The sequence below is a fragment of the Arenibacter sp. S6351L genome, assembly GCF_023016025.1.
Taxonomy (GTDB): Bacteria; Bacteroidota; Bacteroidia; order Flavobacteriales; family Flavobacteriaceae; genus Arenibacter; species Arenibacter algicola_B.
Window position 1 is genome coordinate 57,672 of the sequence record NZ_JALKBB010000011.1, and the last position, 57,671, is coordinate 115,342.

At 39.3% G+C, this 57,671-nt stretch carries 40 protein-coding genes (2 of these 40 cut by a window edge); 32 read left to right on the top strand and 8 right to left on the bottom strand.

From position 1 onward, the window contains the following. From MWU82_RS11065 to MWU82_RS11085, 5 genes are all read right to left on the bottom strand, one after another. Nucleotides 1-917, bottom strand: partial view of a molybdopterin cofactor-binding domain-containing protein gene (locus MWU82_RS11065; RefSeq protein WP_247096423.1) — the 5' portion only. 1,258 nt of this gene lie to the left of the window's left edge; 917 of the gene's 2,175 nt are visible here — the first part of the coding sequence; its start codon is at nucleotides 915-917; the stop codon falls past the left edge of the window. Between the two features lie 4 nt (nucleotides 918-921). Beyond that, entirely contained in the window at nucleotides 922-1,398 is a 477-nt protein-coding gene (locus tag MWU82_RS11070) for a (2Fe-2S)-binding protein (RefSeq protein ID WP_247096424.1), read from the bottom strand. 375 nt (nucleotides 1,399-1,773) lie between these two features. Further along, on the bottom strand, nucleotides 1,774-2,376 hold the full coding sequence (locus tag MWU82_RS11075; protein WP_247096425.1) for a class I SAM-dependent methyltransferase: 603 nt from the start codon (nucleotides 2,374-2,376) through the stop codon (nucleotides 1,774-1,776). A gap of 107 nt (nucleotides 2,377-2,483) precedes the next feature. Continuing rightward, nucleotides 2,484-5,786: an amidohydrolase family protein gene (locus MWU82_RS11080; protein ID WP_247096426.1), complete on the bottom strand. Its 3,303-nt coding sequence runs from the start codon at nucleotides 5,784-5,786 to the stop codon at nucleotides 2,484-2,486. A gap of 160 nt (nucleotides 5,787-5,946) precedes the next feature. After that, nucleotides 5,947-6,504, bottom strand: coding sequence for an RNA polymerase sigma-70 factor (locus tag MWU82_RS11085; protein WP_247096427.1), 558 nt, complete (start codon nucleotides 6,502-6,504; stop codon nucleotides 5,947-5,949). A gap of 176 nt (nucleotides 6,505-6,680) precedes the next feature. Here MWU82_RS11085 and MWU82_RS11090 point away from each other — a divergent pair, with 176 nt between their 5' ends. The 17 genes from MWU82_RS11090 to MWU82_RS11170 all read left to right on the top strand — a co-directional run bounded on the left by MWU82_RS11090 (nucleotide 6,681) and on the right by MWU82_RS11170 (nucleotide 34,125). Further along, entirely contained in the window at nucleotides 6,681-7,814 is a 1,134-nt protein-coding gene (locus MWU82_RS11090) for a FecR domain-containing protein (protein WP_247096428.1), read from the top strand. A gap of 170 nt (nucleotides 7,815-7,984) precedes the next feature. Continuing rightward, nucleotides 7,985-11,362, top strand: coding sequence for a TonB-dependent receptor (locus MWU82_RS11095; RefSeq protein WP_247096429.1), 3,378 nt, complete (start codon nucleotides 7,985-7,987; stop codon nucleotides 11,360-11,362). Between the two features lie 18 nt (nucleotides 11,363-11,380). Beyond that, nucleotides 11,381-12,958: a RagB/SusD family nutrient uptake outer membrane protein gene (locus MWU82_RS11100; RefSeq protein ID WP_247096430.1), complete on the top strand. Its 1,578-nt coding sequence runs from the start codon at nucleotides 11,381-11,383 to the stop codon at nucleotides 12,956-12,958. A 477-nt stretch (nucleotides 12,959-13,435) separates the two neighbouring features. Then, a complete protein-coding gene (locus MWU82_RS11105) occupies nucleotides 13,436-15,181 on the top strand; it encodes a c-type cytochrome (protein WP_247096431.1) in 1,746 nt (581 codons plus the stop codon). A 141-nt stretch (nucleotides 15,182-15,322) separates the two neighbouring features. Next, entirely contained in the window at nucleotides 15,323-16,576 is a 1,254-nt protein-coding gene (locus MWU82_RS11110; RefSeq protein ID WP_246998248.1) for an MFS transporter, read from the top strand. A 454-nt stretch (nucleotides 16,577-17,030) separates the two neighbouring features. Next, the gene (locus MWU82_RS11115) at nucleotides 17,031-18,008 is read left to right on the top strand and encodes a serine hydrolase (RefSeq protein ID WP_247096432.1); all 978 of its coding nucleotides are present in this window, start codon (nucleotides 17,031-17,033) and stop codon (nucleotides 18,006-18,008) included. Between the two features lie 143 nt (nucleotides 18,009-18,151). Next, on the top strand, nucleotides 18,152-19,099 hold the full coding sequence (locus tag MWU82_RS11120) for a ThuA domain-containing protein (protein ID WP_247096433.1): 948 nt from the start codon (nucleotides 18,152-18,154) through the stop codon (nucleotides 19,097-19,099). A 240-nt stretch (nucleotides 19,100-19,339) separates the two neighbouring features. Beyond that, entirely contained in the window at nucleotides 19,340-20,110 is a 771-nt protein-coding gene (locus MWU82_RS11125) for a ThuA domain-containing protein (RefSeq protein ID WP_247096434.1), read from the top strand. 33 nt (nucleotides 20,111-20,143) lie between these two features. Then, nucleotides 20,144-21,286: a lactonase family protein gene (locus MWU82_RS11130; protein WP_247096435.1), complete on the top strand. Its 1,143-nt coding sequence runs from the start codon at nucleotides 20,144-20,146 to the stop codon at nucleotides 21,284-21,286. Nucleotides 21,287-21,394: 108 nt separating this feature from the next. Further along, entirely contained in the window at nucleotides 21,395-22,330 is a 936-nt protein-coding gene (locus MWU82_RS11135; RefSeq protein WP_247096436.1) for an SMP-30/gluconolactonase/LRE family protein, read from the top strand. Nucleotides 22,331-22,622: 292 nt separating this feature from the next. Beyond that, on the top strand, nucleotides 22,623-23,789 hold the full coding sequence (locus tag MWU82_RS11140) for a PKD domain containing protein (protein WP_247096437.1): 1,167 nt from the start codon (nucleotides 22,623-22,625) through the stop codon (nucleotides 23,787-23,789). Between the two features lie 180 nt (nucleotides 23,790-23,969). After that, complete coding sequence (gene budA, locus MWU82_RS11145) at nucleotides 23,970-24,803, top strand: acetolactate decarboxylase (RefSeq protein ID WP_247096438.1); 834 nt, start codon at nucleotides 23,970-23,972, stop codon at nucleotides 24,801-24,803. 246 nt (nucleotides 24,804-25,049) lie between these two features. Next, nucleotides 25,050-25,235, top strand: coding sequence for a hypothetical protein (locus MWU82_RS11150; protein WP_247096439.1), 186 nt, complete (start codon nucleotides 25,050-25,052; stop codon nucleotides 25,233-25,235). Between the two features lie 406 nt (nucleotides 25,236-25,641). Beyond that, complete coding sequence (locus MWU82_RS11155) at nucleotides 25,642-27,039, top strand: sulfatase-like hydrolase/transferase (protein ID WP_247096440.1); 1,398 nt, start codon at nucleotides 25,642-25,644, stop codon at nucleotides 27,037-27,039. A 406-nt stretch (nucleotides 27,040-27,445) separates the two neighbouring features. Then, the gene (locus MWU82_RS11160; RefSeq protein WP_247096441.1) at nucleotides 27,446-29,623 is read left to right on the top strand and encodes a hypothetical protein; all 2,178 of its coding nucleotides are present in this window, start codon (nucleotides 27,446-27,448) and stop codon (nucleotides 29,621-29,623) included. A 131-nt stretch (nucleotides 29,624-29,754) separates the two neighbouring features. Then, nucleotides 29,755-31,614 carry a right-handed parallel beta-helix repeat-containing protein gene (locus MWU82_RS11165; protein WP_247096442.1) on the top strand — a complete coding sequence of 620 codons (1,860 nt, stop codon included), beginning with the start codon at nucleotides 29,755-29,757 and terminating at the stop codon, nucleotides 31,612-31,614. Nucleotides 31,615-31,722: 108 nt separating this feature from the next. After that, a complete protein-coding gene (locus MWU82_RS11170; protein WP_247096443.1) occupies nucleotides 31,723-34,125 on the top strand; it encodes a glycoside hydrolase family 95 protein in 2,403 nt (800 codons plus the stop codon). Between the two features lie 119 nt (nucleotides 34,126-34,244). Here the strand turns inward: MWU82_RS11170 and MWU82_RS11175 are convergent, their stop codons facing one another. Beyond that, nucleotides 34,245-35,576, bottom strand: coding sequence for a rhodanese-like domain-containing protein (locus tag MWU82_RS11175; RefSeq protein WP_247096444.1), 1,332 nt, complete (start codon nucleotides 35,574-35,576; stop codon nucleotides 34,245-34,247). 621 nt (nucleotides 35,577-36,197) lie between these two features. On the opposite strand from MWU82_RS11175, the gene MWU82_RS11180 reads away from it, so the two are divergent. The 9 genes from MWU82_RS11180 to MWU82_RS11220 all read left to right on the top strand — a co-directional run bounded on the left by MWU82_RS11180 (nucleotide 36,198) and on the right by MWU82_RS11220 (nucleotide 45,470). Next, complete coding sequence (locus MWU82_RS11180) at nucleotides 36,198-37,340, top strand: phage integrase SAM-like domain-containing protein (protein WP_247096445.1); 1,143 nt, start codon at nucleotides 36,198-36,200, stop codon at nucleotides 37,338-37,340. Nucleotides 37,341-37,368: 28 nt separating this feature from the next. After that, nucleotides 37,369-38,205: a hypothetical protein gene (locus tag MWU82_RS11185; protein ID WP_247096446.1), complete on the top strand. Its 837-nt coding sequence runs from the start codon at nucleotides 37,369-37,371 to the stop codon at nucleotides 38,203-38,205. 214 nt (nucleotides 38,206-38,419) lie between these two features. Further along, a complete protein-coding gene (locus MWU82_RS11190; RefSeq protein ID WP_247096447.1) occupies nucleotides 38,420-38,725 on the top strand; it encodes a helix-turn-helix domain-containing protein in 306 nt (101 codons plus the stop codon). Continuing rightward, the gene (locus MWU82_RS11195) at nucleotides 38,691-40,658 is read left to right on the top strand and encodes a VapE domain-containing protein (protein ID WP_247096448.1); all 1,968 of its coding nucleotides are present in this window, start codon (nucleotides 38,691-38,693) and stop codon (nucleotides 40,656-40,658) included. Before MWU82_RS11190 ends, MWU82_RS11195 begins: the two co-directional genes overlap by 35 nt. A gap of 312 nt (nucleotides 40,659-40,970) precedes the next feature. Continuing rightward, entirely contained in the window at nucleotides 40,971-41,723 is a 753-nt protein-coding gene (locus MWU82_RS11200; protein WP_247096449.1) for a DUF6602 domain-containing protein, read from the top strand. 4 nt (nucleotides 41,724-41,727) lie between these two features. After that, on the top strand, nucleotides 41,728-42,354 hold the full coding sequence (locus MWU82_RS11205; protein ID WP_247096450.1) for a DUF4145 domain-containing protein: 627 nt from the start codon (nucleotides 41,728-41,730) through the stop codon (nucleotides 42,352-42,354). Between the two features lie 108 nt (nucleotides 42,355-42,462). Further along, entirely contained in the window at nucleotides 42,463-43,557 is a 1,095-nt protein-coding gene (locus MWU82_RS11210) for a PIN domain-containing protein (protein ID WP_247096451.1), read from the top strand. A gap of 133 nt (nucleotides 43,558-43,690) precedes the next feature. Beyond that, the gene (locus tag MWU82_RS11215) at nucleotides 43,691-44,656 is read left to right on the top strand and encodes a hypothetical protein (protein WP_247096452.1); all 966 of its coding nucleotides are present in this window, start codon (nucleotides 43,691-43,693) and stop codon (nucleotides 44,654-44,656) included. A gap of 100 nt (nucleotides 44,657-44,756) precedes the next feature. Beyond that, nucleotides 44,757-45,470 (top strand): hypothetical protein, encoded by a 714-nt coding sequence (locus tag MWU82_RS11220; protein ID WP_247096453.1) that lies wholly within the window; start codon nucleotides 44,757-44,759, stop codon nucleotides 45,468-45,470. A 62-nt stretch (nucleotides 45,471-45,532) separates the two neighbouring features. On the opposite strand, the gene MWU82_RS11225 is transcribed toward MWU82_RS11220, so the two are convergent. Next, complete coding sequence (locus MWU82_RS11225; protein WP_247096454.1) at nucleotides 45,533-45,919, bottom strand: hypothetical protein; 387 nt, start codon at nucleotides 45,917-45,919, stop codon at nucleotides 45,533-45,535. Between the two features lie 746 nt (nucleotides 45,920-46,665). Here MWU82_RS11225 and MWU82_RS11230 point away from each other — a divergent pair. Further along, the gene (locus tag MWU82_RS11230) at nucleotides 46,666-48,009 is read left to right on the top strand and encodes a tyrosine-type recombinase/integrase (protein WP_247096455.1); all 1,344 of its coding nucleotides are present in this window, start codon (nucleotides 46,666-46,668) and stop codon (nucleotides 48,007-48,009) included. A 391-nt stretch (nucleotides 48,010-48,400) separates the two neighbouring features. Here MWU82_RS11230 and MWU82_RS11235 read toward each other — a convergent pair whose 3' ends face one another. Continuing rightward, nucleotides 48,401-49,012 (bottom strand): sigma-70 family RNA polymerase sigma factor, encoded by a 612-nt coding sequence (locus MWU82_RS11235; RefSeq protein ID WP_247096456.1) that lies wholly within the window; start codon nucleotides 49,010-49,012, stop codon nucleotides 48,401-48,403. Nucleotides 49,013-49,119: 107 nt separating this feature from the next. Between MWU82_RS11235 and MWU82_RS11240 the strand changes: the two genes are divergently transcribed. The 5 genes from MWU82_RS11240 to MWU82_RS11260 all read left to right on the top strand — a co-directional run. Then, complete coding sequence (locus tag MWU82_RS11240) at nucleotides 49,120-50,289, top strand: FecR family protein (protein ID WP_247096457.1); 1,170 nt, start codon at nucleotides 49,120-49,122, stop codon at nucleotides 50,287-50,289. A gap of 106 nt (nucleotides 50,290-50,395) precedes the next feature. Further along, the gene (locus tag MWU82_RS11245; protein ID WP_247096458.1) at nucleotides 50,396-53,734 is read left to right on the top strand and encodes a TonB-dependent receptor; all 3,339 of its coding nucleotides are present in this window, start codon (nucleotides 50,396-50,398) and stop codon (nucleotides 53,732-53,734) included. Nucleotides 53,735-53,789: 55 nt separating this feature from the next. Continuing rightward, complete coding sequence (locus MWU82_RS11250) at nucleotides 53,790-55,628, top strand: RagB/SusD family nutrient uptake outer membrane protein (RefSeq protein WP_247096459.1); 1,839 nt, start codon at nucleotides 53,790-53,792, stop codon at nucleotides 55,626-55,628. 298 nt (nucleotides 55,629-55,926) lie between these two features. Further along, nucleotides 55,927-57,342 carry a Gfo/Idh/MocA family oxidoreductase gene (locus tag MWU82_RS11255; RefSeq protein WP_247096460.1) on the top strand — a complete coding sequence of 472 codons (1,416 nt, stop codon included), beginning with the start codon at nucleotides 55,927-55,929 and terminating at the stop codon, nucleotides 57,340-57,342. Between the two features lie 16 nt (nucleotides 57,343-57,358). After that, a protein-coding gene (locus MWU82_RS11260) for a glycosyl hydrolase family 28 protein (RefSeq protein ID WP_247096461.1) crosses the window boundary here: on the top strand, nucleotides 57,359-57,671 show its 5' end (the start). It continues 1,259 nt past the right edge of the window; 313 of the gene's 1,572 nt are visible here — the first part of the coding sequence; it begins with the start codon at nucleotides 57,359-57,361; the stop codon falls past the right edge of the window.

Genomic DNA, 57,671 nt, shown 5'->3' on the forward strand with positions numbered 1-57,671 from the left:
GAGTTGTGACCGCTTGCCTTGGACTCGCTCCAATCTATTTTTAGGCTTTGTTTGGCATTCAAGGCCTGTTCCAGGGTCTTGGCCACGACTCCTATGGCATAATCCAAGGGGATTATTTTTAAAACCCCCTCCATGGCCAGAATTTCGGCTTCATTGGTCAGGCTGGGCCTTGAACCGTGGAGGTTGCCTCTTTCCAAAACTCCGTAAACCATTCCCGGCAAACGGATGTCTATGGCGAACATGGCACTACCGTCTACCTTGGCAGGGATTTCGGTACGGGGAATGTCTTTTCCGACCAGCTGGAAATCCTTGGGATTCTTTAATTGTGCTTCGCTAAGGTCGGGTAGTGTTTCTGGCATTTCCAAAAAAGGAACCAGGGCTCCGTAACTTATTTTTTGGTTGGTTTTTCCATGAAGTACATGACTATTGGATGTTGTAAGTTCCTCTATGGGTACTTCCCAATGTTTGGCAGCACTGCTTATTAAAACATAGCGGGCCTGGGCGCCTGCTTTTCGCATAACATTGTAGTAGCTATTTGTTGTCCTGCTGCCTACCGTAAACATTAGCTTACTGCCCGGGGCCCATCCCGGGGAACCGTAGATCTCCGATTCTTGTGGGGAAAATTCCACCTTCACCATAGACCAGTCGGCATCCATCTCCTCGGCAAATATAAGTGGTAAGGAGGTCATGGATCCCTGTCCCATTTCGGCCGCCGGATTATATATGGTAATTAAGCCGTCCTCGGACAATTTCACCCAGGCCGTAAGTGGCTGTTGGGCGAGTTGTTCCTTAATTTTTTTTGGATCTTTGCAGGATATCATTTGCGGCAGTATACCGGATATGCCGATAAAGAGAGCCACCCCAGAGGATGATTTCAGAAACTTCCTTCTACTAATTTCGGTTTTCGTTTTAACCATGGCTTTAGTTTTTAATGGATGTTGGGGTTTTGGAGGCCAATTCAATGGCCTTGATAATACGCAGGTAGGTGCCGCAGCGGCAAAGGATGCCGTTCATATGGGTCTTTATTTCCTCCCTTGTGGGATTGGGATTGCTTTCCAAGAGGGCTACGGCCTGCATGATCTGCCCGGACTGACAATAACCGCATTGCGGTGCTTGGGCCTCGATCCACGCTTTTTGTACGGGATGATCCCCGTTTTTGGACAAACCTTCTATGGTCTTAATTTTTTGTCCGTCGGCATAATTGTCTACTTGAAGAAGACAGGCCCGCACAGGTTGATTGTCAATATGCACCATACATGCCCCACATTGCCCTATGCCACAACTATATTTGGTTCCGGTAAGGCCCAAATGTTCGCGCAACACCCAGAGTAAGGAAGTGCCTTCGGCAACTTCTACAGTATGTTTTGAATTATTAATATCCAGTTGAAACGTAGCCATGATACACAATGTTTTCTATTAAATTACTGAAAAAGAAGGATGTAGCCTATTTGGGGCTTGAAAATTTTTGGAAAATCGGGCATTTGTTAAAGTGATAGGAATAGTGCTGATGACCCTCGCGGGGAAGATTACATATCCTGAACGCCATGACTTTTACCTAGTTCCCTTCATTTCACCTAGGACTTAGGCTTCCAATCCCTTCCGTCGTCCACTACTAGCGGAGGATCCCCCTTCCCTTATACTTCGGCTCCGCTCAGCACAGGTCCAGGGGAAGGAGCCATAGCTCCATTACTGCACTAAGATGCAATAAATTGTTCCTTCAGTCGCTGGCGCGAGCGTCACGCTCGTGCCCTCGCTGCCCAAACTAGAGTTTTTTTAGTTTTTCTTGCACTTAATTAAAAACATGGATTGGTCTTCCTTTACCTCCACAATTTCGATTAGCCCAGCTTGGTCAAATTCGGCGTGTACTGCTTCCCTGTCGTAATAATAAATTTTGGCACCTTCATGAACTTCGTACCTGTCTTTACTGATCATTTTTCCTTTGCCGAAATTTGGGGCATCTTTGCTTATTGCAGTAAAAACCATATAACCGTTTTTGCCCAGTTGGTGATAGCAGTCTTGGATTAGTTTTATTCTTTCGTTCTTGTTCAAAAGATGGATCAAGGCATGACAAAAAATGCCATCATATTTCTTTTCATCAAAAGGCATTGCGGAAACAGATCCGTGATAAATGGTCATGCCATTTCCATAATGTTTTTTTGCTAGTGCAATGGCTGTTTTGGAAATTTCTATCCCTGTAACATTAATGTCGTTCTCTATAAAAATTTGTGCGTTACGACCGTAACCAATACCTGGAACTAGCACGTTTTTAACGGATTGCTTTATAAAAATTTCTTTTGTTATAACAGCTGATTTTGCAGGTTCAAAGCCCCACATTGCCTGTTTTCCAATAAAATTCGTTTCCCAAAATTCTGACATAACAGTATATTTTCTAGACAAACGTTGTCATTGAAAAATTCAACAAAAATTCATCGCAGGCTTATGCGGACTGCGTGCCTATTCAAGCTGGTCTTAAACGCACTATATCAATGTCCTACCTCACAAGAACATCCCGTATGCGTTTCCCCATGCCAATCAAAAGCAGGGGCGTAGTCGCTCATCTCCCAATAGAAAGGGCTTCTAGGCTTGTCATAGTTCCCTACCTCGTTCATAGTTTCGGTATCGTATAAACGTCCATTGATCATGGTATAGATTATGGAGTTGGAATTTTGAATATCCTCCAAAGGATTTTTGTCCAATACGATCAGATCGGCCAATTTCCCTTGTTCCAAGGAACCAAGTTGATCTCCCATTCCTAGGTATGAGGCTCCATTAATAGTGGCTGCTTTTAAGGCTTCCATATTGCTCATTCCCCCTTGGGCCAACATCCAAAGTTCCCAATGTGCGCCAAGGCCTTGTAATTGCCCATGGGCACCAAGGTTTATTTTTACGCCGGCATCGGCCAATTTCTTGGTTGCATTGGCAACTAAAATATGACCGTTTTCATATTCCTTAATAGGTGCCATGGTACGATGTCTGGAACGAGCATCTATAACGCTTCTTGGCGTGTATTTTAAAAGTTTTTCATTTTCCCAAACGTTGGTGGTCTGGTACCAAAAGTATTCCCCGTTCAATCCGCCGTAATTAACGATAAGGGTAGGGGTGTAGGCCGTTTCGCTGGCCGACCATAATTTTAGGACATCATCATATATGGGTGCCACCGGTATATTGTGTTCTATACCTGTATGTCCGTCCAAAATCATGGACATATTGTGAAAGAAGGTAGATCCTCCTTCCGGAACCACTTCTATCTGCTTCTCATGGGCCGCTTTAATGATCTGCTGTCTTTGGTCACGCCTGGGCTGATTGTAGCTTTTTACGGAAAACGCACCAAAGGCCTTGGTCCTTAGAATAGCGGAACGTGCATCTTCCAAATTGTTTACCGTAGCTTTAAAGTCGCCGTCCGCTCCGTATAAAATAACCCCGGTGGAGAATATTCTAGGGCCTACCATAGTTCCGGCCTTAACCATTTCCGATTGGGAAAATACCACTTCGGTATTGGCTGAAGGATCGTGGGTAGTGGTTACCCCATAGGCCAAATTGGCATAATAGGGCCAGTGTTTTTGGGCACTCAAACCAAACCTAAAATGACTAAGATGTGCATGCGCATCCACTAGTCCTGGCATTATGGTCTTTCCGCTAACATCCAAAATTTTGGCATCGGCAGGGATATTGACTACATCGCTGGAGCCAAGGTTTGTGATTTTATTGTTGTTGATGATGATGGTGCCACTCTCTATAACTTCATCATTGTTCATGGTAATGATCCTGGCCCCTTTTAGGGCGATGGTTCCCTTTGGTTTGTCCGTTGGCAGGCTTAGGTTGATTTTAAGACCTACAGTGTCCATAGCCGGAATACTATCCGGAGCTCCCTCCATAAAGGTAAATCGTTGGTTGATGGCGGTATTAAAATAGGCATCGCCCAAAGTCCAGTTTAGTTTGTCGCTATTCGAAGACCAGTGTAGATTAATGCCTGCATCACGGGCTACCTGTGCTACTGGAACATTGGTGGCATTTCCGTCCAATTCAATGGTGTTTCCTGTCTTGGGCAGGGCCGCAATATATACTTTGTACAAATTGGTAAAGGCCAACCAATTATCGTCCGGACTGGGGATGATTCGTTGTGCGTATTTGGATTTTACAATTTCCCGTTCTTCCTTACCCTGAAGGTTGACAGATTTTAGGGTCTTGGTGATGTTCCCCAAGAGATATCCTCCAGTTTGGTAGTAGATCCGAGTGGCATCCTTATTGAAACTTGGAAATATACCTTCTTTTACTACTAATTTTTTACTGGAGTTGATTCCGGATTTTCTGGATTCACTTATTTCCATAAGATAGATCCCGGGCTCTTTGGTATGTACATATCCCTGATGTTGATTGCCATCTTCTTCTCGGTATACAATAAGGTTGTTGTTGATTGGGGAAAAGTTTGGCTCCCTATAAATTGCCTTTTCAGTGGTCAGTTTAATTGGGCGACTTTTATTGGAGCTGAGGTCCAACCTATGTAAGGCCCCCATATGTTCATCGTTCCAGGTTACGTACACTAAGTATTTGCCGTCTTTGGAAAATGCAGGTTCATATTCCAGATCCGTTCCGGAGGTAAGTCGGGCAGGGGTACCATTGGGCAGTGATTTTTTCCAAAGGTAACCGGCGGCGTTAAATATTAGTGTTTTTCCGTCTGGGGAGGTTACGGCATTGCGTATAGCCTTTGGGGTAAAGGTCTCCGGAGCTGCATCGTTTTTAAATTTTAAAGCATTTACGATCTTGTGTTCTGCCGTGGCCTCAAAGGGAATATCGCTGGCCTTTAATGAATTGAGGTCAATTTTTTTGATTTTGCCCTGGACCCAGATTATGATGGAAGTATCATCTGGGGTAAAGTTGAATCCGGTATAGGGTCCAAATATGGCCCATGCTTCCTGTTGGTCTTTGCTAAGTTGATCGTAAACGGGCCATTCCCTCCCGGTTTTAAGGTCATGCAGATAAAGCACTGTTTTCTCCCTTACCCTTTTTACAAAGGCCATTACGTCACCTTTGTGTGAAATTACAGGGCGTATGGCCCCTCCTGGTCCACCAGTTACCCGTTCTATTTCCCCATCTTCCAGGTTGTAACGGTTTATAACATATATCTGGCTATTGGGGTCTTTGTTGTACTGAAATTCCCCACCCGGATAAACGTCTTCGCTATAGTATACATATTTACCATCAGGTGAAGCCCAAGGCTCCCCAACATCCTGTTGGTCGTTTTTCTTTTTGGTAAGCTGAATACCCTTACCGCCAGATTTATGGTACATCCATATTTCGCCAGCACCTAGAGAGCGGGTTGAAGTAAAATGTTTTCTGCAATAAATATAGTTTCCGTCTACGGACCAAACCGCATTGTTGACCAATCTAAAATCCTCCTTGGTGATCTGTTCGGCTTCGGAACCGTCTGTATTCATCACCCAAATATTATCGCCCCCACCAGCATCACTGGTAAAACTGATGTGTTTTCCATCCGGGCTGTACCTGGGTTGCACTTCAAAGGCATGGCCGCCCCGTATCAGGGTGGCGGTGCCCCCGCTGATGGGCATGGTATAGATATCGCCAAGCATATCAAAAACGATCTGGCTCCCGTCCGGACTTACGTCCAGGCTTATCCAAGACCCTTCGTTGGTAGTGATGGAAACATTTTTAAAGGGAAGGGCAGGGGTATTGACATCCCATTTATCTTTTTTGGTTTCTTCTTTATCCTGAGAATAGGAGGTATGGCAAATAAGTAATAGAAGGGCGAATAGGATACTGTTTTTCATAGAAGGTAATTCTAGTAAAATAATGTTCTGCACTTAGGTTAGAAATAAAACTTTAAAGATAGCACTTTGTATTGATTTGCCCATTTGAAATGTGGCTTTGAGCGTTGGGTAAAGCATGTGTAGGTTGTGGTACTCGAAGTAGGGAGACTGTGCGTGGCGCTTACTTGAACAAGAAAAACAAAAGTGCGTAATCCTCCTTAAAAGCCTCTCTTATTTTGGTAAATGCAATCCGCATTTGAGATTCCACGGTTTTTACGGAAATCCCCATCTGATCTGCAATTTCTTTATATTTCACCCCCTGTATCTTATTCAAAACGATGATTTCCTTACATTTTGGGGGAAGGGAATCAATGACCTGTTTCATTTTTTGGATACGCTCTTCCAGGGCGTCGGAGTCTTCCTGAATTCTATCCACTAAAGCTCGCTCCCAAATTTGGCCAAGCAATTTCTCCTGTTTTTTAGCCTTCTTAACGGTATCTATATATCTATTGTAGGCAATGGCATAGAGATATGCCTTTGGGGATTTGGTTTCGTCCAATTTGGACTTATCCTCCCAAAACCGGATAAAGGCGTGTTGTACAATATCTTCCGATTGTATTTTATCATGGGTATAGGTAGTGATATACGCCACAAGTCGATCATAAAATGTATTGAATAGATACCTGAAAGCACTACGATCGCCCTTCTTCATGGCATTTACTGCCTCAATTTCGCTCATTATGACTGGGTATTGATTTGGTTGATTTTATATGGTTAGTGCGAATATCAAAATTTTTTCTAATTCTTTTTAAGGGTTTGATGATTTTTCACAGTATTGATTATGTATTGCGCAATGAAGATTGCTTTAATAAGATGGCAAAGTCAGCGAAAGGCAATTAAATTTTAAGGAATATAATGAAAAAAAATATAACAAAGCTTCTTCTTGGTACTTTAACGGAAAAGGAGATAATTGAATTCAAAAAATGGTTGAAGGACCCAAGCAATCAGGCCGTGCTTGAAGCTTATGTCCGTGATTACCACGATCTAAATTTGGCTACTATAGAAAACAATCTAGATGAGGCCTACAACAAAGTATGTCTTCAAATAGATAAGACGGAAAAACCAGTTCGGAGACTTTTGCCAAATTGGACAAAATATGCTGCTTTAATTGTATTGTTAATTGGCTTGGGGCTTTTCTATCAACAAGGTTTTTTTTCGTCTCAAAACCAAGTTGTAATTGTGCCAAAGGACGATTCCATAATCCTTGAATTGGGCAACGGAACTATTCAAGTTGTCGATGTTGATGGAATCAAAGAAGTTAAAGACTCTGAAGGGAATATTGTTTATGTCCAGCGACAAGATCAGATAAGCTATTCCCAAGTAACTAAAAAGGAAGAACTGGTGTTTAATACCTTAAAAACACCCAATGGAAAGAAGTTTCAGGTCGAGCTTTCTGATGGGACTTTGGTGTTTCTAAATGCGGGTAGTTCCTTAAAATATCCGGTGAATTTTTTAAGTGAAGGTCCTAGGCAGGTATTCCTTACCGGAGAGGCGTATTTTGATGTTACCACGAATGAATCGAACCCATTTATTGTCAATGTTGATGAACTGGATGTAAAGGTGCTGGGAACGGAATTTAATATCTCGGCATATGGCGAGGATGAGCATATAGATGTTGTACTTGTCAAAGGTGCAGTGGATCTGAACAAAAAAGAGCGTTTACAAGAGGGTGCCGTTGAATTGTCACCGGGGCAAAAAGGGACATTTTATCAAGATTCAATGGGTATAACGGTGGATGATGTAAATACAAGCCTATACACCTCTTGGATGCAGGGTAAAATAATTTTTAATGATTTAACCTTTAAAGTCATCTTGAAAAAATTGGAGCGCCATTATAACATAGAAATTGTCAACACCAATGCTGAAATCGAAAACGAGGTTTTTCATGCGAGTTTTGATAATGTCGACATCGGAGAAGTGCTTGGCTACTTTAATGATATCCATAACATTGATTTTAAGATTAAGGGAAACAGAGTTATAATAAAGTAAAATCCTAACAAAAGTATAACCAAAAGAACTTAATGCCTATGATATAAAAATTTAGTCACCATTGCTTTGTTTTTTTTATAAAACAAAACCGGAAAATGCGCTAACATTTCCCGGTAATTAAAAGCGATTAACCAAATTAAATAGTTAACCACTAACAAACATTCAAAATTATGAAAAAAAACTTCAACGACCTTTGGTTGAGAACGACTGTGTTGAAATTTGACTTAAAAATGAAATTGACCTTACTGCTATTGTTCACAGCCCTGCTGGGTATGCACGCCAATGACAGCTATTCGCAAATAGCCAAAGTTTCTTTGGATGTCGAAAACGTAACAATCAAAGAAATTATAGATAATATTGAATCACACACAAAATTCAATTTTATTTATAATACTGATCATGTGGATCTTCAGCGGAAGCAATCCCTCCAAGTTAACAAAGAGAGTATTTACAAAGTGCTTCAACAGTTATTTGAAAACACAAATACTATTTACAAAGTCAAGGGTACTCAGGTTATTTTAATGCAGGCCCCAACAGGTAAAGTTACCAAACAGCCGGTTATAGATCGTGTTTCTGTTGAGCCAAAGTTGGTCCAGTCAACTGTCACAGGGACTATATCGGATGTAGATGGCACCCCCTTACCTGGTGCAAATGTTATTGAAAAAGGAACTACAAATGGTGTCCAAGCCGACTTTGATGGTAATTTCTCTATAAACGTTGCTGATGACGCTATATTGATGATCACATTTATTGGTTTTAAAGCTGTTGAAATACCAGTGAACGGGCAGTCTGTCATTTCCGTTGTCATGCAGGAGGATGCTGCCGCTTTGGAAGAGGTTGTAATTGTTGGTTATGGGTCTGTACAAAAGAGTGACCTAACAGGTGCCGTTTCTTCAATATCGTCAGAAGATTTAGGCGATCGCCAAGCAACTAGTTTGGCTGCCCTAATCCAAGGACGGGCACCGGGTGTAGAGGTATCAGGGGGTAAAATTCGTATTCGTGGTATAACAACATTTAACAATACAGATCCTTTAATAGTAATCGATGGTTTTTTAGGAGGTGACCTTTCTACTGTAAACCCTAATGATATTGAAAATATAGAGGTCTTAAAAGATGCTTCATCTACGGCTATCTACGGATCCCGCGGAGCCAATGGTGTAATATTGGTCACTACCAAAAGTGGTAAAAAAGGGGCTATGGAAGTAAATGTAAATGTATGGAGCGGTATAAAATCAACAACCAACAGAAGGGATGTGATGAATGCCGATCAATACATAGACTATGTTCATGATGCACTGACAAATGCAAACCAAACTATTACGCCTTTGTTGTTATCAGATGACGTAAGAGTAGATCGAAATGACTGGCAGGACCTAATTTTTCAAACTGGTAATACTTCTGAAATCAATGTGAATTTTTCGGGAGGGTCGGAAAAAGCGACCTATTACGCGGCAATTGGCCACCGTACCGATGAGGGTATTACAATCGGGTCCTCTTCAAAAGCAACGTATCTTCGTAACAAGAATACCTTTGCCCTAAAGCCATGGCTTGATGTTTCATTAAATACGGCCTTAAGCTATAAAACTCTTAAAGGTGCAAACCCTAGTTTTAGAAACGTACTGGGGTATATGCCCTACAAAGAAATTTACGATGAAAATCAAATCGGTGGATATACCGATGTTGATAGGATAAATGATGCCTCGGACATTTCTAACCCATTATCTGTACCAAACAGGGTCCACCCTGAAACCAATACATTGTCGTATCAGACTCAGCTTAATGTAAAACTTAAGCCTTTTGAAGGTTTTACCTATACAATTCAGGCTGGACTAAAAGGTAATTTTGATCGATTTTTTCAATGGACTGATACCTATGTGTCAGCTTCAAATGTTTCGGTTAACGCAATGGCAGAAAGAAGTTCGTATTTGTACTCACCAATAGTTGAATCCTTTATAAATTATAATAAAGAAATTGGAGACCACAATATTTCGGGTCTACTTGGAAACACTTGGCAGGATGGTATAAAAGGAGGAGGAATAGGTATTGGGGCCACTGGATACGCTTCAAATGAAATAAAATTAGTCAGTGTTGCATCTAGTCCACAGGCACCTACCCAAAGTTTATTTATTGATTCTAGGATATCTTATTTCGGAAGACTTAATTACGATTATAAGTCAAAATACCTTATGACCGTGAATATGCGTACAGATGCTTCTCCTAACTTCTCACCTACCAATAGATGGGGTTATTTCCCTTCGTTGTCGTTAGCATGGAAAATAAATGAAGAGTCTTTTTTCGATGACATCAATGAAATTAGTCAGTTGAAATTGCGAGCAGGATGGGGAAGATCAGGTAATGACGCAATTGGTCAATATCGTTATCTATCTTCAGTGTACTCACAAGGAGTTGGATATCCATTAGGGGTTTCACAACAGGATGCACCGGGAGCTACCGTAGTTCAAAACGCCTCTCCGGAAATAAAATGGGAAACCACGGAATCATTGACGGTCGGATTGGATTATGGCTTATTTAACAATACCCTTACAGGTACGATAGAATATTTTGATAAGCAAACCGAAGATATCCTTTTTGCTGTACCTAGTCCATTGTCGTTAGGTTATGGAACAGGACTAGATGGAGGAACTATTGACGGTAATGCTATTGTCAATGCAGCCTCAGTGAGTAACAAAGGATTTGAGTTTCTAATAACTAAAAGAGGTGATTTGGGTAAAGTAAGCTATAACGTAAGTGCCAATTATACCTTTATGGAAAATAATGTAAAAGGCTTAGGTCTTGGACAGCCTTTTCTATCTGGAAATTCTAGGACTGAGTTAGGTTTGCCCATAGGATACTTTTACGGATATAAGACGGACGGTTTATTTATGAACCAATCAGAGATAGATGCTGCGAATACAGCGGCACAATCAAGTGGATTCGACTATTATCAAGAAGCATCTACTAGTGCGGGAGATGTTAGATTCAAGGATGTTAATGGTGATGGCCGCATTGACGGAGAAGATCGTACCATGATTGGGAATCCAATTCCTAAACATATATTTGGATTAAATCTGGGCCTAAACACGGAACAATTCGATTTTAACATGTTCTGGCAGGGAGCAGCGAATTTAGATATATATGACGGAGGCTATATATGGAATCGCGGGGGTGTTAGAATTATGAATCAAGAAACTAGTGTGCTTGATAGATGGATAAGCGAGTCTCAGCCTGGAAACGGAATTCAGCCAAGAGCTCTTAGCGGTGATGCCGTTGGAAATACACGACCTTCTGACCTACAGGTTCAAGACGCCAGTTATTTTAGGTTAAAACTTGTATCGCTTGGTTATACGTTTGGCGATAACCTTACTTCTAAATTCGGAATGACTAAACTAAGAATATATGCAAGTGGTGAAAACTTACTTACGGCAAGATTAACTGGTTATGATGGATTTGATCCTGAAATTGGAGGTGAAAACCTCGTTCGTGGTGTTTCAAATTTTACCCCTCCAACGCCTAAGACAATTACTTTTGGAATTCAGGTAGGGCTTTAATCAAAAAAAATGAAAAAAATGAAAAAAATATCGAAAAACAGATTTAAAATAATCGGAGTATTTGTTTTATTTCTTTTGCCTTTAGTCTCTTGCGATGAGGAAATATTAGACTTGAATAATCCTGAACAGTTTACCCAGGCAACGTATTTCAAGACACCAGAACAAATTGTTCAGGCAACCAATGCAACTTATGGCTCCTTTTTTCAATTTTGGATAGGAAGTTATCAGTGGCCGGAAATTTGGGATGTATTGGCCAATGAAACAGAGGCTACGGCTGGAGCTCTAGGTAGTTATCACGAAGTTTCTATTATTCAAATGATGGGATACCAACACAATGAAACCAACCGCACAGTTGAAAACTTATGGAGAATGTGGTATGTGATGATCTCTAGGGCTAACTTGACTATTGATACGGCCGATGCCTATTTGGCTGAAAATCCATCGAATGATCTTGTTATTAGATCACGAGGAGAGGCCTATTTCTTGAGAGGTTGGGCCTATTTTAATTTGGCCAATTATTGGGGAAAGGTGCCGATCCGCTTAAGTTTTGATCAATCCGAGAATATTGATGCCCCATTGGCAAATAGTGTCGATGAAGTTTGGGCCGTGGCAGAGAATGATCTGAAGGAAGCCCAATCAGTTTTAAAAGAAGTCGAAGACTATGGAGATACTGATCTTGGACGTGCCACTAAAGGTTCTGCAACTGGTTTTCTTGGCAAATTGTATTTGACCACAGGAAGATATCCAGAAGCTGAAATTGAATTGGCTAAGTTGGAAGGTCATTACGACCTGCTGCCGGCTGAGGGCTATCTATGGAATTTTGGGGAGACCAACGAAAATAATATTGAGAGCGTTTTCGAATTTCAGTCGGCATATCAAGAGGGTGATGCAACAACGGCAATGTTTACTAATGTTGAAGGAGGTCCAACACCCGCAATGAATAATATGCAGCCACAGCTTCATTCCTGGAACGGTTGGCCTAATTGGAAGTTTTCACCGACTAGGGAGCAAGCATTTTTGTATCAGGACGAATCAGGTACAGATTTTATAGATCCTAGAGGAGCGGAAACATTTTATGGTGGTGTAGCTGGAGACGACACTTGGTGCGATATGTGTGCTGAGAATCCCAATCGCCCCTATGATTTTGCTGCCTTAGGTTATTATTATAAGAAAAAAGGTAACAAAGAAGTAAAACCTTCTGAAAGTGGAGCTTCTGCTGGTGCCGCTGTATCAGGAAATAACATTAGACAGATGAGGTATGCCGATGTGTTGCTTATGAGGGCTGAATGTGCCCTTATGCAAGGTGATCCATCAGGTTGTATCGACTTTATAAATATAGTGCGTAGACGTTTTGGCATTTTTGAATATACTCCTTCCAATTATTCGGAAGCTCAAGCATTCGAGCTTTTGAAGCGGGAAAGAGAGGTTGAGTTTATGGGCGAAGGCTCTAGGTTTAATGACCTCAAACGATGGGGAATATTAGAGGAGACTTTAAATCCTGAATTTCAGGTAATATATGGTACTCAACCGGTCGCACCATCCCATTACTTTTTTGAAATACCTCAAAATGAGCTTGATACTAATTTCGGATTGTAGTGGAAATGAAAGCTATTTAATGTAATACCAACAGGCTGACTAAATAATGCGAATCAAGGATTAAAAATACCTGCCGATCATCAGTGGTTTATATGTCGATATTATATCGCTTTTAAATGTTAAAATGCTGATTTTCATAATACTTTGATTCATGTTGTTGGCTCAGCCTGTTTTTTATTTGAATAGAAATGCATTAACATGACACCAAAAAAGGAAACACCGATTAATTTTTCTATTTGCCTTACTAATCCTGTTATTTTCAATCTATGAATAAACCTGTATAAAAAGAAGTACGGAAGTTAATAGGAAAAAAAGGAAAATTAAGGGGAATCGGTGAAATGGTTTCCGAGCCATTAATATGTTACCTTAATGTATTGGTTGATGCTCTATTGTTGGCTTTTAAGCCAAAGACTGGTGACATTTTGTATTGTACCCTAACAAATAATAAATCTTTTAACCTAAATAAAATAAAGTGATATGCTTTTAACTAAAGTACATTCTTTTAAACTGTTATGTATTTTTATTATAGGTGCCTTTATCTGTAGCTGTAGTGAAAAATCCAGCCTCCCGGCAGGGGATATTGACAATGGCGGCCTATTCTTGCCAGACATGTTTGAAGCTTTGGTTGTGGTAGATAGCATTGGGAATGCCAGACACCTGGCCGTGAATGAAAATGGGGACATTTATGTGAAATTGACAAACGCGAAGCAAGATTCGGGAAATGTAGCTATCCGGGATATAAATAAAGACGGTAAGGGAGATAATATCGCCTATTTTGGGGATTACCCGGCAGAGGAGGGTTATGGCCCAACAAGTATGAGGCTTTACAATGGATACATTTTTTATAGTACTAAAGACGCTGTTTACAGACAGAAGTTGACACCTGGCAAATTAGTGCCGGAAAAAGAAAGGGAAGTTGTTCTTAAATATGAAATTTATACTTCACATATAGCTAAGACACTCGCTTTTGATGACGAAGGACACATGTATGTAAATTTTGGATCATTAACTGATAATTGTCAAGAAGAAGATAGGACTCCTCTTAGCCCAGGTCAATATCCGTGCCCAGAATTTGCTAAACATGCCGGCATTTGGAGATTTGATGCCAATAAAATTAATATGACCCAAAAAGACGGGGTTAGATATGCCACTGGACTTAGGGACGGGATAGCTATGGACTGGAACCATGCCACTAATAGTTTGTTTGTATTAGAACATGGTAGGGACGATATGCATAGAATATGGCCGTCCCTTTATTCAGAATGGGAAAGTGCAATGTTGCCAGCTGAAGAATTTCTTGAAATCAAAGAAGGTGCCAATGGGGGCTGGCCTTATTACTATTATGATCAGATACAAAATAAAAGGATTGTATCTCCTGAATATAGAGATGTAGATTTAGAGTTAAAAGTAAGCGACCTAGTAGATCCTATTATCGGTTTTTCCGGACATTGGGCGCCAAATGATCTTTTCTTTTATACGGGTAATCAATTTCCGGACCGATATAAAAATGGGGCGTTTATTGCTTTTCATGGTGGTGGTCGTCGAGCTCCCTATCCTACAGGAGGTTTTGTTGTATGTTTTGTGCCATATATAAATGGAGAATTTTCAAAATCCTTTGAAATTTTTGCTGATGGGTTTATTGGAGAATCGTATAACGATGGCATGGGGCCTGCAGCGTATAGGCCGATGGGTCTAGCCATGGGGCCTGATGGTTCATTGTATGTTAGTGATAGCCGAAAAGGGAAAATCTGGAGGATCATGTACAAAGGTGATAAAGGTGATTTCGGTGAAGGTCAGTTAAGCAAGATGGAAGAGCGTAAAGCATTGGCACATATCAGGGATCCCCATGAAATCGATGACAACCTTTCCTATCGCTTTGCAGATGAGGGCCAGAAAATATTTAATACTTACTGTATTTCATGTCACCAGGCAGATGGCAAGGGAGACGGGAACCGTTATCCGCCATTAGTGGAATCGGACTGGGTAACTGGAGATAAAAAAAGATTGATAAAAGTGATTTTGGAAGGACTTGAAGGGCCTATATCCGTAAATGGAAAGTCTTTCAATGATATGATGCCTAAAATGGATTTTTTGAGTGATGAAGATATTGCCAAGGTGTTAACTTACATACGGATGAATTTTAACGAAAATGCAGGCGCAGTGCAGGAAAAAGAGGTAGCCCGATTAAGGGATAGGTTACTGGATGGACAGGATAAGAAATAGAATAACCTATTGACCAAAACGATATTTTGTCCTGGAGCCAGGACGGTAGGTCCAAAAGAAATGGCAACAGGAGAACATTCCAACAAAGAGTAATCATTAAACCGTTTATGCAGTACTAAATTAACAATATAATATAAATCCATGGGAACATCAAGTAACGAATCAAATGCTGTAAATCGTAAACTATTATTTTATGCAGGTTGTTTTGCAGTAATTACAAATGCCTTCTCTTTTAGTATAAGGGCTGGTATTTTACCACAATTAGGAGAGGAATTAAGTCTAACTGGAGAACAATTGGGATATATAAATTCTATGTGGTTCCTAGGTTTTCCTATTTCCATGGTTATTGGTGGATTAATCTATAACACAATTGGAGGAAAACTGATTATGCAATTTGCTTTTTTAGCGCACGCCATTGGAATTATTATGACCATATATTCTGGAAGTTATGCTGGGTTATTAATATCTACCTTATTGATTGGTTTCGGGAATGGTTGTACCGAAGCAGCTATCAACCCATTTGTAGCAGATGCATATGAAGGAAACATTATAATTAAAATGATGAACCGTTTACATATGTGGTTTCCGGGAGGAATTGTAATTGGAGCCTTAATTTCTAAATTTATGACCGATGGTGGGTTGAGTTGGGAAACTCAAATATGGGTGATTATGATTCCTACGCTTATCTATGGTTATTTATTCTATGGAAGGACTTGGCCCAAAGCGAAAACTCAGGATGCAACTTCATTGTCCAGTAATTTTAAAGCAATGCTATCTCCATTATTTATTTTTATGTTGGTATGTATGGCATTAACAGCAATTTCAGAATTTGGGCCACAACAATGGGTTGGATTGATCCTGGCCAAAAGCGGTGCGGAACCTATGTTGATATTAGCTCTAGTAACGGGATTGATGGCAGTGGCTAGATTCTTTGGTGGAGATGTTGTTAAAAAGTTCGATCAAACGGGCGTCTTTTTAGGATCTGCCGTTTTGACACTTATCGGTATATTTTTATTCAGTACCCAAACAGGAGGTATGGCCTATGTTGCGGCTATCATATATGCTTTGGGAATTGCTTATTTCTGGCCGAACATGCTCGGATTTATAGCTGATAAAGTTCCGAATAGCGGTGCTATTGGTTTGTCGATTATTGGTGCGGTTGGAATGGTATCTGGTTCAATATTTCAACCAATTATTGGGGGATGGATTGACTCTGATAAGGCGGCAGCCGCAGCAATAGGATTGACCGGAGACGAATTAAATTTAGTTGCCGGCCAGGCCACATTACAAACTATGACCGTATTCCCTGCCATATTAATTGTATTGTTTGTAATTCTTTTTGTTTGGGTTAAAAAAATTAAACAAAGGCAGTCGCAAGTTGTTTATCAAAAATAAAAAAGCGAGACCAATTGGTAAAAAAGAACTTACTAAATGATATGGGAGGATAGGAAAGGGACGATTTGTCTACCTCGCACCGGGGAACACACCTGAGGCTCTGGGACGCCCAATGATGGTGCGGCTGATTCGTAACTCGGTAAGATGGCTAACAAAGCAAACAGATGACAAGTAAATCGGAGTAATAAATATGTACAATATAGAGAAAAACAGCATACTAATGATACAGATACTAGAAAGTAAGGTAAAGGGTATACAGCAGAAAGGGCATAGTTGTCAAGCTCGTCTTTTGGGTTTTTTCAGTCTCAAAAGGCGCTTGGGCAGCTATATAGGTCTATGTACCTTGTTGACGTTCGCGTGTGTTAGTCGAGGTGCTTCGCAAACTCAAATGGTACAGGCTCCGGGGCCATGGCCCACGACGGCTTGGTCCGCAACCGCCCCCGAAGCGGTAGGCATGGATAGTGCAGCGTTAAAGGAAGCGGAACAAATTTATCCGCGTATTTTTCCTAGTGGCTACAGCCTGCTTGTAATTAGGAACGGGCAACTTGTATCCGAGTCTTACTTCAATGGTCAAACTGCCGAGACTCCCAACCATATTTATTCCGTCACGAAAACGTTTGTCGCGACATTGTTGGGTATTGCCGTGAAGCAGGGATGGATTGACGGTGTAGACCAACGCGTAGCTGATTTGTTGCCCGAATACTCGGTTCATCCAAAGTTTGCAGAATTGACCTTAGAAGACGTGCTGACCCACCGTTCGGGCATTCGAAGCAGTAGGGGCTCTGCAGACATAACTCTAATGCTTGAAGGTGAACCCCAATCACCCCCCGGAACGGCCTTCGAGTATAGCAATATTGCGCCAAGCTTAATTACAGCCATTCTGGATAGGTTGGCCAAAGAAGGTGTGGCTGGGGATAAGTCTGACGTCTCTGGCTTGGCTCAAGAGTATCTATTTGGTCCACTGGGTATTGGTGTCAGTGAATGGAACAAGGGCTCCAACGGGGTTCCCGATGGGGCCAATGGACTCCATATGACTACCAGGGATATGGCACGCCTCGGCTATTTATTGCTGCGGGATGGGCGTTGGGAAGATAAGCAAATACTGCCGATGGGATGGGTAAAAGAGGCCTCGAAATACCGAGTGGAGTTTGATCGACAGAAGGGTTACGGGTATCTAAACTGGGTTCGAAGACAATCGGACATTGTACAGACCGCACAGGGCGATATAGAAGTGCAGGGCTATTTTGCTTATGGACACCGCGGGCAATTTATAGGGGTGTATCCAGAGTTGGATCTTTTGGTCGTGACGATGGCCGATGCAACCGACGCCACTCGGGACACGTATTTTGTACCTGATTTACTGCATGACTTTGTTCGTCGATTTGTTTTTTCAGCGGTCAAACAGTCCAACAATCCGCCAGGGCAGAAGTAACAACCTTTCTCTCTGCAAAACCTTTGCAATCAGATACTGATTCCGCTATGTGACAAAATATTAAACTATTGATGAAATCAAAGTGATACTTAGATTTCGTAAAAACACATTATAATTTAGTAAACTTTAAAACAAAATTTCGTATGAAATCAGAACCATCTTTACCAAAAAAGGGTGTCACGAGGCGCTCAGCCATCTCGTCGATGGCAGGATTAACAGCTGGAGTAGTACTAGCCTCCCCCTTGGCCTGTGCGCCGGCTTCAGAGAAAGCTCAGGAGAAAGCCCCGGAGAAAGCCACAATATTTGCTCTGATGGGCGACCACTATCACAACGCCGATATAGTCCGTACGGCACTGACTCGCGACATCGTTAAGGACATGGGTATATCCGTAAAGATGACCGATGACTACACATCTCTTAACGCTGAGACCCTGCAAGGATACAAGATGCTCATCGTTCATCGAGATGGGCGCATTTTCCCCGAAGGCAATGGACCCATTGGCGGAGGAGACAAAATGGTTTCGTTAGATTTCATCAATAATTTTGGCAAGAACATTAGCGAGGTCGCTGTTGTCAGCGATCCTCCTCTGGAGCCCACATCGGGTGAAATGAAGGCCTGGATGCAACCTCACCAGGGTAAGGCTGTCCGTGATTTCGTTGAGAACGGCGGTTCGGCACTGTTCTTCCACAACGTCACGGACGTAGGGAGTAGCAATACCGATTTTCGTCACGTGCTTGGCGCTGCCTATGCAGGACATCCGCCCATCCGAACCTTCAAGGTTAAGGTAAAAAAATCAGATCATCCAATTATGGAGGGCATTACCGATTTCGTCGTCACTGATGAGCAGCATTACATGGAGTACGACAAGGATCCAGCGTATGTTTTGATGGAGTCCGTGAATGAGGATGGTCTCCGCTATAGTTATAAGGGGAAAGACATGGGTACGACTGCTCCGGCAGTTTGGGCCTATGAATATGGGAAAGGCCGCGTCTGTTACTTGGAACCTGGTCATCTTCTGACAGCGCATTGGAACCCTATGTACCGTAAGTTGAAGCAGAATGCTGTCCGTTGGTTGCTGAGGCAAAGCTGATAGCTTTTCCGAAGGGACTCCGATATTGAGGTAATAACGTTTCTCTCAGGAAAACCTCTGCGATCAAAAGCTGATTCGGCTTTACCAGAAAATAAAACCACTTTAGCGAAACAAAGAGATACTTAGATTTCTAAATAATACACTAATTCGGATATTAGAAAGGCCAATTATAATTTAGTAAACATTAAACCAAACTTTCGTATGAAACCAGTTACATCTTTACCAAAAAGGAATAGGGTAATGAGCCGATTTCTCGTTCTTTTCGCTATGGTCTTTAGTCTAACGACCGTACTATCCGCCCAGATCCAAAATACTTCGGAGGTCTACATGTCTACCGATCGGCCACGTGCTCTGGCAGTGATCGGGGACCGCTATCACTCACCGGTCCACATCCGTAATGGCCTGATGGGCCCGTTGGCACTGGAGAACATCCCGGTGGTCTACATCGAGAACCACGAGGCGCTTACCGCCGAGGTCCTGAAGGACGTTGATTTGCTGATCTTCTTCAAGGACGGCAATATCTGGCCCAACGGCCACGAGCAGGGCTCCTCCCCGGTAAAGTGGATGACCGATGAGCAGCAGAAGGCCATCTTTGATTTCGTGAACAACGGTGGCGGGTTTCTGGCGCTGCACAACTCGCACGGCCTCTATCCTCCGAACGGACCCTTTTACGAGATTTTCGGAGGTGACTATGGTGGCCATCCGGCTCCGGAAGAGTTTATGATCCGGATCGAGAACAAGAACCACCCTATTACGGCGGGCGTTGAGGATTTCAGGACCTACGACGAGCAGCACATGAGCAAGTACTATGGGGACCGCGAGCACCTTCTGATGCGGAACATCTCGGACGCGAACAAGTCCGCCCCTGCCGGCTGGTGGCGGGAGATAGGCAAGGGACGATTTGTCTACCTCGCACCCGGACATACACCAGAAGCACTGGGACATCCAATGATGGTACGGCTGATTCGCAACTCGGTAAGATGGCTCACCAAGCAGACAGATGACAAGTAAAACGTAGTAATTATTAAGTTAACCAATTGTAACATGAACGAAACGACACAAAAATACCTTTTCGTTGGGAGTTATACGGGATTTGAACCGGGACAGCTAGGCTGGGTTGGCTCAAAGCAACCTGGGGTAGGCATCCTCTCCTTTGCGTTTGATAGTTCCAATGGTTCGCTGAATCCCACAGGCAAGGAGACAAAGCAAGATTCACCGACATGGTTGGAGATTCACCCTAATCGAAGGTTTCTTATTGCTACTCACGAACTCTCCCACCATACAGGGGTGCAGGCCGGTGTCGGATTTGTGACTTCGTACAAAATCCTGCCCGATGGCGGGCTAGAGAAGGTATGCACCCAATCAACTGGTGGTCGAGGAAATACGTGCGCAACATTTGACCGGACAGGACGTTTCTTGCTCGTGACAAGGTATTGGGAGGGTGGTATCTCAGTACTACCGTTCGACCCTGATACCGGAATGATTGGCGAGGTTACGGCACAGCCCGATTACAAAGGCTCCGGCCCAGTTCCCCTCCGTCAAACAGTTCCGCATCCACACGGTATCCATGGCGATCCCCGAACAAACTTGGTGTACGCTATGGATTTAGGCACAGATGAGGTTCACCAGCACGTTCTTGATGGAAAGACGGGCAAATTAGCACCACATAGTGATGTGAAGTTAACTACAGGTAGCGGTCCGCGAGGCATCAACTTTCACCCGCATCTAAGAGTTGCTTACGTGAATTGTGAACTTAACGGTACCGCCATCGTTTGTTCCGTTGATGATGAAAAAGGACTTGTGCCAATTCAGACCGTGCACTGTTATCCAGAAGGCTTTAAGGCGCAGGGCAACCCGGAAAACCTCGGCAAGGCTGATTTCTGGGGAGCCGAAGGTTGCTTGTCCGTCGACGGAAAGTACTACTACTACATCTGCCGGGTCCACCAGAGCATAGCAGTGTTTAATGTGGATTCTGACGACGGTAAATTGACTTTTTCGAGCCGATGTGCGTTAGCGACTAACTCCAACGCCAGGAATCTTACCATGGACCCCAGTGGAAGATTTTTGTTTGTGGCTAGCCAGGACGCTGACCGTGTGGAATGTTTCCGTATTAAGCCGGGAACCGGGGCAATTGAGCTTGCGCACACTCAGTTTGCCCCTTGTGCCGCTGATGTAGCCGTGCTTTGACGACGGAGATGATGTAGAGTTTCTAATAAATTACTGTTTCAAGAAATCTAACATGTTTTCCTTTTTCTTGTGCTGCAGAAGAAATTTTATTACTAAAAGCAACCAATTATGAAAAAATTATCAACTTTAGTCAAATTAGACTCCTATCAAATAATACTTATCCTAACAATAATTTCCATCTGGTTATTATCAGGGAGTTCAGTGCCACCTGATATTCAATTTCCAGTGAATGTAGGTGTAAAGCCTGAGAGTATTACTAAAGGCTTTAATGGAAACTACTATGTTACTATAATGAATGGGAATGATGAAGGTGATGGTGAAGTAATAGAAATTTCTAATAATGGTGTAAAAGTATTTGCAAATGGCTTTGATAACCCTAAGGGTATTGTCTATTTAGATAATCATTTATACTTTTCAGATTTAACACGTATTTGGAAAGTAGATGAAGAAGGTAATGCAAGTGTTTTTATTAAGAAAGAGAATTTTCCCAAAGAAGTTTTGTATTTGAATGATGTTGCGGTAGATGCCTACGGGAAAGGCATTTTTGTGGCCGATATGGGTGCGACTAAATACATGCGTGATGGAAATAACCAACTTTGGCCTCTAGACAGTGAAGAGGCAAAATTGGTTCCACAATTAGGACGTATTTATCATGTTGATTTGAACGGTAAGGTATCCATAGCGCAAGACACATCCTCATTAATGTTAAACCCAAATGGCGTTGGAATTGACAATGATGGTAATATTATGGTGGGTGCATTTTTTCTAGGTAATTTTTTGGTAAAACGGGATGGGGAATTAAAACCGTTGAAAGGCCAATTTCGAGGCGCTGATGCAGTTGAACAAGATAGTAAAGGTAATTATTATATCAGCAGTTGGGTAGCAGGTACGGTATGGAAAATCGATGGTGTAACTGAAGAATCAACGGTACTAATTGATGGGTTAAAATCTGCCGCAGACTTTTATTTGGAAGAAGACAAAAGTCGGCTTCTAGTTCCAGATATGCTGGCTGGTAAGGTTTATGCTGTTGATATTGATAACTAAAGATATTTTTACAAATCGTGTCCAGCATTCCCTCCAAACAATTTACAAAGATCATTTAAAAGTCTGTGACAAGGGATAAGGTTGCTATATCCTATCGGACAATAGATTACGCAATCTTTAACCTACCTATTATTGAAATCGGAAAGAAGAAATTAGGGAAAGTCATTTAAAATGATCGCCGTCTATTTTGTTTGCTCAGCATGGGGCACACTTGACGATATTATTAATGTAGATATTCAATGAAGAATTATACAACAGCTACAATAAAGAATACAGATAGTATCTATAAATTATGAAAAACATTAAAAAAATCAACTTTCAGGATCATAGTATGGCTTGGTCGATCTGTCTTTGCTTTTTAATAGGAAACATATTGATAGTGGAGGGCCAGTCATTACCAACCTACAATACGGCAAGAAACGGGGAGATATTTCAAATATTTCAATTCCCCAGAAATCAAATGCCACGAATCGACGGGGACAAAAGGGATTGGGAGCTCGTGCCTGAAAACTACACCTATGGAACAGATCTTTTGAACGATACCGAAGACGGTATGGGCACCGATATCGACCCCAAAGATCTCGACGTAAAAGTAACCATAGGCTGGGTCAAAGACCTTAACCGTATTTATTTTCTTTACGAGACCTACGACGATTTTTGGGATTTTGAACGTTTTAATCCCGAGGGTTATATGAATGATATTTTTGAATTGGTAGTGGACGGAGATCTTTCGGGAGGTCCCTTTATACAAAACCCCGTATATGATCGTGAGCAGATGAAATGGGAGCCACAGACCACTACTTATATTGAAAATCATTTTAACTTCAGTGGTGTACATGCGCAGAACTACCATATATATACTCCACCCGTAAATAATGCATGGGCTTTGGTGTGGGGAAGCCAGTCATGGATTTCCGAGTTTCCGCATGCAAACTATGCCTATAATTATGATTTTAAGCATGGGGAAAGTGGTACTTTGGTGTTGGAAGGTTGGATCACCCCTTATGATTATGCTCCCTATGAAGGGCCGCAAAGAGCTGTGGAATCGGAACTAAAGGAAAACAAGGTCATCGGCCTCTCTTGGTCGATATTGGATTTTGACGGGGGGAAAAGGGAAGGCCATGTCAATCTCGCCCACAATGTCAAAATGGTTAGCAATGCCTCCTATCTTTGTGCATTTCAACTGATGCCGTTGGAAAAAGTATTTTTGGATCCCATTAAGGCAGCATGGACCTTTAAGGTCATTGACGAGGAAATGGGAATAGTAGCCTTTAAGGATGAATCTATAGGTGAGATCGAAAGATGGAAATGGGATTTCGGCAATGGCGACAGCTCAACTGAGCAAAATCCGATTTATAGGTTTAAGGAAAAAAATGTACGCACGGTCATTACCTTGGAGGTGGAAGGGGCCAACGGCCGTTCCAAACGTACCCGATACTGGGAAGTGATGATACGGTAGGCTTATTATGTCGTGGTTTTTCAAGATTCAATATTTCATTGCTACTTAAATATGACGAGCTATTTGAAAATTTGAGACAATGACCATAGTGCTCTAATTACAAATTATGGACAAAGCACCTCTTATTTTATAATACGATTTTAAAAAATGAAAATTCAAACCATTAAAATACTCCTTATCATGAAAAATAAGATTATATCAAGTTCAGCGTCATTAGTATTTTTGATTTTAGTCACGTTACTTTTATTCACAAACTGTCAAGAAGAAAAGGAAAGAACAGACAAGGAAGTTTCTGAAAAGAGTGAGGCCGTAATGGAAAAACCAGATATTTTTTACCAATATTCCATTTGGTATGCCTTTGTAAACAAAATTTTCGAAGGAGATTTGAGCGCAAAGGAATTAAAGACTAAGGGAGATATTGGACTAGGTTCTTATAATTTACTGGACGGGGAACTCATTATGCTCAACGGTATCCTTTATCAGGCCTCTGAGGACGGGAAAGTCCATAAACCTGAAGATAGTAAAAAGATAGTTTATGCCAATGCCGCCTTTTTTAATAAGGATTTTTCTTATGAATTGCCAAAGGTTGAAAGCTATGATGATCTTCGTGCAATTATCAATGATAAATTGCCTACTAAAAACTTTTTTTATGCCTTTAAGATTCATGGAGAGTTTTCAAAAATGAAATGTGGGGGGTTGCACAAACAAAAAGCTCCTTTTGAAAAGGGATTGGACGTCCTAATACCAGAACGGCCCATCTTTGAAAGGGAGAATTTTAAGGGAACTATGGTAGGTTTTTATTGCCCCACATTTATTGGTAATATCAACGTGGCTGGATATCACCTACACTTTGTTTCGGATGATGAGAAGTTTGCCGGGCATGTGATGGAATTTGAAGGTGAAAATCTTACCTTGGAAATAGACGAACTGCACAAATATCAATTCGATTTACCTAATACTGAAGATTTTGAAAATGTAGCTTTTGACAAGGAGTTTCAGTACAAAAAGCAATGATGTGATTATAATCTTAGGGTTGATTGTTTTGAAAATAGTGTAATTAATAAAATTGTTTATCACTTATTAGAACTGTTTTTTGTTTCACTCTTAGAACCCTTCATCTCCTCCTGATAAAATGGAAAGTTTAAAACTTGGGGTTTTTGGGAGATTAAATATTTAAGACGAACAATGTTCTTTTTTGAAAAGCTCATATAATTCAGAATATTAGTTTGGCTTTGCTGTTAAACTAATTGAGACGGAATCATGGAGGGTGCCGCAGATCCAAAGGAAAGAAATACCTTGGAAGCTGCGCTGAAGACCAAAGGAATCCAAAGGGCCCTGGCCAAGGTCATTGTATTCCCTGTGATCATGTTGGCCTGTTTCCTGATACTCATCTTCTATTTTAGGGCCAAGGGAGGATACAGGCCCGTGGTGTTGGAGAAAAGTTGAGATAAGTTCAATCCCAAATATAATGGGTATTTGCTAGCCGATCCCTATTTAAGACATTTTAGAGTTAGTTGTTAAGTTAGTTTTGTACAAGGGGCTCCCAGTTATTGGGGGCCTTTTTTTATTTTCATCAATCTATAATCCCAATTTCCCAAAGTTTAACCGCAACTTTCCACTATCATACTTTCATGGGTGATGTAGGTGTTATTATTGGTGTCCTTAGGTTTGGTATGTTAGTGTGAATTATTTGCGAAAGGGAATCAGGAAAACCGTTCTCCATCTTTTGTATCACACATAATTCCATAAATATATGATTTGGTATTGAGCACATTAACAAATCTTCATTTCATGGTACGAGTTTATTTATTTTTTACAATCTTTATACACCACTAAATTTTAAATAAACCAAATGAGCGTATTTAAAAAATTAATAGGCATTGAATTGGCATTGCTTTTTTTAATTTTTCACCAAGGAGTTTTTTCCCAAATTCCAGTGAAAAGCAGACCCAACGTCATTGTAATTTTGACCGATGACCAGGGCTCCATAGATTTGAATAGTTATGGGGCAACCGACCTGCATACCCCAAATATGGATAGGTTGGCGAAGGAAGGTGTAAGGTTTACCCAATTCTATGCTGGAGCACCGGTATGTTCACCATCACGTGCCGCCCTTATGACCGGGAAGACCAATTTGCGGGCTGGGCTGGAGGGAAATGTCCCTATACCTGAACGTGCACAAAGAAGTGGTGAACATGGATTGCCTACGGAGCAGATCACTATGGCGGAGATGCTTAAGCCCAATGGCTATTATACGGCCCTGATTGGTAAGTGGCACCTGGGACATAGGGAACAGAATTTGCCCAACGGACAGGGGTTCGATTATTTTTTTGGACATCAGCGAGGCTGCATTGATAATTATTCCCATACCTTTTATTGGGACGGGCCCAACAAGCACGACCTGTATAGAAATTCAGAGGAGGTATATTATGATGGCCAGCATTTTTCCGATTTAATGGTGGAAGAGGTCAAACAGGTTATCAACCATACACAGGATAAGCCGTTTTTTATTTATTGGGCGTTTAATGCGCCGCATTATCCCTACCAAGGAACTACAAAGTGGTTGGACTATTACAAGGATCTTCCAACGCCCAGAAAGGAATATGCCGCTTTTGTATCCAACACGGATGAGAAAATTGGGAATGTTCTGGATTATCTGGACGAGATGGGTATAGCGGATAACACCATTGTTATTTTTCAATCAGATCACGGGCATTCCTTGGAGGAAAGGGCATTTTGGGGAGGTGGTAATGCCGGTCCGTATAGGGGAAGTAAATTCAGTTTGTTCGAAGGGGGTATCCGTGTGCCGGCCATAATCCGTTATCCGGGAATTATTCCTGCAAATGAAGTTCGCGATCAGTTGAGTATGGAGATGGATTGGTTTACTACTATCGCGGAATTGACCAAGTCCGAAGTTCCCGATAATTTGGATGGAAAAAGTCTTATGCCCATTATTCTGGATAATAAAAAGGAATCAGGTCATGAGGTAGTGCACTGGCAATTGGGGAGTTATGACGACAAAACGGCCCAATGGGCTGTTCGCAAAGGTTCATGGAAACTTATTGGAAATGTAAAAGAACCTGTTGTTGAAGGGAAGAAAATCGATTTGGAAAAATTATACTTGGTGAATCTGGAAAATGACATTGGTGAAAAGAAAAATTTGGCCAAGTCCGATCCAAAGAAGATGAACGAATTGTTACAGTTACATAATTCCTGGATAAAATCGGTGCGGTCAGAAATGAAGCAGTAGCTAATTTTCTTATTTAATTTTAGCTGGTCTCATAATAGTACAAGTTAATTTATTTTAAAAGGAACAAAGGGAAACCACTGTTCCTTTTTTGTTGTATAACCATAATATTACAGCCAACTGCTACTAGTTGCCATCATTTTAGGTGTTTTCAAAAACAATGATTTCCATCTATTTGTAAAAGACTAAATTTCAAGAATACAAGCGTGAAAATAAATGTACTATAGCAGGGAGGACGGCATGCTTAACTAAAACGGAAGATAATGGACTTTGCTCTGTTTGGGCAGGCGCAATGCTTTAAGAATTTGTCAAGGCCATCAAGTTTAAGGATTCAGTGTACAAAACATCAATTTAGAAGTATATTGGGGCGGAATAGACTAATTAAGTGATTTAAAAATAGTAATAGGTTATGAGTGCAAAATTAGGACTACTGGCTGTTATGGCTTTAAATATTTTAACAATGTCATGCAAGGCAATATCAGCCGATAACAATACTTCGATAGTTAATCCTTTACAAAATAATACTATAAATATTTATTGTGATGAAGATAATAATTTGTACCAATTACTATTGTCCAGCGAATATGAGGTAAAGCGTTATGAAAATATTGATAAAGCTCTAGATGGTACTTTAAATGGTCAGAGACTATTGATTTTCGCTAAAAACTATCCCGATCAAAAGACCGTACTACCCGCGAGTTTCTATAAAAAGGCCAAGGAAAAGAAGCTGAAGGTCTATGTAGAGTTTCCAGACCGTTTGTCGACCGAAGCTACGGGAGAAATAAAATCTACCGAAAAAGAACGATTGGTGGTCACTTCTGACTTTTTTGGAGAGCATCTTAAACCGTTAATGATCTTGGATGCAGGTCTTTATAAATATGTAAATGTGCCTGCAAGGGCCTCCCACCTGAACGGAGCCAAGGTAGCGGGGTTTAAAACAGCCGTTTATGGTCTTGAAAACACCCCAAATTCCCCCATTTTATTTGAAGATGGGGATGTGTTGGTATCGACCACCAAGTTGAGCGATTTCAACAAAAGTCGGTATTCTCCCCATAATGCATGGCGGAACGCTATAGGAGGAATCCTGTCCCACTTGGATATAGATATTAAAGAAAAAGCTATACAATGGGAACCCATAGTACGGCCAACCTTCGATGCTTCGACAGCTATTTCCTTGGATGACTATCGCACCGCGGTAGATCGCGGTGCGGAGTGGTACGATAAGGCCAGGTTTCTCATTCATCCGGAATGGAAAGATCAGTGGCGCAGTATCGATACTTTAAAATTACCTGTCGGCCCTCCAATGGATCTATCACTGCCTTCGGGAGATGGTTTATTGGGTGTTATGGAAGGCCACTACTCCTATATTAACCCCGATGGGAGCCAACAATACCGATATTGGCTCCGTGCCGATTGTGTAGCCGAGACCGCAATGACTTTGGCAACCGCGAACGGGATAAAACAAAATTCTAAATATTTGGAAACCGCCACCAACCTAATGGATTTTGTATTTAATTCGGAAACCTTCAAAACTATCAGTAGTATAGATCCAAAGCAATCTTCCTATGGACTGATAGGATGGGCTGATACGAATAAACATCGATATTATGGTGATGACAATGCCCGTGTGATCCTTGGTTCGGTACTGGCGGCACAGACGATGATGAATCCCAAATGGGACAAGCAGATATTGGAACTGATTCTGGCCAATTTCCGGACCTCTGGCTATAAAGGGTTTCGAAAAGGAGCGTTAAATGGTAAAGATATAGACCAAACCACTTGGCAGGTACTCATGGAAAGGGATCTGGAAAATATTGCCCCACACTACGAGTCATGGATTTGGGCCACCTATCTCTGGTTGTACGATAAGACAGGCTACACACCTTTGTTGGACAAAGCCAAGAGAGCTATTTCCATTACTATGGAAAACTACCCAGCAAATTGGTTATGGACCAATGGGCTCCAACAGGAACGTGCTCGGATGATTCTGCCACTTGCGTGGCTGGTGCGAGCCGAAGATACAAAACAACACAGGGATTGGCTCCATTTAATATGCGATGATCTATTGGAACATCAGGTAGACTCTGGGGCATTTAGGGAAGAATTGGGAATTGGTGATAATGGAAGATACGGTGCGCCAAAGTCCAACGAAAGCTATGGGCATGCTGAAGCTCCCGTAATTCATATTAATGGAGACCCAGTGGCAGATATGCTCTATACCACAAACTTTGCGTTTTTTGCTCTGAACGAAGCTGCACAGGCAACACAGGAACAAAGATATCTGACAGCTATCGACAAACTGGCAGATTTTCTGGTTCGTATTCAAAGCACCTCTACTGGAAGGGCAGATCTGGATGGCTGTTGGTTTCGTGCCTTCGATTTCGAAGATTGGGAATATTATGGTTCCAATGCTGACCATGGCTGGGGTGCTTGGGGAACCCTAACAGGATGGACACAGAGCTTTATCACTACAACTTTGGCACTAAAACTTGAAAATACGAGCTATTGGGAGAAGACTAAGAAATCTACAGTAGGAACCGAAATTGAAGAAGTTTGGCAACAAATGTTGCCGGGAATAGCACATTGATTTAAAGGCCTTGGCGTTTGATGTAAAAAAAGTAAAATTATATACCCCTGAAATCACAAAATTCGAAATTTCGATGATACCGCCTAAGGGAGGCTTACTATATTTGGAGTAAAATCTTATCATTGCAGTTTATGAATATAAAATCTGCCAATACTCAATTATTAAATTTTATGCGATTCAGTTTTATTTTCTTAATGCTCTGTTTTACCAGTGTTTTAAGTGCCCAACAGATAATAGACCTCAAGGATTATGGGGTTAGGGCCAATTCCTTTCAGGATGCAGTACCGGCAATTACCCGAGCTTTGGCCGATGCCGCGAAATATGAATCTGCCGTAGTGCGATTTCCAAAAGGGCGTATCGACCTATGGCCTGCCGAAGCTGCCAAAAGGGAGCTTTATGTTTCTAACGCTACCGAGTCCGACTCTCTGAGCAAGGTTAAAAATGTGGGTATTCTATTGGAGAATATGAGTAACATTACCTTGGAAGGGGATGAAACTATCATCATGAGCCATGGTAAAATGGTACATCTGGCGAATATTAATAGCCGGAATATTACTGTAAAAAATATAGGTTTCGACTACGAGCGGCCTTCTATGTCCGAATTCACAATATTGGAGGTGACAGATGATTTTGCCTTGGTGGAAGTTCATCGAGATTCTCGCTATTCAGTTATCGATCAAAAAGTGGTGTGGTATGGCGAGGGTTGGAAATCAGGGAAATTACATACTATCAAATTTGACCCAGACCAGGAAGCAATGTATTATTTTAGGAACCCGGCTTTTGAAAATGCCGTTGCTACGGACCTTGGGAATGGCCAAATTCAATTCCGAGGAGATTTCACTAATGTGGGATTAGCAAAGGGTGATGTTTTAACGATGCGGGATACCTACCGCGATTGTTTGGGCGTACTCAATCATTTTTCAGAGAATTTAACCTTTGAGAACATAGGCTTTCATTACATGCATGGTTTGGGGATGGTAAGCCAATTTTCGAAGAACATTTCCGTAAATGGTCTTAGAGCGAAACCTAGGTCCGAAACAGGAAGGATTATTGCCGGTTTTGCCGATTTTCTTCATTTTTCCGGTTGCTATGGTGAAATTTCCATAGAAAACAGTCTTTTTTCAGGATCTCATGACGACCCCGTAAATGTTCATGGGACCCATTTGCGAGTGGTCGGCCACGAAGGGGATAGGATAAAAGTGCGGTTTATGCACCATCAGACTTGGAACTTGATGGCCTTTGAAGCAGGGGATTCCATTGGCTATGTGGACAATGAGAATCTTTTGGTATATGAAAATGTGGTGGTAAAAAAGGTAACAAAACTGTCGAAAAGGGAGCTGGAACTAAAATTGGACCGCCCGGTGCCAAAGGAATTGAAAGAGAAGCATTGTGTGGAAAACCTCACCAAAACCCCTGAATTAGTAGTGAGGAACAATAGATTTGAACATACCAATACACGAGGACTTCTAGTTACAACCCGAAAAAAGGTAGTGATAGAGGGTAATACTTTTTTTAGAACCGGCATGCATGCCATTCTTATTGCCAACGACTGTAATTCGTGGTATGAATCGGGAGCGGTAAAGGACCTTACGATCAGGAATAATAAATTTATTGAATGTGGTTACAATTCCTTTCCCAATACCTATCCCATTGCCATTATGCCGGAGACCCATAGTTTTGTAAAGAATCAATATGTTCATTCCAATATTAGTATTGTAGATAATGAGTTCACGCTTTTTGGTCCCCCATTATTGTTTGCTAGAGCCACGAAGAATATTACTTTTGAACGCAACAAGGTGCTGAAAGGAGACCAGGATATTTTTCCTATTAGTACTCAGCCCATGTTTTTTTTGGAACACTGTGAGGATGTTAGTATTCGGTCGAATGTTATGGATACCAATGGAATGGAAACTATGATCCAGACCAAGGGTATGAAAAGGTCACAAATAAAGTATGATGCCAAAAACAAATTGCAACTTATTACAAAATAGACTTCTGTTTTAAAGCGGAATGTACTTTAAATAACGACAAAGAACCGAAAGAACAAACCCAAGAATTTACAATATATTAAACCAAAATATTCAATAACAATCCCAGTAATGAAGCATACCACTGTAATACTTAGTATTTTATTATTGATCACATCGTGCAGCACCGAAAAAAAGGAATCGCCGCGGGAACCCCTGAAAATATGGTATGATAAACCGGCCTTGGCAACTGTGAAGGACAATCCAAATGGTTGGAAAGACGATGCGGAATGGCTAAAGGCGCTCCCCTTGGGCAACGGATCCTTTGGGGCAATGGTGTTTGGAGATGTTAATTTGGAGCGAATCCAATTGAATGAAGAAAGTATGTGGTCCGGTAGTCCGGATGATAATGATAATCCAGAGGCATTTGCCGCTCAGGCAAAAATTAGAGAGCTATTGTTCAATGGCAATTACAAAGAAGCTACCGAACTTACCAATAGTACCCAGATCTGCAAAGGGGAGGGCTCTGGGCATGGGAATGGGGCCGAAGTTCCTTTTGGATGCTTTCAAACCTTGGGAGACCTTTGGATAGATAATGGACAAAAAGAGCCTTATGAAAACTACCATAGGGAGTTGGATCTTGATGATGCCATAGTACGCATAAGCTATACCCAAAATGGGGTGAATTACAAAAGGGAAATCTTTACCAGCTATCCCGATCAGGTTATGATAGTTCGATTTACAGCGGATAAACCTGGTCAAATTTCCTTCAATGCTACTATGGACCGGCCTGAGAATTTTAAAACTTATTCTGAAGATGAGCAGTTGATCATGTCAGGGGCATTGCCCAACGGTAAGGGACAAGATGGATTGCAATATATGACCCGACTAAAAGGCGCCAATAAAAAAGGTGCTTTGCAATATGTAGGTGATAGACTGGTAGTTGAAAATGCGGATGAAGTCACTCTATATTTATCAGCCTCAACAGATTATGTTTTAGATCCACCAAATTACAAGGGCCGGGATTATATAAATATTACTGAAGCCAATATAAATAAGGCCTTGGCCAAATCTTTTGATCAGCTATTATTAGATCATACCCAGGAATATCAAAACTACTTTAAGCGAGTAAGTTTGGATATTACTCCAGACCCTATAACTTCTATGCCGACAGGTACCAGATTGGAAAGGTACAAGGAGACCAAAAATGACCCTCACCTAGAGGAATTAATGTTTCAGTACGGGCGATACCTTTTGATCTCCTCTTCCAGACCAGGTACGCTACCCGCCAATTTGCAGGGGATTTGGGCCAATAAAATTCAAACTCCATGGAATGGGGACTACCATACCGATATAAATGTACAGATGAACTATTGGTTGGCAGAGACTACTAATTTATCAGAATTGCACATGCCATTGTTCAATTTAATCACCTCCTTGGTGCCTTCGGGCGAAAGGACTGCTGAGGTACAATATCACAACAAGGGTTGGGTGCTTCACCCCATCACCAATGTTTGGGGCTATACCTCTCCTGGGGAAAGCGCCTCTTGGGGGATGCATGCTGGTGGCGGGGCATGGTTAAGTACCCATATTGCAGAGCACTATAATTTTTCAAAGGACAAGGATTTTTTAAAACGGATGTATCCTGTTTTAAAAGGCTCGGTTGAATTCTATATGGACTGGTTGGTAGAAGATCCCAAAACAGGGAAGTTGGTATCCGGACCTGCAGTTTCCCCTGAAAATACCTTTATCGCGCCAGATGGCAGTCGAAGTCAGATCAGCATGGGACCTGCCCATGATCAACAAGTAATCTGGCAACTTTTTACCGATTTTCTTTATTCTTCCAAAGAACTTGAAATAAGCGACTCCTATGTCCAAAAGGTAAGCCAAGCAAGGAATTCCCTTTTAGGACCAAAAATAGGCAGTGATGGCCGTTTAATGGAATGGGCAGAGGAATTTGAGGAAGTAGAACCGGGGCATAGGCACATTTCACACCTATTTGCCCTTCACCCTGGAAATCAAATCAGTAGGATAGAGACTCCCGATCTTGCAGCAGCCGCTGGGAAATCCTTGGATTATAGAATTGCCAATGGTGGGGGAGGTACGGGATGGAGTGCAGCCTGGCTCATTAACCAATACGCGCGTTTGGGCAATGGTGATAAAGCCAAGAGTAGTTTGGAAACCGTCCTCAGCAAAAGTACTGCTGCTAATTTATTTGGACTGCATCCGCCTTTTCAAATGGACGCTAATTTTGGAACCACCGCAGGAGTAGCAGAAATGCTTTTACAAAGTCATTCCGGAGCCATAGAGTTATTACCGGCCTTACCTAAAGCCTGGCCAACGGGCAGTGTAAATGGGCTTAAGGCAAGGGGAGACATAACCGTAGATATGAAATGGGAAAATGGACAACTAATTTATGCCAATATCCTGGCACCTGAGGAACAAGAAATCAAAGTTTCATACGGTACATTGAAAAAAACCATTCAGTTAAAGGAAAAAGAAATTTTCAAGTTTGTAATGGACAATCCCAACTAATTAAGAAAGCTGATGTGAGTTGGTAGCAAAAGGAACAATAGGAAACTATTGTTCCTTTTTTGTTGGATACTAACCTCCAAACCCCTAAGTTATTAATGCCAGGGAGCTCTTTTTTATCATCAATCCTTAAACTGGGTCACATCATCGCTCAGATCAAAAACGGTAGCACCATTCAATTGGCTTTCTAGAATGCTACTTCCTGCCGCACTACGATAACCGCCGCCACAGTGCACCACAATGGGTTTGTTGGAGGGGATTTTGGCTGCTGTTTCCCGCAATTGGTTCAAAGGATGGGTCAATGCACTGTTAAAGATTTTGCCCTCGGCCACCTCGCTCTTGTTGCGAATGTCTACGATGGTATAGTGGTCGGGATTGTTTTTAAAATCCTGAAGATCCAATAGAGGTGTTTTAACCAGGTTCTCTTTGGGAAGGGTCAATACCATTTGCAGTTGCTTTTCATATCCAATTTTTGCCACTCGTTGCAAGACTGTTTCCAAATCCTTTGGAACGTCTATGGCCAAGCTGAATTTTTCCTCTGGTTTTATGATGGCACCCAACCAAGTTTCAAAGGGAGCGTCTTCAGAGGAAGCCTGAATGTTGATGCTTCCTTTTAGGTGTCCTTTTTTAAAAGCGGATTCCTGGCGCACATCCACAATCAATCCTTCTGTGGTGGTTTTCAGTTTAAAAGGTACTTCAGCAATGGCATTGCGAAGCATTGCAGCACCCTGCCTGTTCACGTCCACGTTGTACCCAAAATAAGAAGGAATAAAGGGCTGGCTATCTAGCAACTCGTTTATAAATTGTTCTTGTGTCTGTTTCTTAAATGCCCAATTGTCCCTACGCTCATTCCCCAAGGTGCTGCTGCTGGCATCGGTTTGGCTCTTTCCACATAGCGAACCGGCACCATGGGCAGGGTAAATGATGGCCTCATCGGGCAAATTTTTGAACTTATGCTGTACGGTATGGTACATGGATTCGGCCATTTCTTGGCGTTTGGACTTCATATTGCCGGCTTTTTCACGAAGGTCAGGTCGGCCTACATCGCCAATAAGCAAGGTGTCGCCTGTAAACAATATGGTCTCCTTTCCTTCTCTTGCAACTATGGAAATACTGTCCGGCGAATGGCCGGGGGTGTTGATGGCATTAAGGGTTGTTTTTCCAATTTTAATGGAGTCCCCTTCATCAAAGGGTTTATGCGGATAATCCGCTCCCAATTTTTTACTGTTGTAGATGGTTGCCCCGGTTTCTTGGTGAATTTGCCAATGCGAACTCACAAAGTCGGCATGTGGATGGGTTTCAATGACCGCAATGATCTTGGCCTTATTGGTCTTGGCGAAAGCATAATACTGCATAGGATTGCGCTCTGGATCTATGATTGCCATTTCCCCATCACTGATTAGGGCATAGGAATAATGTGCTAAGGGTTTGTATTCAAACTGTTTAACTTTCATAGTCAATTTTGTTTAAAGGAATAACAATACAATCTGTAAAAAAATATTCGGCTACACGGGCTCTATCAATATAAGTATTGCGTCTAAAGAAAAATGTGTGAGCTAATTTAAGTTGAAGTCAAAATTGAGAGGGAACAGGATTGACTCTTACGCTGCGCTGGCTCTTTGGGCCTTGAGGGTGGCTTTACAAGGAAAGCTCCAGCGCTGTTGCGCTGTCATTTTTTTATGTCGCCTGCTTAAGCAAGTACACTTGCTCAGCATACTCCATAAAAAAAAGCCTTTCATTTCTGAAAGGCTTTCCTAGTAGCGGGAACTGTTCTACATCTTCTGAATGTCTATGATTCGGGTAAAATCGAAAACCTCTAAAATACCTGTAATCCCTAGTGTATTTCATGTATTTGATTTTTTCAGAACCATTAGAATTTTAATTCATTTTGTTAATGTCGGGAAAATATCGGGAAAATTTTTCTATATTGTATTGAATTTGAAAATATGGCAAACATCAAATATTTGGTTAAATCCAAAAAGAATCCTTCGTCCCTTTATGTAAGGTTTTATAATGGTAGAGCATTCGATATCACTTGTAATACTGGATATCTAATTAACCCCAAAAGTTGGTCGATGAAGCAACAGAGAATTACGACAGGGGCAACTACCGCCTTCGATGCTTCAACTATTAATCCTAAATTAATTTCGCTTAAAGAATTTATACTGGTAAGCTTTAATCAGCATTATTCTGATGGTGGAGTATTAAATAAAGATTGGTTAGATGGAGTTGTGTCAAAATTCAATAATAGACCAAGCAATGAAACATCGGACAAGGAAATATATTTTGTTCCTTTTGTTAAGGATTATATAGAAGGTTCCAAAGAAAGAATTAACCCTTCTACAGGTAGAATTATTAGCCCAAGAACAATTCAAAAGTACAATACAACTCTAAGTAGGTTGGAAGAGTTCCAGGAAAAGGAAAAAGTTGTACTTAAAATATGGGACATAGATTTGGCTTTTCATAGAGCTTTTCTTTCTTTCTTGAAAATTGAAGGTCAATACGGAGCAACGACCATTAGTAAGTATATTGATCAAATTAAAAGTTTTTGTAAAGAGGCCAAGACAATTGGCTTAAAGGTTAGTCCAGAATTTGAACATAGAAACTTTACGGCTAGAAGGGAAAAGCCCATTGATGTATATTTAAATGAACTGGAAATAGATCTGATTTTTAAGGCTGATTTTACAAGTAATCCACGGTTGAACAATGTGCGCCAATTGATGTTAATTGGTTTGTGGACTGGCCTACGTATTTCAGATTTACGTAAAATTCATGAGCATAATTTTACCGATAATCAGATTGAGATTGTCGATTCCGTGAAAACTGGAGGAACAATTAGAATTCCCATTCACCCACATATCAAATCGGTTTTGAATGAAAACAATGGAGAATTGCCAAAGGTAATTTCGGACGTGAAGTTTAATTTGTATATGAAAGAGGTCTGCGAAAAGGTTGGGATTAATCAAATGGTCATGGGCAGTAAAATGAACCCAGAAAAGAAGAGGAAAGAAAAAGGATATTACCCGAAATATCAATTAGTCTCATCACATACTAATAGGAGGTCATTTGCAACTAATCTTTACGGAAAACTACCTAATCAGACTATTATGGCTATTACTAACCATAAATCAGAGCAGCAGTTTATTAAATATATTAAAACCACCCAAGAGGAGCATTTTGAAAAGGTAAAAGAGTTATGGAGTACGAACATGGATTAATTGTAGCTAAATCAAATTAGTTTTCAATATGGATAAGAATTTGCAGTTCAGTCAATTGTTTAAAGATCATGCCCCGAAAGGGTCCTATTATATCCACCAAGGAGATTTGATTATGCATCCCTTTTATTTTGTGGAAGAATACCTTAAGAAAGAATATCCAGCTGAGAATCTTAATAAATTTGAAGAAGGAATTAGTTTCTATAATAGATTAAAGGATGTTCAGGCGCAAGCATTCAGGCGATTTGAGTTTGAATATTGCTTAATACCTCAAAATAAAATCATTTATTTAAATGAAGTTGTAAATATTTTGTTGACCATCAGAAATCAGATTACACGAAGTAGTCAAAGCAATTTTTATAATGATGATTATTTGGGTTTGATAAGAATTGTTCTGCAGGACATTTTAAAAGAGATATTTGTTTCATATCACCTTGATTTAAACAACAGTAATCGTACGGTTTTATCCAAGTGGTTCTATCTAAAGGAGTCCATAGTATCTTTTTCATTCACTAGCCACATAGATGAAAAAAGGTTAAAGGATTTATATAAAGAGTATTTGGTGAGGCCTGAGTTTATTGCTTATTCAGATTCCTTTGATACGTTCAAGTGCTTATTCGAAGGTAGACGTATGGAGAATAAAATTAATTGGATAGATCAAAAGTCTTCATTATTTCTGTTTATAAGGCTTCTTAGAAATTATAAGATAATAAGAAATACAAAAAATAAGCACTGGCTTATTACTTCAGAGTTTTTTCTTTTGAAAGGTGAAACATTAGTTCCAGCTGATTTTCTGAACCAGAAAGAAACTCAAAATCAGGAAAAGCGCAAAAACCTAATCGCATTTGTTAATCATTTGGTGGATTAGCACTCTTAGTTGTAAAAAAATTATTTATGGGGTTAATTTAGTTAAACTACGAAGGTAAATTATTAATTTGTATATACTTTAAAATCAGCTATTTGTAATTTAAATAAGTGTATTTTAACTAATTTATTGACGCACACTCTTAGTTTTAAAACAGAGTATCTTGAGGTCTTTACATTTGTTCGTAATTGCGGTCATAATCTTTAAAATTTTAATTATGAATAAAATGATTTTATCTCAGTATTCGGTAGATGAGCTAACCGATAGTATTACAGAAAAGCTCTTAATGAAATATAATGAGCAGAAAAGCTTCCAAACCCCACCAAATTCAAAGAAAGAATTTTTAACTCGAGAAGAAGTGGCCGAAATGTGCAATGTCAAAGCATTAAGTACATTGTGGAACTGGAGCAAGCAAGGAATTTTAGTTCCAATGGCTAAGGCAGGAAGAAAACCACTTTACAGGTATGAAGATGTGATTAATTTTTTAAATGGAAAGAAAGGAGGAAGTTATGCTACAGTCTAAAACCGTAAGCTTCTTTTTAAATTTATATCAGAAAGAGTCTGATATAAATTTGCAGGAAGTGCTTTCAATTATCAAAAAAGGTTCCATTCAAAAGGAATTGATTTTGTCTATTAGAGATCAACAGGCTACAGGTGAGGATTACAGTAGTAGTAAAAGGAAGTTGGCATCATTTACTCCATGCGGTACCTTTAAAAATTCACATAAGGCATCAGATTTATCAGTGTATTCAAAATTAGTGGTTTTGGATATAGACAAACTTGGGGAACGCAAGATTAAACAAGTTAAGAAAAGCGCAATAGAATGTCTTTATTCATACGCTGTATTTATCTCGCCATCAGGCACGGGACTTAAAATCCTTATAAAGGTAGATACTGATAAAGATATGCATGATGTTGCCTTTGAACAGGTCAAAAATCACTATGAATCTTTAATGGGAGTAGAAATTGACCAGAGCGGAAAAGATGTGTCTAGATTATGCTTTGTTTCTTATGACCCAGAGCTTTATTATAATCCAGAGTCCAATGAATTTAAAATAATAGATACTTTTTATGCAGATTACCAATCGGCTATAGCATCCACAAAGGGTAAATTTAAATTTATTGAAGGGGAACGGAACAATTATATTCATTTCTTAGCTTGTAATTGCAATAGGTTAGGTATTCCAAAGACCGTTACAGAGCGTTTTGTGCTTAAAGACTATGGTTATGATAAAACGGAGGTCTTGAATACAATAAAAAGTGCATACATGAATAGTGCCGAGCTTACTAATAAGGAGGAAGGTAAAAAAGCTCAATTGGAGGAATTCCTGAGAAGGAATTTCAATTTCAGATACAATCTGTTCACAAGTTCAATTGAGTATGGGAAATCGGCTGAAAAAAAGTTTGAAGTGCTAAATGACTATAAACTGAATTCCATATTAAGAGAATTAAAAGGTAATGGTGTAAATACTTCGAGGGAAGGTCTATATAATATATTGAATTCTGATTTTACAGCCATATTTCACCCTTTAAAGGATTTTGTGAAGGATTTACCTAAATGGGATGGTAAAACAGATCATATAGGAGAATTAACATCTAGGATATCAACCGATGATGATGTCTTTTTCAAGGATGCTTTTAAACGCTGGTTTGTGGCTATGGTTGCCTGTGGTTTGCATGATGATATTGTTAATCAGACTGCAATAGTATTTTCTGGGGAACAGGGCATTGGAAAATCTACTTTCATTCGAAATTTATTACCCTTGGAATTAAGAAGCTACAGCTATTCTGGGATGATAAACCCAAATTCAAAAGATACCCTTATTCAACTTTCGGAATGTCTCATAATAGATATGGATGAGCTTTCCAATTTAACCAAAAAAGGAAATAACGAGCTTAAAGAGCTAATCACTAAAGCAAGGATTAAGGTTAGAAGACCATATGCCAGAATTGATGAAAACTTACCTAGGAGAGCTTCGTTTGTCGGTTCGGTGAATGATGAGGAATTTTTGACTGATACGACGGGGAATAGAAGATATCTCTGTTTTAGGGTAAGTAAAATAAATTATTATGGGAATATAAATTATAAGGGCTTGTATTCTCAGGCAGTGGCATTGTTTGACCAAGGGTTTAAATACTATTTTGATGGAGAGGAGATTGAGCTATTGAACATGAGAAATGAGAGTTTTAGACAAAGGTCATTTATCGAAGATATAGTAATTGAGAATTTTCAACCTAGCATCAACAATAAGAGAGCCGATCATTATTTAAATTCAGGGGAGTTTTTAGTGTTGCTTAAACAAAAGTTTGGTGTTAACATGGACAATACCAACAATATCCAATTGGGCAAAACTCTTAATAAACTGGGTTTCGAAAAGGTTAAGCGAGAAGGAAGAAGAGTTTATGCAATAGATAAGGGTGGTAAAGCTGTGATGAATTTAAAAATAGCTTCATAATCAGTCAAGCAAATGGGGGTGGGTAGGTTAAGTAGTTTTCTTATAATTAGCTTTTTTACTAGTAAATAGTATTTAATACTAAGAACGAGATAAATGTTGCAGCCATCCACCCTAACCTGCCCCCATCCCCTTTTTTTTCAAAAGGTAAGCTGTGAGTCATTGCAATGTGTGAGGTAAAATATAACGAACTACTTAGTTTTTCAGTCACAACCCTCTTGGGGTGTAATCCAAATAAACTATTTTAGTATTTATAAAAGGGGGGTATAGTCAATAACCATATTCGATTCATAACTCCAATTAAAATTAATAATATTGAGTACGATAGGCTATCATAAATCAACAACAAAAGAACTACTTGCTATTAAAGATCGAGTAAGGAATTTAATAGACCATTGGGGTGAAGATGGAAGGTATAAGGAGGCTGTTATTAAAACTATGATTCAACGTTTTTTACCTGAAAAGTTCAGAATCGGAACTGGGTTCGTTGTACACCAAACTGCTAAAAAAGGTGATCACAAATCTTCAAATCAAATTGATTTAATCATTTATGACACAAGTTATCCGATACTCTTTAAGGAAACAGATTTTGTAATCTTAACTCCAGATTCAGTAGTTGGAATTATTGAAGTTAAAGCAAATGCTACTAATCAAGGACTTGCCAATATCATTAGAAAGGCAAATGAAAATGCGAAATTTATATTTGATGCTAAATCTGACAAGACAAAACCTTTATTTAACGGGATTTTCTCTTACGAATCAACTGTAAACAATGTTCAAACTGTTTCAAGTGCAATATATGTGCCTTGGACTGAATTATGCGGACAAGAAAATCGTCAAAAATTTTGTGTCAACCATATTTCATTGAATCAAAATTGGTTTTATAAATTTTGGGAACACAAATTTAATGAAGAAAACCAACCACATTATATTTATGAAATTAGAGAGTTATCATTCTCTTTTTTTATTTCAAATTTAATGGATTGGATAAGTGGAAGGTCAGTTATGGAGAATAGTAATTTATGGTTTCCTATTGATAAATCATTTCAAATAAGAAAAACATTTTAACATTATGAAATACATTCAACCAAAGGTATTTGAAAAATCATACACTTGCCCTCATTGCGGAACTATCTCACAGCAAAACTGGTGGAAAAGAAAATGGAATGGAAATGACCATATTCAAGCCGAAAGCACACCTTTAAGAGTGGGTATATGTCAACACTGCGGAGAACCTTCTATCTGGGTAATGGATAAAATGTACTACCCAGACTCTGGAAATGCTCCATTCCCTAACCCTGAAATGCCTCAATCAGTGCATAAACTTTATACTGAAGCTGCTGCTGTACATACTAAATCACCAAGAGGGGCTGCTGCCCTATTAAGGTTATCAATTCAAATACTTGCTAAAGAGCTTGGTGAAGAAGGCAAAAATATCAATAAGGATATTGGAAATCTTGTCAAAAAGGGATTGCCTGAAATAGTTCAAAAATCCTTAGACATTGTTCGAGTTACTGGAAATGATGCAGTGCACCCTGGTCAAATTGATACTGATAACCCCGAAACAGTAAATCAGCTTTTCAATCTTGTGAATATAGTGGTAGAATATATGATAGCCTTACCGAAACAAGTAAGTGGGATATATAACAGTTTGCCAGCTGACAAGGTTAACGGTATCAATGACCGAGATAAAAAATAGATGTTGCTAACAAATATTATAACAACATAATTATTGCGTAAGTACAACACTTTGATAGTGCTCAATACATAGACCATTAGATGTAATTTAATTAGAACTCTTTATAATATGTTGATTTTTATTGATTCGAATATTTTCTATAATAATTGGTACTTAGAGAGCGCAAATTTTAAAAGCTTTCTCAATTATGTTGAACGAACAAACACTAAAATATTAATTTCAGAAATTGTCTGTAGAGAGGTCGATAATAGTTTTTTGACTGAAATGGCAAGTTTACAACAGACTTTTAAAATAGCACTAAATCGCTCTAAGTCCTTAATGAATAAATCTTTAAACTTAGATTTAAAGGAGTTGGATACTAGCTATTCTTTGCGACAAATAATACTAAAAAACACTAAAAAAGTAGTTTACCTACCATTTGATAACATTGAAAATTCAATATTGGTTGACAGAGCAATAAAAAGAATAAAACCATTTCAAGATAAAGATAAAGGATTCAGGGATTCTCTTATCTGGTTGTCATTGTTGGAATATCTTCAAAAGCAAAAAGGTAGTGAAAAGGTAATATTCATTAATAATAATGCCTCTGACTTTTTTAATAATGATAAAACTGATTTACATTCTGATTTAAAAAATGACATCGAGGAAGCTCAACTAAAAAATGATTTTAAAGTATTTAAATCTATTAATGATTTTATTGGTGGAAGGGCAGAAGAAATACATCAGAATTTAACTGATGAAGACATTTTAGAAAAGTATATATACCCTTTTGAAGATGAAATTCAGTTTCAGTTAGACCTCTATATAAATGAACAAACGATACAATGGTTCAATCAACTTTTAAGAGATAGCTCTACTAGTTTTAGTACTATTAACTATGTTACAGATTTTAGTCTTGAAATTTTCGAAGGAATTGAGGATCCAGAATTATTGAACTGGTCCTTTTTGGCTAAAGATTTAATATTCATTGAACTATCATTTATATTAAGAATAGTTAACATAGAATTTACAATACCTAGAATCGTTTACGATGATGATAAATTTTTGCTCAAAAAGGAACTTCTGGACATTAAAAGAAGTAAGGATTATGTTACAATTAATACAATTAGAAGAGTATTTGTAAATACATCATTTAATATTAATATCGAAGACGAGGAAGATGTTCAATTTGTTGATTTAAGTATTAACGAATTCACGATCTGAAAACTACACATGACAAAAACTCCTTTAAAGAGTGTTAATCCAGAACTTTAAAGTTGTTTTCAATAATTGTGATTGGTTAATGCGAAAATAGACCATAAAAAAAGACTAATAATTTTTTCTGTAAATTAAAAATATGGAAGTAATCAATTCATTTTTTAGTAACATTAAAGACAAGCTAACAAATCCCTTTTTTGGAACATTAATCCTTGTTTTGCTGTTACATCATTGGGAGCTGATATTTGGGGTTTTTAATTTTGATGATGGTTGGACACTAGATAACAAATTAATATTCATTAAAAATTATATTACAACTAACATAACTTTAAGCTCCTTCCTTTGGGATGCTTTACAGGCATTAATTTACATGTTTTTAGGATATTTAATTGTTGTTCTTACAAGAAGTGTCGTTATGTGGGTTGAGTTTTGGCTTATGCCACTTATTACAGGTAAGATAGTTAATAAAAATGTGGTCAGAAAAGGAGAGTATGATGAGGTGGTAAAGGAACGTGAGCAATACTTCGACCAATACGAAGAACAACGAGAATATGTACGGAGCTTTTCAAAAACTATCGATGAACAAACTGAACAAATAAAGCAAAAGGATAAAAACCTCTTACAACAAAGTGAGCATATCAGCAAAACAGTTAGCAAACTTGATTCTACAGTAAAGGAATTAGAAAAATTACAAGCTGACAATGGAACAAAAAATACTCAAATAAAACAGCTTGAAATTTCTATGGCTCAGCTGCAAACAGAATATGATATACGGTCAGAAAAATTGACACTATTTGAGCATTTATTTTTTGATGAAGAAAATCAAAAGTTTTATTCTTCTATTAACAAATTTCCCCCTGAAGTTACAAACAAAGTTCGTGAACTGAAGAATGAAAATAGATGGAATGCATTTTTAAGTTTAGGAAATTTTTTTCAAAACGGAGGTTCTTTGGGAGGTGAATTATTAACTGAAATGACTAATAGAGGACTAGCTGTTGAAGTAGATAGGCGTCATGGTTTGACTCCTTTAGGTAAAATAATTTATCATTACAAAAATATTTTCGAAGAGGGTTTTGATGAAAATCTTTTGCTTTTACTGGAATGAAATCAACAATGATCTGTTCTACTTTATCGTAGAGCTGAAAAGAAAAAGTATTGTTCGAAACATAGTATAAATTTAATTGCAAATTAAACCTCCTATTAAAATGACACCGCAAGAAATTGGGCTTATTGATAACCGAAATGAAAAATTGTGGAGTGATTTAAATAATACACATTCAATATCAATTGAATTAAATGATTATCCAAATTATGCTAGTGATTCAGAAAATAGTAATTCTCGAATTATCGTTCCAAAATACGATATCGATATAAATGCGTTCACACACGAACTGCTGCATATTTTAATCCGACAAAAGGAACTTTATTTGGGTTCTAGTTTTCGCCATTTGATAATTGGAAGTGAATTGTTATCACAACTTTTATCGGACCAATTACTCGAGCATTTTAGCAATTGCATGGATCATATCAAAATGTTGCCTATTTTTTTAGAATTAGGATTTGACAAGAAAAAATTCATCAAGGATTATGATGTAAATAAATGTACCAAATCCGAGATACAACAACTTAGGCAGAACTTTAAAATAAGAGGTAAATATTATGGAGAAGCAGTAGATTTCTATATTGCGAAATATATAGCTATAAAAGCTGATCCAAAGCAACACATCAATTATACAAAGTCATTGAATGAATTAAAAAATCTAGATTCGAATCTATTCTCAATTTTAGAAAAAGCTGTTGAGGACTGGAAAACAATGCCATTTGAAAAGGAAAATATTTGGGATGATGATTATAATTCAATCTCATTTGAATTATATCAAAGTCTGTCAAACTGGACAGAAGGAAAAACATTTTTATAACCTATAGGTATCGACTAAACCAACTAAGACAAGGCCAAGATTATAACTTGACCACTCGGTAATTATTTAATAAACCAGCCAGAACTGGCATTGCAGTTGAAGATGTTCTTTACCTCCCCTTCCTTTTCCTCTATAATGTAAGCAAATCTAATTTTACCGTCTTTTCCGTAAAACTCAAAGGTTGAATGGCCAATAATACAAAGCCCGCACTTCCCTCTCTGCATAATCGATTCGGTAAACCCTAATTCCTTAGCGTAATCAAATTGACCCTTTAAAAAGTCTAAGAAGCGATACTTGTCTAGATCGTCAAAAAGTTGTTCTTCATTAATCAGAGGTTCTAATATAGAAGCATCAAGTTTTGTACAAGCTTCGATAAAACTATGGACAATCATTTTCGCTGTCTCGCCTTTGCCAGCAACTTGCTTTACTTTTAACTTTATAAGTTCCATAAGCTATAATCAATGGTTTGTGATATCTACAATCTTGAATAATTTTTAAATTGATCCTAGTGACTGGATGTTTATTAGTTCAAGTGTTACTTATTTGGGATTAAAGGATATTTAATGACATTAAGGGATATTTAATCATTATTGGAAATTGGCAACGGCTTTCTGTTTTCCTTCTTTAACCTATCAGAAAAAGACCATTTATTGTTTGGAAATTGATGGGCATTTAAAGGAGGATATACATTGTATTACAATTTGGTTAAATTATGGAATGCAAAACCCCGCAATAAAAAAATGGCATCATTTTAATAATGGGCTCCGTTACACACCAAAACAGTACCCCCTACCTGAATTTAGATCTTTGAGTTTTTTCGGGTACCCCCCCCTTTAAGTTTATAAGATGGATTTAGATTTTAAACAGCTTTGGAGTTTTGATAGAATTATACCAAGTTTATTTACTTCGCTTGAATGTCGGGAAGAAATCGGGAATAAAAAAAGCCATCTTGCTGATTTTCAACTTGATGGCTTCTGATTTAGTAGCGGGAACTGGACTCGAACCAGTGACCTTCGGGTTATGAGCCGCAGAAATACTGGTTTTATATGGTATCATATGTATTTATATAGTTGATAATCAAGAAGTTAAGTTTTAGGTCAAAACAGCAGAAATCATATAAAACCCCAAAATGTTTTAGGTATGTTTTAGGTAGAATGTGGTCATTAGTGTATCTTAGAGGAATATTTTATTAAAAATGGCCTCGATAAAGATAGTGCTTTGGAAACATGATAAAAAGAAGGACGGTACTTTTCCATTGGCCGTTCGAATTACCCAAAATAGAAAGACACGATACATATTTACAGGTCAATATATTTTGGAAAAAGATTGGAACAAAGATTTGGGTAAGGTTAAAAAATCTCACGCCAATTCAGCAAGGCTGAATAATTATCTACTAAAAAAATTGACTGAAGTCGATAGTATCGCTTTAGAAGCGGAAGGGTCAAGGGAGTTCATTTCCAGTAAACAAATCAAGAACAAGGCTAAGCATAAAGGGAGAACGGTTTCGTTTTTTCAATTTGGGTCGCAACGTGTAATAAACAAATTTCAGTCAGGTTCCTTTTCCACCTGTAAAGGGGAACTTTCAATGTTGTTTAACATCCGTGAGTTTTTAAAATGGAACAGATTTGAAGAGCGAGAACAAGTTATCAAAGGAATTAAAGACCGGCGACGAAATCGGGTAGGTCAGTCCAGAAAGTTTGGATATAATTTTTTAGAACATGTAAAAGGCGAATTTGGGAAAGAAGCCTTGCTCTATTTTGAAGACATCACCGAGGCATTTCTAAGCAACTTCAAGGTGTTCTGTATTTCTTATCTAGATCATAAGACCAGAACGGTTACCAATCATCTTATTTATATTCGCACCCTCTTTAACGCAGCCATAAAGGAAGGTATCGTGGAAGCCAAACACTATCCTTTTGCAGGAGAAAAGGAGCGTATACGTATAAAACCAACACAAAAAATCGGTTTGACAAGAGAAGAGATTAAACTCATTGAAAATGTGGAATTGGAGAAAGATACGGCTATGTGGCACACCCGAAATGTTTGGTTGTTCTCTTATTATTTTGCCGGAATTAGGATTTCGGACGTGTTGCAAATGAAATGGTCTGATTTGATGGATGGACGTCTCTATTATACTATGAACAAGAACGAAAAGCCATTGAGCCTTAAAATTCCAGATCAGGTCAAGGGGATATTGGATTTTTATAGACCCTTACGCCAGTCAAATAATGATTTTATTTTCCCCTATCTTAAAAAAGCGAATTCCAATAGCAAGCGGGACGTATTTGTAAAAACGCGTAATGGCACCGCTGTACTTAACAAATACCTAAGGCAGATCGCCGAAAAATGTGGGATTACAAAAAACCTATCCAACCATATTGCCCGCCATTCTTTTGGGAATATCGCAGGGGACGCCATTTCACCCCTAATGTTGCAAAAACTTTATCGCCATAGCGATCTGAAAACGACGATTCTATATCAAGCAAATTTTATTCATAAAGATGCCGATGATGCTTTGGATGCGGTTTTAAATTCTTGATGACTTTAAGAAATTTTGAGTTTTATGTCAAAATAAAATATTTTAGAACTGCACGTTATTCTAAGTATCTAGTGCATGGTTGTATAAGAGTTCGAGTCTTACCGGCTGTACTACAAGGAAAAGCTGAATTATGGAGTCGGTTTTTTTGTTTTGGTAAAACAATGTTAAAACTAATGGAAATTTTTTGGAACAAGATCAATTGTTAAGTTTAAGTAAAAACTACACAGAGTAAGCAAACTAGATATAACTGTGACCTTTTAAAACAACTTCTATTAATTTACTTACTTCGACTTTGTTTGAAATGGTAAATTAAATTTCGGAACTGACTGCCTTTAAAAAAAGTTCACTAGTAATATGGACCAAGTTTTATAAACTCAAAAAAAGTATGAAATTAGTCAGGTTTATTTGGCAGAGGATTAATACTGATTTCTCTGAATAATAAGAATAAAATATGATGCACCTCTTCGCTAATTGATTGCCTAAGTATGGCAAACGCTTTGGTGATATGCGCTTCAACCGATTTAACAGAAACCTGTTTGTACTCGGCAATTTCCAAATTTGTCAGACCATCATGTTTGCTCAACATAAATATTTCCTTACATTTGGGAGGTAGGTTCTGAATTCCCTGCTTTATTAAATTTAGTTTTCGCTCTAAAGCATACTTATCTTCATTTTCAACTAAATTGATTAGTGCATCAATATATTTTTTCTCTAAAGGGACTACTAATTTTTGTTTCCGATATTCATCTATAAATTCGTTATAAACTGATTTATATAGAAAACTTCTAATTTCAAAATCACACTTCAATTGATCTCGTTTCTTCCAGGTACGAATAAAAACGTTTTGTACAATATCTTCAGCAATGTTGTGATCATTGATAAGACTATAGGCATAAATACAGAGTTTGTGATGGAAGTGATCCACAAGGACGGTGTACGCTTTTGAATCCCCTGATTTCAAGGCTTCAATAAATTGTGAGTTATTCAAATAATTGTCAAGCATATCGTAATTTGATAATAATTAGCTTATAATTTAGGTAATTTATAAAAAAATATACCAAAAAAGTTAGGGTTGTGTAAAATTCATACGTATTAATTGTAAATAGTAGAATGAACGAGCAAAAAGCGAAAGCTTTAATAACCAAATTCTTGACCCATCAGGCCTCTCTTGCCGATTTGGATAAACTGGAGATTTGGCTGAAAGATGCAGGGAATGAACAATTGTTCAATTCCTATGTTGAAACAAATTTTGCAATTGAACACGAAATGAAACAATTCGACGCCAATAAATTAAAAAGTAAGTTGCAAGATTTAATGTTGGAAGAGAAGAGGACCGTAAAATTCAAAAAAACGCGTCAAATCATAAGTTATGCCGCTGCCGCGGTTGTAACAGGTTTATTGGTCACAGGATATTTCCTTAAGGACAATATCTTCACTAAGACTGTTGAAACACAACCAAGAATAATTAGCAATAATATTAATATCGGTTCCGATAAGGCAACCTTGACCTTGGAAGATGGTTCACAAGTTGAATTGGAAAAGGGGAATACCTTTCAAACACAAAATGTACATAGCAATGGTGAAGAAATTGTGTATTTGGCAAAGGAAAGCACCACTAAAGAAGTGGCGAATAATATTTTAACGATACCGAGGGGGGGGATGTTTCATTTAGTTCTTTCTGATGGATCAGAAATATGGTTGAATTCCGAGTCACAAATTAAGTATCCGGTAAACTTCATAAAAGGACAAACCCGTAAAGTTGAACTGGTATACGGTGAAGGGTACTTCGCTGTTTCTCCAAGCACTGAACACGAAGGCTCAAAATTTATTGTTTTTAATCAATCTCAAGAAATAGAGGTGTTGGGCACCGAATTCAATATTAAGGCCTATAAGGAAGAAACAAAAATATATACCACCTTAGTGGAAGGCAAAGTTGCAATTAGTACGGGATCTACAATAAATATGCTGAAACCTTCTCAACAAGCAAGCCTGAACCTTAATGATGACAGCTTAGCTATAGCTACCGTCAATGTTTACAACGAGATATCCTGGAAAGAGGGTGTTTTTAGTTTTCGTAGAAAACCTCTAGTGGAGATTATGAAGGTGTTATCGCGCTGGTATGATATCGATGTTAATTTTGAGAGTCCTGAACTTGAAAACGCACTATTTAATGGTGCGTTGGGTAAGGATCAAAATATTGAAGATATTTTAAATACCATAAAAAACTTCGGAGTCATTAAGGATTATGAAATTATTAATAAAACTATACTATTAAAATAAAATAAAATAAAAAAAGGGAGCGAAGGAGAACATTTAGCGGTGCATCAACTTCGTCCCTTTAGACTGTATTACTTAAACAAATGTTCAACCAATACCATGTAAATTTATGAAAATTAAATTAATTAAGTCGCAGTCATTCGTGCGAATGCGGGTGCCATTTTTGATTATGAAAGCCTTTATCTTCTTATTGTGCACAACCGTTTTTGGAATTACTACAGAAAAATCATTTTCTCAAGAAAAAATATCCATTGATGTTGACAAGGTAGTTTCTGTAGATGAGGTCTTTGATATTATTCAGGACCAAACAAAGTATCGTTTTTTATATCCTGCCGATTTGTTTTCAAACGCCCCTAAGGTACGATTAAAAAAAGGAGAGATTGGGGTAGATGACCTCTTAAAACAAAGTTTATCCCATAGCGCAGTTGAATTTGAACTGTCACAAAAAAATCGAATAGTTATCCGTGAACGGGACTCGTATGATAAACCTTCCGAGTTGATCGAGCAACAGCAATTCCAAGTCTCGGGTATGGTGATCGACGAAGAGGGCGGGCCTTTACCAGGAGCTAGCGTTGTTGAAATGGGGACCCTAAATGGTACCCAAACCGATTTTGATGGTAATTTTACGCTTGACCTCACCAATGAGAATGCTGTTTTAAAGATATCATACATTGGTTTTGCACCCAAAGAAGTTGGGGTGAAGGGGCAAGCGAGTATAACAGTGACCTTGGCTGTTGATGCTGCTGGTCTGGAAGAGGTTGTTGTTGTTGGTTACGGAACCCAGAAAAGACGGGATTTAACCGGGGCGGTATCCTCTATCAGTACCCAGGATATCGTTAGGGCAAATCCGGTACAAGCCGCTGCTGCATTGCAAGGGCAGGTAACCGGTGTAAATATCAATAAAGTAAAAGGTAGACCGGGAGATGGTTTTACCATAGATATCCGAGGGCTCAGTAGTTTTGGAGATAGTGAGTCGAGTGCACCCCTAGTTGTAATTGATGGGGTTGTAGGAGGTGATATAAATACAATGAACCCCAATGATATTGCGGCCATGGATGTATTGAAGGATGCCTCATCTACGGCTATTTATGGTTCACGTGGTGCCAATGGGGTTATTATTATCACTACCAAAAAAGGGGTTTCCGGTAAGCCGAAGGTGACCTATAAAAATTATACAGGTGTAAAAGTACCAACACACCTCCCGGATATGATGACCGCGCAAGAGTTCTATAATAAGAATTATGTATTGCGTCCTCAGGAAACTGGAAAGACTCCCCGTAATATAACCGACAGTGAATTGGCCAATGTCCAAAATGGAACAACAGTCGATTGGCTAGACTTGGTAACAGGTGCTGCATTGCAAAGTACCCATGATATTTCACTCACTGGCGGTTCTGACAAAACCACCTACGATTTTTCAGCAGGATATTTGAACGAAGAGGGAAATACATTGGAAACTGGTTTCAAGAGATATACCATCAAAGGAGGAATTCAAAGTATTTTAAATGATAAATTAAAAGTAGGTATGTCAACTTACTATAGCTATAGTAAGCAAAATCTGGCAGGGACTGAGGCACTGCGGTCCGCTTATAGAGCGAGACCAACAGGAACAGTATATTATGATGATTTGTTGCCTCAAGATCAGGCTCAGGACAAAGATTGGAATGGGTATGCGGTTTTTATGGGAATTAATGACAATCAAGTTATTCACCCATTGGTAGAGATAAATCCTGAAAATTTTGTTCTGGAAACACGTCGTTCATCTTTATTGGCGAACGCCTATGTGGATTTTACTCTGGTAAAAGGGTTGTCGTTCAGGTCTTCGCTTTCGGCTGCGGTATCTAACCAAAAAGCGGGTGATTATAGGGGTACCTATACCAAGACCCAAAAAACCACGCTCTTACCCAAAGCCAATCTACAGACGACCGATGTGTCTTCCTATACCTTGGACAATACGATTACGTATAAGCTAGATTCGGGTTCTCACGATTTGACCATAACGGGCCTGTACAGTATTTTTCATGAAAGAGAACAATATTCCCGTATAGATGTGAAAGATCTACCTTTTAGGTCCTTGTGGTACTCCTTAGGAGATGGTGAGGTTACTAGAAACGAATCATTTTTATCCGAGCAAGCCTTGATTTCTTATATGGGCCGGTTAAATTATAGTTTTAAGAATAAATATTTGTTGACTGTAACCGGCAGGACCGATGGCGCATCTGTATTGTCCGAAGGCAACAAATGGCAATTTTTTCCTTCAGTAGCCTTGGCATGGCAGCTGGGTGAGGAGGATTTCATCAAAAATTCAAACTTGTTCTCAAATTTAAAATTAAGGGCTAGTTATGGCGAAGTAGGTAACGCTACCTCCATTAGTCCTTACGATACCCAGTCTACAGTGACCCAAACTCAGTATGATTTTGATGGTTCACCGGCCTATGGGTTTGCAATAAATAACCTGGCCAATAAAAATTTGGTATGGGAGCGAAGCAAGGAACTCAATTTAGGTCTTAATATGGGCTTATTTAATAATAGAGTCTCTACTTCGATTGAAGTTTACGATAGGAAAACCGTTGATCTGATCTTGGGGGATAAACTGCCCAATTCAACAGGATTTACGGATGTAGTGGCCAATGTGGGTGAGATTAGAAATTCTGGGGTAGAGGTATTATTGAACACCGTGAATATAGAAAAAAACGATTTTAGGTGGTCTACATCAATTAATTTTACCAAAAATAATAATGAGGTGACCAAATTGGCAGGTGGCCTTACTCAGGATATTGGAAACAATAGATTTGTCGGTGAGTCTGTGCAACCACTATATTACTTTGAGGTTGCAGGGATATGGCAACTTGATGAAGCTGATGAAGCTGCTTCATTTGGATATGATCCAGGTAATGTAAAGTTTGTGGATCAAAATGGGGATGGCAAAATCACGGAAGCTGACGATCGTGTAATTGTGGGATCCGAAACTCCGGATTATATTATGGGTATTCGTAATCAGTTCAATTACAAAAATCTGGATTTTTCCTTCTTTATATATACCAGACAAGGTGTACAATGGAAAAGTAATTACCTCACGGGAACTTTCGGACAAATTAACGAGGATCGATATAATGCAGATGCTAGTCTAAACTTTTGGACCAGCACAAATCCAACCAATGATTATTATGGTCTAAACGGTGCAGGGGGATCAGGTAAGACACCTACCGATTCGTTTAATGTAGTAGACACAGATTTTGTTCGTGTCTCGGATATCACTTTGGGTTACACATTCCCTAGTGATCTTTTAGGTCGCTTAGGTTTAGGCCATTTAAGAATCTATGCACAAGCAACCAATCCATTTTTGTTTACAAAGACCAAAGGATTTAGTCCAGAATACAATTCGGGAGTAAATAGCGATGATGTGCCATTTGCGATGTATGCGCTTGGTTTGAATATAACTTTCTAATCTAGATAGTTAAATAGAAAATTGTTTGATTATTTCACAAAAAAATAAGGATAAAATGAAAATATATAAAAAATGGCAAGTATTGACCACATGTATTTTGGTCTTTTCGGCAGTTGCATGTAGTGATTTTTTGGATGAGGATCCACAATCTCTTCAAACTGCTAATAAATATTATGTAAACGAAGAAGGCTTTGAAGACTTGGTACGAGCAATGTACCCACTATGGCGGGATATAATTCAGGATCGTACCTTAGTGCTGAGAGGCACGGATACGTTCAGCGCAGGTATTTGGGATGACGCTCTTACCAACCAAGGGCAAGGACCGGCAGAGGATGCTTATGACATAGGGTTTGGGGCAGGTTTTGAATCTTTGGAAACTTTATGGAACTTGCTGTACCGAGAAATCAACAGGACCAATACCGTAATAGACCGTGCCGAAGCGGTGGAAGGTATGGATGAGGGATTGAAGGCGATACGGGTAGCCGAAGCTAAGGTTTTGCGTTCGCTGGCACTCTTCTATGCAGTACAGCAATGGGGAGACATTCCAATGCCATTGAACGAGACCACTGTTCCAAACAAAGAAGTGGGCAAAGTAGCAGCCGCTGATGTCTATTCCCAGCTTATCGCCGATTTAACGGCCGCTGAAAATGTATTGCCTAAAGAAGCTACCGATTATGGACGTGTTACTAAGGGAACCGCCCAATTTTTATTGGCCCGGGTATATCTTACACGAGGATGGAATTTCGATAATTCATTAGGGGGTAGTAATACAGATTTTGATATGGCACTGGACTTTGCGGACAAAGTAATTGCAGAATATCCTTTGGCTGTAAACTATACCGATCTTTTCCCACAACGCAATGATAATCCGTTGCTGGAAACCAATAATCCAGGGAGTCAAAATGCTAAAAATGGTGAAATTGTATTTGCCATTCAATTTAATACAAATGATATTACCAATGCAGGTGATGACACCAATGACAATTCGATAGTAGGTAACGATTACCACTCTATATTCGGAGGAGGAGCTGACGAATTGCCTGGTGCAGTTGCACGTTCCAGTGCCTATAACCGACACTTGAATAAATTCAGTACCACCCCCGCGATATACCGTCTTTTCGACCCAGAAATGGATACGCGTTACAATCATAACTTCCTCGGAAAAATATATGCCTTGAAGAATGTCTCAGGATTTAATCCAGCAGATGGTGCCGCCCCAATAGATATTAACCAGGGCGATGTGGTACTTGAGTTCAGACCTTGGAATAGTCCAGCTTTGGATCTGTCCGAAAGAGGATTGGATGTAGGAGGCACATTGCCATACTCCGTTATCAATACCGACGAATATGGTAGAATAGACGCTTCTAAATACCACGACTCCTATAAATCGCCAATGATGTGGAAATTCTGGGAGCCGGGTATTCCTTATGGAGATGGAGGAGGTACATTCGATTTTGCGTTATTCCGTTCAGCTGAAGCCTATTTGATCGCTGCCGAGGCCATAGTTAAAGGAGCAACTGGCGGTAGTCTGGGATCGGCCGATGTTTATTACAACGCAATCGTTGACCGTGCCCTGGGCGTTAACGCAGGGGGGGAACCCTTGCAGGCAGCTGTTCCTGAAGATGTTTCTTCTTTAGCTTCAAAGTCATATAGGGCTACGGCGGCTACTATCGATATTGATATGATATTGGATGAACGTGCAAGGGAATTGATGGGAGAGTATATGAGATGGTATGATTTAAAGCGTACCGGTAAGTTAATTGAAAGAGCTACAAAATACAACCCTTGGACCGCAGCTAGTGGTAGTTTGGATACACACCATTTATTGCGTCCAATTCCCCAACAGGAGATAGATTTAGCTACAAATAATTTGGGTCAGAACCCAGGTTATTAAAAAATAATAGTTTTTGTTGAGTTAGTTTTTTTTGGTATAGTCAGGCCCTATTTGGGCTTGTCTGTACTAAAATTAATGGGTTCACGTATAGAAAGGATTTTAGGTCACATTGCCCAACTTCAATTGTCTCTACACTTATAGATGCACCTATTTAGACAGCAATAATAGAAACGGTCTTTAATTGGCATTAAAAAGTAAACCTAGCAAGGTGTTTTATGTCTTTGCGATAATTTACTTATGACTAATTTAGTCCTATAACCCATCAACTTATGATAATTAGTTCTAATAAATTAAACCCATGGAAAGAAGAAATTTTGTAAAATCAAGTGCCTCCGCCATAGTAGGTATTGCCGGCTTCTCTATAATCCCCTCAACTGTTTTAGGAAAAACTTTTGGCAATATAGCCCCAAGTGACAAAGTAAATTTGGCTTGTTGTGGAATCGGGAATAGAGGTGGTGGAATTACCAAATCTTTGCACGCAACTGGTTTGGCCAATATTGTTGCATTATGTGATGTAGATATGGGTGCTCCGCATACGTTGGAAGTAATGAAAATGTTTCCAAACGTCCCCCATTTTAAAGACTTCAGGGAAATGTTCGATAAAATGGGCGATAAAATTGAAGCGGTGAATGTGGGAACACCAGATTTTTCACATTTTCCGATTACCATGTTAGCTATGTCTTTGGGCATTCATGTATATGTGGAAAAGCCCATGGCAAGGACTTTCAATGAAGTTGAATTGATGATGGGTTGTGCTGAGAGGCATAATGTAGTTACCCAAATGGGAAATCAAGGGCATTCTGGAGAGAATTATTTTCAATTCAAAGCATGGAAGGAAGCTGGCATCATCAAGGATGTAACGGCTATTACCGCACACATGAACGGTCGTAGACGTTGGCATAGTTTTGACCCAAAAATGACTAAATATCCAGCAAAGGAAACCTTACCTACAACATTGGATTGGGATACCTGGCTCAACACTTCCTCACATCACGATTACAACAAAGATTTTGTAAACGGTCAATGGCGCTGTTGGTACGATTTTGGTATGGGCGCTCTTGGCGATTGGGGAGCACATATTATGGATACGGCACATCAGTTTCTTGAGCTTGGTCTACCGTATGAAGTGGATCCCGTTATGCTAGAAGGGTATAATCCATTTTTCTTCCCTATGTCATCTACCCTTGTATTTAAATTTCCGGAAAGGGGCAACATGCCGGCCCTAGATATTACATGGTATGATGGGGTAAATAATCAACCACCAATACCAAAAGGGTATGGTGTTTCTACAACCGATTCTAATATTCCACCACCAAGTGACGGTAAATTGGAGCCTACCAAACTAAAGCCTGGAAAAATAATCTACGGAAAGGATTTGACTTTTAAGGGAGGTTCCCACAGTAGTCCATTATCAATTATTCCAGAAAAAAAGGCGAAGGACATGCAGGGGAGTTTACCTGTTGTTCCCGAAAGCCCTTCAAACCACTTTGAGAACTTTTTGCTTTCCTGCAAGGGCGAAGAAAAATGCCGGTCATCCTTTGATATTGCGGGGCCATTGAGCCAAGTTTTTACCTTAGGTGTTTTAGCGCAAAGATTAAATTCAAAATTGATATTTGACCGTGAAACAAAACAGATTACAAACAATCCCCTTGCCAACATGATGCTAAGAGGAGGACAACCACGCAGGGGTTGGGAGGAATATTATAAACTCTAAAATTATTTCCAGTTACATGTACAACACTATTTTAACGAAATTAATTACTAGTTTTCTAATTCTGGTCGTCTCGACCGGTGTCTTGGCCCAAGAGTATACTATAACAGACTTCGGAGCCAGGAATGATGGGAAAACATTGGCATCATCCGCAATTCAATCTGCCATAGATGCTGCCCATAAAAAAGGCGGCGGAAAGGTAGTTGTTCCCAAAGGGGTTTTCCTTACGGGCAGTATCATCCTTAAAACAGGAGTTGAACTACACCTGAAAAAGGAAGCCATACTTCTGGGAAGTACGGATCCATATGATTATAAGGGAATAAACCGATGGA

Excerpts from the sequence above, each read along its gene's own strand:
- MWU82_RS11070 (WP_247096424.1), bottom strand. The coding sequence starts at position 1,398 with ATGGCTACGTTTCAACTGGATATTAATAATTCAAAACATACTGTAGAA.
- MWU82_RS11075 (WP_247096425.1), bottom strand. The coding sequence starts at position 2,376 with ATGTCAGAATTTTGGGAAACGAATTTTATTGGAAAACAGGCAATGTGG.
- MWU82_RS11080 (WP_247096426.1), bottom strand. The coding sequence starts at position 5,786 with ATGAAAAACAGTATCCTATTCGCCCTTCTATTACTTATTTGCCATACC.
- MWU82_RS11085 (WP_247096427.1), bottom strand. The coding sequence starts at position 6,504 with ATGAGCGAAATTGAGGCAGTAAATGCCATGAAGAAGGGCGATCGTAGT.
- MWU82_RS11090 (WP_247096428.1), top strand. The coding sequence starts at position 6,681 with ATGAAAAAAAATATAACAAAGCTTCTTCTTGGTACTTTAACGGAAAAG.
- MWU82_RS11095 (WP_247096429.1), top strand. The coding sequence starts at position 7,985 with ATGAAAAAAAACTTCAACGACCTTTGGTTGAGAACGACTGTGTTGAAA.
- MWU82_RS11100 (WP_247096430.1), top strand. The coding sequence starts at position 11,381 with ATGAAAAAAATATCGAAAAACAGATTTAAAATAATCGGAGTATTTGTT.
- MWU82_RS11105 (WP_247096431.1), top strand. The coding sequence starts at position 13,436 with ATGCTTTTAACTAAAGTACATTCTTTTAAACTGTTATGTATTTTTATT.
- MWU82_RS11110 (WP_246998248.1), top strand. The coding sequence starts at position 15,323 with ATGGGAACATCAAGTAACGAATCAAATGCTGTAAATCGTAAACTATTA.
- MWU82_RS11115 (WP_247096432.1), top strand. The coding sequence starts at position 17,031 with ATGGATAGTGCAGCGTTAAAGGAAGCGGAACAAATTTATCCGCGTATT.
- MWU82_RS11120 (WP_247096433.1), top strand. The coding sequence starts at position 18,152 with ATGAAATCAGAACCATCTTTACCAAAAAAGGGTGTCACGAGGCGCTCA.
- MWU82_RS11125 (WP_247096434.1), top strand. The coding sequence starts at position 19,340 with ATGAGCCGATTTCTCGTTCTTTTCGCTATGGTCTTTAGTCTAACGACC.
- MWU82_RS11130 (WP_247096435.1), top strand. The coding sequence starts at position 20,144 with ATGAACGAAACGACACAAAAATACCTTTTCGTTGGGAGTTATACGGGA.
- MWU82_RS11135 (WP_247096436.1), top strand. The coding sequence starts at position 21,395 with ATGAAAAAATTATCAACTTTAGTCAAATTAGACTCCTATCAAATAATA.
- MWU82_RS11140 (WP_247096437.1), top strand. The coding sequence starts at position 22,623 with ATGAAAAACATTAAAAAAATCAACTTTCAGGATCATAGTATGGCTTGG.
- budA (WP_247096438.1), top strand. The coding sequence starts at position 23,970 with ATGAAAAATAAGATTATATCAAGTTCAGCGTCATTAGTATTTTTGATT.
- MWU82_RS11150 (WP_247096439.1), top strand. The coding sequence starts at position 25,050 with ATGGAGGGTGCCGCAGATCCAAAGGAAAGAAATACCTTGGAAGCTGCG.
- MWU82_RS11155 (WP_247096440.1), top strand. The coding sequence starts at position 25,642 with ATGAGCGTATTTAAAAAATTAATAGGCATTGAATTGGCATTGCTTTTT.
- MWU82_RS11160 (WP_247096441.1), top strand. The coding sequence starts at position 27,446 with ATGAGTGCAAAATTAGGACTACTGGCTGTTATGGCTTTAAATATTTTA.
- MWU82_RS11165 (WP_247096442.1), top strand. The coding sequence starts at position 29,755 with ATGAATATAAAATCTGCCAATACTCAATTATTAAATTTTATGCGATTC.
- MWU82_RS11170 (WP_247096443.1), top strand. The coding sequence starts at position 31,723 with ATGAAGCATACCACTGTAATACTTAGTATTTTATTATTGATCACATCG.
- MWU82_RS11175 (WP_247096444.1), bottom strand. The coding sequence starts at position 35,576 with ATGAAAGTTAAACAGTTTGAATACAAACCCTTAGCACATTATTCCTAT.
- MWU82_RS11180 (WP_247096445.1), top strand. The coding sequence starts at position 36,198 with ATGAAGCAACAGAGAATTACGACAGGGGCAACTACCGCCTTCGATGCT.
- MWU82_RS11185 (WP_247096446.1), top strand. The coding sequence starts at position 37,369 with ATGGATAAGAATTTGCAGTTCAGTCAATTGTTTAAAGATCATGCCCCG.
- MWU82_RS11190 (WP_247096447.1), top strand. The coding sequence starts at position 38,420 with ATGAATAAAATGATTTTATCTCAGTATTCGGTAGATGAGCTAACCGAT.
- MWU82_RS11195 (WP_247096448.1), top strand. The coding sequence starts at position 38,691 with ATGGAAAGAAAGGAGGAAGTTATGCTACAGTCTAAAACCGTAAGCTTC.
- MWU82_RS11205 (WP_247096450.1), top strand. The coding sequence starts at position 41,728 with ATGAAATACATTCAACCAAAGGTATTTGAAAAATCATACACTTGCCCT.
- MWU82_RS11210 (WP_247096451.1), top strand. The coding sequence starts at position 42,463 with ATGTTGATTTTTATTGATTCGAATATTTTCTATAATAATTGGTACTTA.
- MWU82_RS11215 (WP_247096452.1), top strand. The coding sequence starts at position 43,691 with ATGGAAGTAATCAATTCATTTTTTAGTAACATTAAAGACAAGCTAACA.
- MWU82_RS11220 (WP_247096453.1), top strand. The coding sequence starts at position 44,757 with ATGACACCGCAAGAAATTGGGCTTATTGATAACCGAAATGAAAAATTG.
- MWU82_RS11225 (WP_247096454.1), bottom strand. The coding sequence starts at position 45,919 with ATGGAACTTATAAAGTTAAAAGTAAAGCAAGTTGCTGGCAAAGGCGAG.
- MWU82_RS11230 (WP_247096455.1), top strand. The coding sequence starts at position 46,666 with ATGGCCTCGATAAAGATAGTGCTTTGGAAACATGATAAAAAGAAGGAC.
- MWU82_RS11235 (WP_247096456.1), bottom strand. The coding sequence starts at position 49,012 with ATGCTTGACAATTATTTGAATAACTCACAATTTATTGAAGCCTTGAAA.
- MWU82_RS11240 (WP_247096457.1), top strand. The coding sequence starts at position 49,120 with ATGAACGAGCAAAAAGCGAAAGCTTTAATAACCAAATTCTTGACCCAT.
- MWU82_RS11245 (WP_247096458.1), top strand. The coding sequence starts at position 50,396 with ATGAAAATTAAATTAATTAAGTCGCAGTCATTCGTGCGAATGCGGGTG.
- MWU82_RS11250 (WP_247096459.1), top strand. The coding sequence starts at position 53,790 with ATGAAAATATATAAAAAATGGCAAGTATTGACCACATGTATTTTGGTC.
- MWU82_RS11255 (WP_247096460.1), top strand. The coding sequence starts at position 55,927 with ATGGAAAGAAGAAATTTTGTAAAATCAAGTGCCTCCGCCATAGTAGGT.